Below are 57,031 nucleotides of genomic sequence, written 5' to 3' on the forward strand. Positions count from 1 at the left end.
GGCCAGCACCGCCTCCGGGTGACCGGTCATGTTGACGATCGTGCCGCCCATCGAGGCGAACCAGCGCGACTCCGCCCGGGTCGAGAAGCGCGGACCCTCGACCACGACCACGGTCCCGCCGTCCACCGCCGGCACGCCACGCCCCGCCGCCGTGTCGAGCAGCGTGCGCCGCCCGGCCGGGCAGTACGGGTCGGCGAACGACACGTGCACCGCGCCCCTGTCGTAGTACGTCTGCGTGCGCCCGCTGGTGCGGTCGATCAACTGATCCGGCACCACGAACGTCCCCGGGCCCAGCTCCGGCCGCAGGCCGCCCACCGCGCACGGTGCCAGCACCTGGCGTACGCCGAGCGACCGCAGCGCCCACAGGTTCGCCCGGTACGGGATCAGGTGCGGCGGGTAACGGTGATCGCGTCCGTGGCGGGGCAGGAACGCCACCCGGCGACCGCCCACCTCGGCGACGGTGATCGGGCCCGACGGCTCGCCGTACGGGGTGTCCACCACGTGTTCCACCCCGTCGAGCAGGGCGTAGAGCCCCGACCCGCCGATCACCGCCAGTTCGGCCTGCGCCGCCATCCGGCCCTCCCTCGATCCGTCGCGATCACCCGCCGTCAGACCTTAACCAGCGGGCCGGGTGCAGGCTATGGTGCGTGACATGGCGTTGACAGGGTGGACGGTCGACGGCCTCGGGCCCGTACGGGCGCACGGCTGACGGGTGTCGGACATGCAGGGTGAGGGGCAGGCGATCGGTGGCCGAGCCATGGAGTCGATGACCGGACGACTGCTGGTCGCGACACCAGGGCTCAAGGATCCGAACTTCGACCGTACGGTCGTGCTGCTCGTCGCCCACGAACCCGGCGGCGCCCTCGGGGTGGTGCTGAACCGGGCCACCGAGGTCTCCGTGGCCGACGTGCTCGGCGACTGGAGCGACCTGGCCGGCGACCCGGCGGTGCTGTTCGAGGGCGGCCCGGTGCAGCCCGACTCCGCCATCTGCCTGGCCCGGATGCGGCACCCCGTCCGGCCGGTCAAGGGCTTCCACCGCGTCTCCGGCGCGGTCGGCACCATCGACCTCTCGGTCGACCCGGAGAAGCTGCGCGAGGCGGTCGGCGGGATCCGGGTGTTCGCCGGCTACTCCGGCTGGGGTGCCGGGCAGGTCGAGCGCGAGATCGAGGAGGGCTCCTGGTTCGTGTTCGACGCGCTGCCCGGTGACGCCTTCGTCGACCGGCCGGATGATCTCTGGCCGATGGTGCTGCGCCGGCAGGGCGGCATGATGGCGGCGGTGGCCCACTTCCCGCCGGACGTGGCACTGAACTGAGCCGGGTGCGGGGGCACCCCCGCGAGATGACCATGCCGGGCGGCGTGTGTATAGTTCTCTCCGTGCCCGGGCGACCGGGGACGACCGCAAGGGGCCGTGGCGCAGCTGGTAGCGCACCACACTGGCAGTGTGGGGGTCAGGGGTTCGAGTCCCCTCGGCTCCACCCAAGCGGAAAAGCCCTGGTGGGGAGAGATATCCCACCAGGGCTTTTCGCTATCTCAGGATCAGTTGGCCCTGCACTCGAGCGGGCGACAGGATGACGGTGGCGAAGGCCCACGCCTTCCCCGTCGCCTCGCCTCGAGCCCAGTCCGCGATCAGTCCTCCACCCACGCCTTCTTCAGCACGTTGAGTAGCGCGGCCTGACGCTTTCGCAAGACCTCCGGCGTCCACTGGTTCTCCAGGAGAACCTGGCTCGTTAGTGCGAACGTGGCGACGCCGTTCTTCCCGGCGAAGTAGGTGGCCTTCTTCTTCGTAAAGTCGAAGTTGCGCGCCTGCGAGTTCTTCGCGCGGTTCAGCAACACCAGGTTGGCGACGCGGTGCGTCCAGTACTCCCGTTGCTCATCGGTGAACCTGACCTTCCACAGCGAGGCGGGTGCCGGGTTCTGCGGCAGGACGTGCTCAACCGTGATGCGGGCATGCTCATATGTAACGCCAGGCGCGCCGGCCAGAAGTTCATCGAGACGCAGCAGCACGTAGCGGCGTACCTTCTCCTGGAGATAGAGGTCGCCGTTCAGCTTCTCCGTGACCTCCTTCTTCTCAACTTCGGAAAGCGCCAGCGACGGCGCGTCCAGTCCCTTTCCGTCGGCAAGCTCGCGCAGCAATGCGGCATAGCGCTGGGCCCGTGGGGTCGCGTAGACCCGGCGGATGAGCATGCTGGCTGCGAGCCGCTCGAGCGCCTTCAGGAAGTCATCCAGCCAGGCGGCATCGTCACCGTGGCGACGAAGTGCCCACAGGGCGGGCGGCAGCCAGTCGCTGTTGTCGATCTGAGCCAATCTCCGGAACCAGTTGTTGACCGGCTCTGCGCCCACCGGTGCTGCGTAGGTGAAGTCCCGGATCTGGCCGTAGGCTTCGGCGTACGGGGTCAGCACATCGTCGACGAAGGCGGCGCCCCTGCCCGGCAGGTAGTCAACGAGGACTTGTTCGGGGAACTCTCTGAGTAGTTCCTTTTCCGGACGTTTCATGGCGAAGATCATCCGGATGTGCTGGAAGAGTTCGGCGAAAAGCTCGCGGCCCACCAGCTCCTCAGCGCTCTCCCACTTCTCGGCGTATGCATCTGAGTCGTCGGAGGGCAGGCCGCCGATGATGTTCGACTTGAAGATGTCGGTGGGCAGAAGATCGAGCCCGCGGGCGTTCATTACGCTGAAGATGCGGTGGGCGCTGGCCAGATCTGGTGTGCTCACCACGACCAGGTAGGTGCGCGTGCTCAACATCCGCATGAGTTCGAGTCGGCGGTGGGACGGCCACTGTGCGAGGCGTCCGTGGAGGGCGTTCGCGTTCTCCTGGATGGCGCGCTGGGCGTCGTTCTTGACCACCGTGTGGTTGAGAGCCAGCAGATGAATAACGCTGCCGGTGCGTTGGACGTGATCCGCGAAGAACGCGCGGTCGCGTTTCCGTAGCATAAGACGCGGCTGCGAAGCCAGTCCTCGGATCTTGTCACCAGGCTCGGAGATCAGGTGGTCGAGGCTTGATCGAACCTCTTGGTCGTCGGTCAGATCGCGCAGGACCGCGAGCAGAATGGTCAGGGTTGTGAGGCGCTGCTGGCCGTCGATGACTTCGGCCGCCGGATCCTGCTTGTTCTTGACGAGGACGACGGATCCGAGGAAGTAGGGATCCGCGCTGTCGCGGTCGAGGGCCTCACTCAGATCATCCAGTAACTGCAACGCCTGTTCCTTGCGCCACGCATAGGGGCGTTGGTAATCAGGGATGCTGAAGCTGTATTCGCTGCAAAACACCTTGTGGAGCGGCATTTCGTGCGCCTCGAGTTGTGGCATTGGTGCATTATCCCTACCGGGTCTCCGGATGTCCCTCGCCCAGATGGTTATCCGCAACCCGCCTAACGAGCGGACCAGGAGAAGTGCTGACGTCGCCGTTGATCAACTTCAGTGGTGCGGTTCCCTAACTGGTCACGCGGCCCGCGAGCACCAGCGCCCAGCACAGCGCGCCGAACCCGGCAGTGCTCGCCACCGTCCGGACCACGTTCCAGGTGACCCAGGCGGACTCGAAGCGCTCCCGCGCCGCTCCGAGATCCGCCGTGCCGGCCGCCGCGAGCGCGTCGTTCAGCGGCACGTTCACCGCCACCGTGACGACGAACATCACCAGGTACAGGGCCAGCCCGGCGACGATCCACGGCAGCGCCGGCCGGGTCGCCCCGCGCCACGCCAGCACCGCCGCGAGCGCCGCCAGCGCCGGCGTACCCAGGAACGCCAGCAGGAACCAGCCGTTGACGACTGAGACGTTGATGCGCTGCATGGCGTCCACGAACGTGCGGTCGTCCGCGCCGCGCAGCGCCGGCATCACGGCGTACGCGAACGCGGCGAACAGGCCCGCCATCAGACCGGCGCCGACTGTGGCGCCGACCAGCGTCAGTTGTTGTACGAGTCGCATGTCCTCATCGAACCGCCGGGCGATGAGACGGCACATGGTCAGGACGCGCGATCGTGTGTTCAATCGTCTCGTGGACGCCGTCTCCGGCCTGCTCGACGGTCCCCGGGCGCGGGGCGCCTTCCTGCTGCGTTCGATCCTCACCCCGCCCTGGTCGATGCTGATCCGGGACGAGGCGCCGCTCACGCTTGTCGCCGTGGTGCGGGGCGAGGGCTGGATCGTGCCGGAGGAGGGCGACGCCGCGCGGCTGACCGGCGGTGACGTGGCGATCGTGCGCGGGCCGGCCCCGTACACGGTGGCGGACGACCCGGCCACGGCGCCGCAGGTGGTAGTGCACCCGGGGCAGCGCTGCACCACACCGGACGGGCGCGAGCTGTTCGCGATGACACGCTGGGGCGTACGCACCTGGGGCAACGGGCCGGACGGCCGGACCGTGCTGCTCACCGGCACGTACCCGGTACGGGGCACTGTCGGGCGGCGGCTGCTGGACGCGCTGCCGCCGCTCGCGGTGGTGCGGCGCGAGTCGTGGGACACGCCGCTGGTGCCGCTGCTGGCCGCCGAGATCGTCAAGGACGACCCCGGCCAGGAGGCGGTGCTGGACCGCCTGCTCGACCTGCTGCTCATCGCCGCGCTGAGGGAGTGGTTCGCCCGGCCGGACGCCGCCGCCCCCGCCTGGTACCTGGCGTACGCCGATCCGGTGGTCGGCCGCGCGCTGCGCATGCTGCACCACGACCCGGCCCGGCCGTGGACGGTGGCGTCACTCGCCGCGGAGGTGGGGATGTCGCGGGCGGCGCTGGCCCGGCGCTTCACCGCGCTGGTCGGTGAGCCGCCCATGTCGTACCTGACGGGCTGGCGGCTGGCGCTCGCGGCCGACCTGCTCCGCGAGCCAGGCGCCACAGTCGGCGCGGTGGCCCGCCGGGTCGGCTACGGCAGTTCGTTCGCCCTGAGTGCGGCGTTCAAACGCCGGTACGGCGTGAGCCCGCGCCGGCACGTCGACCCGGATAGATTGGCCGGATGACTGTCGACCTGTTCGCCGGCGTCCCGGTGCGCGATCTCGCGGTGGCGACGGACTGGTACGAGCGGCTGTTCGGCGAACCGCCGCAGTTCCGGCCGAACGACAGCGAGGCGGTGTGGGAGCTGGCCGAGCACCGCTACCTCTACGTCGACGTGCGGCCCGAGCACGCCGGTCACGCCATGCAGACGGTAGTCGTCGACGACCTCGACTCCCGCGTCGCGGGGATCACCGCCCGCGGTCTGACGCCGACCGCGCAGGAGACCTACGACAACGGCGTCCGCAAGGTGATCTTCCACGACCCGGACGGCAACGAGATCGGCTTCGGCGGCGGTCCGGCCTGACCGGGCCGGCCGGGCCGCGGGGATTCGCGGCCCGGCCTGCGACGTCAGCGCGGGCGCCGGGTCTTCGGCAGGTCGAACTGGTCGGCCCGGCGGCAGTCCTTCGGGCCGCCGATCGCCTGCGGGCCGACCTCGTCGAGGGCCTTGCGGGCGCGCTGGCGGCCCAGGTTCCAGGCGTACCAGGGGTCGGGTTCGGCGAGGTCGTCGGCGATCCAGCTCAGCGTGCACCGGCGTACCGGGTCGGGGAGTTTGGCGAGCGCCGGGGTGGCGTCGGCGGACAGTGCCCGCAGGTACCAGGCGTCGATCTTGCCGGTCTGCTCGTACCGCAGCGTGTTGCGGCGGGCGACGTAGTCCTCCGGGTTGAGCACGGCCAGGCCGAGCAGCATCGCCACCGCCAGCGCGAGCGTGGTGCCGGGGATCCACCGGCCCCGCCACTTGACGCCGGCCGCGATGATCATCAGGAAGACCGTGCCGAGCAGCATCTCGAACGCCATCACGAAGATCCGCTCGCCGGTGAAGCTGTAGACCTTCTGGTACGTCCACATCCGGGACAACGCCGACGCCACGATCACCACGCTGAGCGCGCTGATCAGCCCGAGCAGCACGCGCAGCAGGATCCGCTCGACCGGCCGCTCCCGGCGTGCCCAGCGGCTCACCCCGCCGAGCACCGCCACCGTCAGCAGCGTGACGAAGAGCAGCTGCCAGAAGCCGCTGCGCGCGTACTCGGCGTAGCTGAGCCCGGCGACCCGCTGCACGTGCTGCTGCCCGCCGAAGAGCGTGGTGAACTGCACCACCACGAACCCGGCGAACAGCAGCGTGAGCGCGCCGATGGCCGGGGCCCACTCCAGCAGGCCGAGACGGCGTTCACCCTCGCGATCCACGGTGGACAGGTCGGGCGGCGCGGCGAGCGTGTAGAGCGCGGCAACCGCGATCAGACCGCCCACCACTGCGAGGAACAGCCAGCCGAACACCGTACCGATGTTGATCTCAGGGACGAGCGAACCGAGCGCCTCGGAGAACGCCGCGTCGGCCGACGCGAGCAGGCTGCCGAAGACCACGAGCACCACGACCGTGGCGACCACCGAGACGGTCACCTTGCGCACGGTCGCCTCCTGCGGCGAGGCGGTGATGTGCCGGCGTACCCACGGCAGGCCACGCAACGCCGCGAACGGCGTCGCCACCAGGCCGAACAGGACCGAGCGCACCAGCCGCCCGCCGATGATCGCCAGGGTGGCGCAGCCGAGCGCGCCGAGCACGCAGAACGTCACGAGCCACCAGGCGTTCCGGAACGCCGGCACGGCGATCAGGGCCAGCGCCGCAGCCGCCCACCCGGCCCGGATGAGCTTGTCGGCGCGCGGCAGGTCCGCGGTCTTCGACCGGACCGCCAGCACCACAGCGAGCGTGAGCGTGAGCCAGCCCAGGAACCAGCCGACGCCGACGCGGCCGAGCGGCACGAAGACCGCGCTGCCGACCGCGGCGGCCAGCACCGCGAGCGGCACCGCCCGCCCGGTCGCCGCCTTCGGGCCGGGCCACCGCGCGCCGAGGAACGAGGTCCGCGGCACCGGAGGTCGCGGCGCCCACGTCGGCGCCTGCGGGTGCCCGCTCCACCCCATTCCGGGGTACGGCGGCGCGGGCGCCAGCCCACCGCCGTGCGGAGGCGGGGTGCCCGGAGCGCGCTGAGTACCCGGCGCGGGCAGCGGCCCGGAGGCAGGCTGCGCGCCCGGCGCGGTCCATGCTCCGGAGACTGGCGCCTGCGTGGCGCCGGACGGGCCGGTAGCCGCTGGCGTGCCCGGGGGAGCGGCAGATGTCTGCGAGGCTCCCGACGGGCCGGAAGTCGCGGAAGCGGCCGTCCGCAGAGCACCATCGCCGGGGCGCGCGCCGGTCCCGGCTCCACCGGAGGCGGCCGTGGCCGCGTCTGCCGGGCCGGCATCCGGGGTGGACGATGCGGCGTCGCCGGTGGCCGGGGACGTTCCGCCAGCCTGCTCCCGGCGAGCCGCCGGAACGGCGTCCGGCGGGGCGGCGACAGGCCCTCCGCCCGCCGGACGGTCGGCGACGGGCTTCCCAGCCTCGGCTGCTGCCGCCGCACCCGATGCGGTCGGGCCGCTCGCGGCGGTGGAAGGAACCGAGCCCTCGGCCGGTGTGGACAGGGCGGCGGTGGTGCCGCTCGCGCCGGTGGCCGGGGCAGCGCCCTCCGCCGGGGAGCGCTCGGCGGCGGGCGCCGTCGCCTGGGCGGGCACCGCCGCCGGCTGGCCGGGTGCCCCCGGCTGGCCGGGCGCGGGGACCAGCGGGAGGAACAACGCGTACCCCTGGGTGCCGGGCGGCACGCTGACCGGAATGGCCCAGCCTGGTTGCCCCTCGGCACCGGGCCACGGCACCGGTGCGGGAGCGCCCTCCATCGTGGGCAGGACCAGCAGGTACGGCTGTGCGGGGGCGGGAACGTCGCCCGGTGCGGGACCGGCCGCGGGGGCGGCGCGGGACGACTCGGGGGACGGGACCGGCTCGGGCAAGGGACGCTCCTCGATCACAGGGTTTCGTCACTCTAGGGCCGTCAGGCGTCCGTCGCCGCCCCGGTTGTCCGTTCGGTCATGCCGCCCCGCCGATCGGCGCGGATCGAACCTTTGGCGGCTCGCGGCCGTACCAGTGCGCGGGAGGTCGATCACATGGCCGCACGTCGCGCGTTCGCCGCGTTCGCCGCCGTCGCCGCGACGGTGCCGCTGACCGCCGCGCCGGCCGCGGCGCACGGTGCGCCGACCAGCCCGCTGAGCCGGGCCGCCGCGTGCGGGCCCGAGGGTGGCCGGGCGCAGACGCCCGCCTGCCGGGCCGCGGTCGCCGCCGGAGCGGCGGTACGCGAGTGGGACAACATCCGGGTGGCCCGGATCGACGGGCGGGACCGGGAACGCATTCCGGACGGGGAACTGTGCAGCGGCGGGCTGTCCGCGTATCGGGGGCTGGACCTGGCGCGTGCCGACTGGCCCGCCACCACGCTCACGGCCGGTGCCCGGCACACGTTCCGCTACCGCACCACCATCCCGCACCGGGGCACGTTCCGGTACTACGTCACCACCGGCTCGTACTCGCCGAAGCGCGTGCTCACCTGGGCGGATCTGGAGGAGAAACCGTTCCTCGAGGTCACCGACCCGCCGATCCGCGCGGGCGCGTACGAGATGCGGGGGAAGCTGCCGACCGACCGGACCGGCCGGCACCTCGTCTACGTCATCTGGCAGAACTCGGACACCCAGGACACGTACTACTCCTGCTCGGACGTGATCTTCCGGGCGGCACGCGGTGAGCCGGACCCGCCGCCGGCAGCGCCGAAGGCGAGCGCGTCGCCTCCGCGTACCCTCGCCGTGCCGGCGGCCGACGACGAGCCGGCGGTGCCGGTCGCGACGGTGACCGACGGCGGACCGCTGTCCCGGCCGCTCGTCCTCGGCGCGGCGGCGCTCGTCGTCGCGCTGCTCGCGGCGGCGGTGGTCGGACTGCGGCGGGCCGGCGGGCCGCCGCCCGGGCGGCCGTGCGGGATCCGCAACCACCGCGCCGGGCGGCGCCGCATCTGGTGACTCAGCCGAGCAGGCTCTCGATCTCCGCCAGGTCGTCACCGGCGAGGTCGAGGTTGTTCACCGCGGCCACGTTGCCCTCCAGTTGCCCGACGCTGCTCGCGCCGATGATGAGGCTGGTCATGCGCGGGTCGCGCAGCGCCCACGTCAAGGCGAGCTGCGCGAGGGTCTGCCCGCGTCGCTCGGCCACCGCGGCGAGCCCTCGGACCGTCGCCATCGTCTCCTCGTCGAGGTCGCTCTCGTTCAGGAAGACGCTCGTGCGGACCCGGGAGTCGGCCGGGATGCCCTTCAGGTAGCGGTCGGTGAGCAGGCCCTGGGCGAGCGGGCTGTAGGCGATGCAGCCGGCGCCGACGCGCTCCAGCGTGTCCAGCAGGCCGTCGCTCTCCGTCCAGCGGTTCATCATCGAGTACGACGGCTGGTTGATCAGCAGCGGCGTGCCCAGGTCGCGCAGGATCGCGGCGGCCCGCTCGGTCTGCTCCGAGTCGTAGTTGGAGATGCCCACGTAGAGCGCCTTGCCGGAGCGGACGATCGCGTCGAGCGCGCCCATCGTCTCCTCCAGCGGGGTCTCCGGGTCGAACCGGTGCGAGTAGAAGATGTCGACGTAGTCCAGTCCGAGGCGGCGCAGTGACTGGTCCAGCGACGAGATCAGGTACTTGCGCGAGCCCCACTCGCCGTACGGGCCCTGCCACATCAGATAGCCGGCCTTGCTGGAGATCACCAGCTCGTCCCGGTACGGCTTCAGGTCGGCGGCGAGCAGCCGGCCGAAGTTCTCCTCCGCCGAACCGGGCGGCGGGCCGTAGTTGTTGGCCAGGTCGAAGTGGGTGATGCCCAGGTCGAAGGCGCGGCGGACGATGTCGCGCTGCCGCTCGAAGGGGCGGTCCGGTCCGAAGTTGTGCCACAGGCCGAGGGAGATGACGGGGAGCTTCAGCCCGCTCCGGCCGCTGCGCCGGTAGATCATCTCGTGGTAACGGTCGTCGCTGGCGAGGTAGGTCACCAGGCCATTCTGTCCGGACCGGAGTGCGCACGCAGCGGCGCGGGTACGTTCGGCCTCATGCGTTACGTGCGGCTCGACACCCCCAAGCCCATCTCCAAGATCGGCCTCGGCACCTGGCAGTTCGGTTCCAAGGAGTGGGGCTACGGCCCCGAGTACGAGCGCCGGGCCGCCGAGATCGTCCGTCGGGCGCTCGACCTGGGCGTCACCCTGTTCGACACCGCCGAGCTGTACGGCTTCGGCCGCAGCGAACGCATCCTCGGTGCGGCACTGGGCGACGACCGGGCCAAGGTCGTGGTCGCCACCAAGATCTTCCCGTTGCTGCCGGTCGCCCCGGTGGTGCAGCAGCGCGCGGTCGCCTCCGCCGCCCGGCTCGGCGTCGACGGCATCGACCTCTACCAGGTGCACCAGGCCAATCCGGTGGTCGCCGACACCACCACCATGCGCGGCATGCGCTCGCTGCAGGACGTCGGGCTGGTCGGCGAGGTCGGCGTCAGCAACTACGGCCTGCGCCGGTGGCGGTTCGCCGAGGCCGCGCTGGGCCGCCGGGTGCTGAGCAACCAGGTCCGCTACAGCATGATCGACCGCGGCCCCGAGGAAGACCTCATCCCGTACGCGGAGCAGGCCGGCCGGATCGTCATCGCGTACTCGCCGCTGGCGCAGGGTTTCCTCTCCGGCCGCTACGACGCCACGAACCCGCCGGCCGGGGCGGTACGCCGGGCCAACCCGTACTTCCTGCCGGAGAACCTGGAACGCGGCACCGCGCTGATCGCCACGCTGCGCGAGGTGGCCGACGCGCACGACGCCACGCCGAGCCAGATCGCGCTCGCGTACGTGCTGCGGCACCCGAACGTGGTGGCCATCCCCGGTGCCTCCGGGGTCGAGCAGATGGAACGCAACGCCGCCGCCGCCGAGATCGACCTCGCCGACGACGAGTACGCCGCACTGGTCGCCGCCGCGCACGCGTTCCGCCCGGTCACCGGGCTGGCCGCCGTACCCCGGATGGTCCGCGCCCGCCTCGGTAAGTGAGCGGCGTTCCGGTGGCGTCCGTGGTCGGCTGAGTGACGACGGGCGCCGCCGGTCATCGGACCGCGCTAGCGTGGGTCGGGTGACCGCTCCCAACCAGGTTTCCCCGGTCCCGCCCGCCGACCTGCCGAGCACGCTCGGCGAGCTGCGCGCGACCGGCCACCGCTACCGCACGGTCAAACAGGAACTCCGAGACAACCTCCTCGTCCGGATGGGCTCCGGCGAGGAACGCTTCCCCGGCATCGTGGGCTACGAGGACACGGTGCTGCCCGAGGTCGAGCGCGCGCTGCTCGCCGGGCACGACATGGTGCTGCTCGGCGAGCGCGGGCAGGGCAAGACCCGGCTGATCCGCTCGCTCGGCGCGCTGCTCGACGAGTGGACCCCGGTGATCCCCGGCTCGGTACTCAACGAGCACCCGATGCACCCGCTCACCCCGGCGTCCCAGGCGCTCGTCGACTCGGCCGGCGACGACCTGGCGATCGGGTGGCTGCACCGCTCGATGCGGTACGGCGAGAAGCTCGCCACGCCGGACACCAGCGTCGGTGACCTGATCGGCGACGTCGACCCGATCCGCCTCGCCCAGGGCCGCACGCTCGGTGACCCGGAGACCATCCACTTCGGGCTCGTACCGCGCACCAACCGGGGCGTCTTCGCCGTCAACGAGCTGCCCGACCTGGCCGAACGCATTCAGGTGGCGCTGCTCAACGTGCTGGAGGAGCGCGACATCCAGGTCCGCGGCTACCAGCTGCGGCTGCCGCTGGACCTGCTGCTGGTGGCGAGCGCCAACCCGGAGGACTACACCAACCGGGGCCGGATCATCACGCCCCTGAAGGACCGGTTCGGCGCGGAGATCCGTACCCACTACCCGCTCGACCTCGACCTGGAGCTGGCACTGATCCGGCAGGAGGCCGACCTGGTCGCCGTCGTACCTGAGCACGTGCTGGAGGTGCTGGCCCGGTTCGCCCGCGACGTGCGGGAGTCCCCGTCGGTGGACCCGCGCTCCGGCGTGTCCGCCCGGTTCGCCATCGCCGCCGCGGAGACGGTCGCCGCCGCCGCGTTGCGCCGTTCGGGTCTGCTGGCCGGTGCCTCTGCCGTCGCTGCTGCCTCGGGTGGCGGCGCTGCGTCTGCGTCTGCCTCTCGTCGGGAGGCGCCGGTGGCCCGGATCGGGGACACCGTCTCCGTCACCTCCACGCTGCGCGGCAAGGTCGAGTTCGAGAGCGGCGAAGAGGGGCGCGAGATCGAGGTGCTCGCGCACCTGCTGCGTACCGCCACCGCCGAGACGTTCCGCGCCCGCCTCGCCGGGCTCGACCTGTCCGGCTTCACCGCGATCGTCGCCGAGGGCGGCGCCGTCGAGACCGGGGAACTGGTCTCCTCGGCCGAGCTGTTGCGCCAGGTCGGGACCGTGCCGGGGCTGGCCAAGGTGCTCGACCGGCTCGGGCTCGGCGACGCGCCCAGCCCGGAGGAGGCGGCAGCCGGCATCGAGTTCGTGCTGGAAGGGCTGCACCTGACCCGCCGGCTCGGCAAGGACGTCACCGACACCGGGCGCACCGTCTACGGGGACCGGGACTGACAATGGCCGGCGGCAACCGCTTCCGGTACGGGCAGTGGCGCGGCGGACCCGACCCGCTCGCCCCGCCGTACGACGTGCGCGCCGCGGTGGACGCGGTCGGCTCGGACGTGCTCGCCGGCGGCAGCCTGCGCGAATCGCTGCGCGAGCTGCTACGGCGCGGCCCGCAGGGGCGTGGCGGGCTCGACGACCTGGCCGCCCGCGCCCGCCGCCTCCGCCGGGAGGCGCTGCGCCGGGGCGACCTGGACGGCGCCGTCACCCGGGCCCGGGCCCTGCTCGACCAGGCGCTCGCCGCCGAACGCGACGAGCTGCGCGGCCGCGACGGCGACGACGCCCGGTTCGCCGAGGCCGTGCTCGACAACCTGCCCCGCTCCACCGCCCGTGCCGTGTCGGAGCTTTCCGGGTACGACTGGGCCAGCGCCGAGGCGCGGCAGACGTACCAGCGGATCCTCGACGGGCTGCGCGGCGACGTGCTGGAGCAGCGATTCGCCGGGCTGCGCGACGCGGCCCGGGCCACCGCCGACCCGGCCGTCCAGCGGCAGCTCGCCGAGATGATGCGCGACCTCAACGACCTGCTCGCCCGGCACGCCCGCGCCGAGGACACCACCGACGCGTTCGCCGAGTTCATGCGCCGCCACGGCGAGTTCTTCCCGGAACGCCCCAGGGATGTCGACGAGCTGATCGACGTACTGGCCCGGCGGGCCGCCGCCGGTGAGCGGCTCATGCGGTCGCTGTCGGACCGGCAACGCGAGGAACTGGCCGGGCTGATGCGCCAGTCGCTCGGCGACCGGCTCGCCGGCGAACTGTCCCAGCTCGACGCCCACCTGCGGTCGCTGCGGCCGGACCTGAACTGGCAGCGCGGCGAGCGGGTCCGCGGCGACCAGCCGCTCGGCTACGGCGAGGCCACCGGCGCGCTCGACGAGATCGCCGAACTCGACGAGCTGCTGGACTCCCTCGACCAGGACCAGCCCGGCGCCACGCTCGACGACGTCGACGTGGAGGCCGTCGCCCGGACGCTGGGCCGGGACGCCGCCGACGACGTACGCCGGTTGCGGGAGCTGGAACGCGAACTGCGCCGCCAGGGCTGGGTCACCCGCGATGCGGACGGCCTGACGCTCAGCCCCAAGGCGCTGCGCCGGCTCGCGAGCACCGCGCTGCGGCGGGTCTTCGCCGACCTGACCGCCGGCCCGCGCGGCCAGCACGACCTCCGCACGGCGGGCGCGGCGGGCGAGGTGAGCGGGGCGTCCCGCCCCTGGGAGTACGGCGACGAGCAGCCGCTGGACGTGGTGCGCACGCTCACCCGCGCGGTACGACGGGCCGGTCCCGGAGTGCCGGTGCCGCTCGCGGTCGAGGACTTCGAGGTGGTGGAGACCGAACGGCGGGCGTCGGCGGCGGTGGTGCTCTGCGTCGACCTGTCGTACTCGATGATCTCGCAGGGCCGCTGGGGCCCGATGAAGCAGACCGCGCTGGCCCTGTCGCATCTGATGGCGACCCGGTTCCCGCAGGACGCGCTGCAGATCGTCGGCTTCGGCCGGGAGGCGATGCCGCTGACCCAGCAGGAGCTTGCGGCGGTGGAGCCGGACATGCAGCAGGGCACCAACCTCCAGCACGCGCTGCGGATCGCCGGCCGGCACCTGCGCCGCCACCCGGGTGCCGAGCCGGTGGTGCTTGTGGTCACCGACGGCGAGCCGACAGCGCACCTGGACCCGGAGGACGGTGAGGCGTACTTCCACTGGCCGCCGTTGCCGGAGACCATCTCGGCGACGATCCGGGAGGTGGACCGGCTGACCCGGTACGGCGCGACGCTCAACCTGTTCATGCTGGGCGATGATCCAGGGCTGCGCCGGTTCGTGGACGCGGTGGCGCGGCGTTCGGGTGGCCGCATGTTCACCCCGGACCTGGACGACCTGGGCGAGTACGTGGTTTCCGACTACCTTCGTGCTCGCCACGGCCGCCGCTGACCCTGCTGCTCCCCGCCCCGACGCCGATCTTGGAGTTGTGGCACCCGGGATGCCCGACTCACGGCTTTCGCGAGGCGCCATAACTCCAAGATTGCCGCATCCGTCGCCAGTTCACCCGCGATCTTGCACTTGCTGCCCGGGCAAACCTCGCAAACGGGATGCCGGGAGGGCGTGAACGGCAAGATCGCGCGTGTCGCCTGCGGCGCCCTTCGGGTCAGCCCTGCCCGGTCGCGTCGATCATGAACTTGGCGGCGCTTGGTGTCCGTTTTGTCGCTGCCAACCTCATGATCGACGCTGCGGGCGCCCGGGAAGGGTTTCTCCTGGGGTGATCAAGGAGTTTGTGCCCTCGGCAGCGCCGGAAAGTGCCGCAAACTCCTTGATCACCGGGTGTAGAGCGGGGTGTCCGGGTTGGGGGTGGTGGGCGGCACTCTGGTGGCGGAATCGTGGGCGGGTGCCGGGCGTTGTAACCGGGTGAACGACCGAGCACTGGCTGCCGCCGAGCGAGGCGGTGCCGGCTGTGGGCACAGCCCAGGCCGCGGTCGTTGAGTACGTCTCCGACGGCCTGAGCCGCAGGCAATCACCCCGGCCGGCGGGTCGTTGACGATGGTTGCGACGACGCGTCAGGGCCCGGGAATGATCCTGGCCGGCTGGTCGTTGAACACGGTTCCGACGACGTGAACCGCTCGCACCGCACCCCCGGTGGTGGCGTGAGGCGCCCGGGAATGATGCCGGGCCGCTGGTCGTTGGACATGCTTCCGGCGCCGCGTAGAGGCCCCCGCCCCCGCGAGCAGCCGGGATCCCCCCAAGACTTTTTGAGCGCCTGACGGTGCCCACGTATCCCGTTCCCCGGCGGGTGCGTCGACCCCCGAATGGAGCACTTGTGATGAACACGATTTTGCGTAAGAGCGTTCTGGGTATTGCTGGTCTGGCTTTCACCGGTGGCGTGTTCGCCGGTCCGGTCGCCGCCCACGCGGCCGACACCACCACCCATACCAAGCCGGTTGCGGCCACGGTGCAGGGTGACAAGCTGATCCCGCACGGTGTGCAGGGTGAGCAGTCGCGCATCGAGCTGAACGACGAGCAGACCAAGAACGTGAAGGCGATCATCGCGGCGACGAAGAAGGCCGGTATGGACGAGCGTGCCGCGGTGGTGTCGATCGCGACGGCGTTGCAGGAGTCGAAGCTGGAGAACCTGGGCCACCTGGGTGACCGTAACGACCACGACTCGCAGGGCCTGTTCCAGCAGCGTCCCTCCAGTGGTTGGGGCACGGTGGAGCAGATCACCGATCCTGAGTACTCGACGACGGCGTTCCTGAAGGGTCTGAAGCAGGTCGACGGCTGGCAGGACATGCCGCTGACCAAGGCCGCCCAGACCGTCCAGGTCTCCGCTTACCCGGACCACTACGCCCAGTGGGAGCAGCAGGCCGCCGACCTCGTCGCCAAGCACTGGAACAGCTAAGACCAAGAGCTGAAGGCCGGCACCCCGAAACGACGGGGTGCCGGCCTTCACGCGTCCGGGTGAACCGAGCCCGGTAGCCGGGGTGGCCGCAGCGGCCGCGAGGGTTGGATGCGGGCATGGACGAGGTGGACGCCCCGGCACTACGGCAGGCGTACGAGGAGTTGTTCGCGGAGATCGACGCGGGCGGGTTCGGGCCGCCGCCGGAAGGGCAGTTGAGCGCCGAGCAGATCGTCGCGCACCTCGCCGCCAACGACGAGCTGATGAGCGAGGCGACGGAGGCGGTGCTGGCCGGGTCGCCGTTCGCCTACTACGACCTGGACACGATCCACCGTCCCCAACTGGACGCGCTGGTCTCCGAGTGCGGCGGGCTGGACGGTCTGGCCGCGTTGTTCCGGGCCACCAGCCAGAAGTTGTGCGCGCTGGCCGAGCGGCTCGGCCCGGCGGCGGAGACACCAGTGGACACGGTGCTGCGCGAGGGCTTCGACCTGGACGTGGACGACTCGCTGCCCTGGGGCAGGGCGCTGGACCTGCACATCCGCGTGCACCTGCCGCTGCACCTCGCCCAGCTCCGCGCCCTGCGCCGCCAGCCCCACCTCGCCTGAGCCGCCCGAACCATAGAGCCGCCCGAACCATAGAGCCGCCCGAACCGCCGAGCCGCCCGAACCGTCGATCATGCAGTTGTGGCAGTGGACAACTCCGGCATGCCCGGCCTTCCAGGCGCCACAACTCCAAGATCAACGAGAGTGGAGCGCGGGGCGGAACGCGGGGCAGGAGACGGGCGGAACGTGCGGCGGTAGGCGGTGGGGGATACGCCGACCCGGGTGTGGAAGTGCTGGCGCAGCGCGGCGGTGGTGCCGAAGCCGGCGGCCCGGGCGATCCGGTCCACGCTCAGATCAGTCGTCTCCAACAGCACCCGGGCGTGCTCGGTCCGCTGCTGGAGCAGCCACTGCGCCGGGCTGAGCCCGGTCTCGGAGCGGAAGTGCCGGGTGAACGTACGGACGCTCATCCGTGCGTGCGCCGCCATCTCGCGCAGCGCCACCGGCTCGTGCAGCCGCTGCCGTGCCCACTCGCGGGTGGCGGCCGTGCCGTTGTCGGCGCCGCGGGGCACCGGCCGCTCGATGTACTGGGCCTGCCCACCGTCGCGCCACGGCGGCACCACGCAGCGCCGGGCGGCCCGGTTGGCGACCGCGCTGCCGTGGTCGGTGCGGACGACGTGCAGGCACAGGTCGATGCCGGCGGCCACTCCGGCCGAGGTGAGCACGCGGCCGTCGTCGACGAAGAGCACGTCGGGGTCGAGCGGTACGCCGGGGTGCAGGCGGCGGAAGCGCGACGCGTACGCCCAGTGTGTGGTGGCCGGGCGGCCGTCGAGCAGGCCGGCGGCGGCGAGTACGAAGGCGCCGGTGCAGATGGACATGACGCGCGCGCCCCTGTCGTACGCGGCCCGCAGCGCGTCGGCCACCTCGACCGGAACCGTGCCGTCGGAAAGCGGCGAGCCGGCGTGGATGCCGGGGACGATCACGGTGTCGGCGCGCTCCAGCAGCTCCAGGCCGTGATCGGGGAGGACCTGGAAACCGGCGCTGCTGCGGACCGGCAGCCCGCCGGGGGTGCAGGTCGCCACGGCGTACAGCGGGATGTTGTCGTCGGCGCGGGCGGCGCCGAGGACCTGGGCCGGGGTGCCGAGGTCGAGCGCCACCACGCCGTCGAGGGCGAGCACGGCGACCCGGTGCGGTACGGACATGGCCCGATTATTGCGCACGATGGCTTTCCGGCCACTCGTCGGAGGAGCCGCCCGGCCCGAGACTCGGCTGGTGAAGCGATCCCGCCTGCATCCGGCCTGGCTCGTCGCCGCCGTCGCCTTCGTCGCGCTGGTCGGCGCGGCCGGCTTCCGCGCCACTCCCGGCGTGCTGCTGCACCCGCTGCACGCCGAGTTCGGCTGGCCGCTGGCGACCATCTCCGCCGCCGTCTCGGTCAACCTGCTGCTGTACGGCCTTACCGCGCCGTTCGCCGCCGCGCTGATGGACCGGTTCGGCATCCGCCGGGTGGTGGCCGGCGCGCTGGTGCTGGTCGCCGCCGGCAGCGGCCTGACCGTGGGGATGACGGAGAGCTGGCAGCTCCTGCTGTGCTGGGGCGTCCTCGTCGGGCTGGGCACCGGCTCGATGGCGCTGGCGTTCGTGGCGACGGTGACCGGTCGCTGGTTCGTCAAGCGGCGGGGCCTGGTGACGGGTGTGCTCACCGCCGGGGGCGCGGCCGGGCAGCTCGTCTTCCTCCCGCTGCTGGCGGTGCTGGTGCGCGACCACGGCTGGCGCACGGCGGCACTCGTCGTCGCCGGGGCCGCGCTGGCGGTCGTACCCCTTGTGGTGTGGTTGTTGCGGGAGCATCCGGCGGACCTGGGGCGGCCCGCCTACGGCGCGACCGAGGTCGTGCCGCCGGCCCGGCCGGAGGGCGGCGCCGCCGCACGGGCGGTCGGCGCGCTCGCCGCCGCCGCGCGGACGCGGCCGTTCTGGCTGCTCGCCGGCGGTTTCGCGATCTGCGGCGCGACCACGAACGGCCTGGTCGGTACGCACTTCGTGCCCGCGGCACACGACCACGGCATGCCGGAGACCACAGCGGCCGGGCTGCTCGCCGTGGTCGGGATCTTCGACATCGCCGGCTCGATCGCCTCCGGCTGGCTCACCGACCGGGTCGACCCCCGGCTGCTGCTCGGCGCCTACTACGCGTTGCGCGGGGCGTCGCTGCTGGTGCTGCCGAGCCTGTTCGCCGGTACGGCGGAGCCGAGCATGCTGGTCTTCATCGTGTTCTACGGGCTGGACTGGGTGGCGACGGTCCCGCCCACAGTGGCGCTGTGCCGGGAGTGGTTCGGTGCGTCCGGCGCGGTGGTGTTCGGCTGGGTGTTCGCCGCGCACCAGTTCGGCGCCGCGCTCGCGGCCACCGGCGCCGGTCTGGTCCGGGACCGGCTCGGCGACTACGCGATGGCCTGGTACGTGGCCGGTGCGCTGTCGGTCGGCGCGGCCGGGCTGTCGCTGCTGCTACGCCGCCGTCCCGCCGACGAGCCCGCGTTCACGCTGCCGGTGGTCGCGGGCCGGCGGGCCTGGAGCTACCGGGGGTGACGGGCCGCCGCCACCGGGGGCTGACAGGTCAGCGCCACCGGGGCCGACCGGTCAGCCGGCCGCCCACTGCTGCTCGGGTGCGCCGCTGCACGGCGCCTGCTCCAACTCACGACCGGGCTCGGTGCCCGCGTCGTCGACCTGCGCGCACTTGCCGCTGTGCACCGCCACGAGCAGCGCCGCGCCGTCACCGGCCGCCTGGAACTTCCACTGCTGGTTGGCCTGCCCGTTGCAGGACCACTGCTGCACGTCCGCGCCGTCGTCGGTCTTCGCCTCGTTGACGTCCAGGCACTTGCTGCTCGCCGCGTTGACGAGCAGGTAGGTGTCGTTGGTGACCGGCGTGACCACCCACTGCTGCTCCGGCCCGCCGGTGCAGTCGGCCAGCGCCGCCTGGGCGCCCTCGGCCTCCTCGCCGGTCACGCCGAGGCAGCGCCCGGAGGGCACGCCGCGCAGCACCTTCGGCGTGGCCACCGGCGCGGCCGGGGTGGTCGGCGCCGCGCTCGGCGACGGCGACGACGAAGGCGTGGGCTCCGCCGTCGGTTCCGCGCTCGGCTCGCTCGCCGCCGCTGTGGGCACCGCCGCCGCCGGCACCACCGGCCGCTCGCCGCCGCCGCCGAGCACGCCGGTGGCGAAGAAGGCCCCGAGGAGTACGCCCGCCACGCCGACGCCCAGCGCGACCCGCATCAGCGGGTCCTGGGGCAGCCGGACGCCCCGGACGCGCCGGGTGCGGCGGGCGCCGCCGTAGACGGTGCCGGACGGGTCGGAGTGCGGGTCGGCCATGGGAGCATGGTGACCCACCGGGGCCGCCGGGTGCCAGTCGCACCGGCGGCACGGTGACTCAGTCGACGACCCGGACGTCCTTCCAGAACGCCACCCGGTCGCGGACCATCTCCGCCTCCGGCTTGGGATCGGGGTAGTACCAGACGGCGTCCGGGCTGGTGGCGCCGCCGTGTTCGAGCGTGTAGTAGGAGGCCGTGCCCTTCCACGGGCAGACCGTGTGGGTGTCGGACTCCCGGATCAGGTCCTCGCGCAGCGCGGTACGGGGGAAGTAGTGGTTGCCCTCGACCACCACTGTGTCGTCGCTCTCGGCGACGACGAGGTCGTTCCAGACGGCTTTCGGCATGTCCTCCACGCTATGCCGGTGGTCGCGTACCGGCCACCGCTGCGCGCGTCGGCTCCTCATCGGTCACGTCGGCCACCGTCGCGCCGAGCGCGGCCAGCGCGGTGTCCGCGTCGACGGCGACGGCGAGGCCGTGCTCGCCCGCGCCGAGCGTGATCTCCCGGCCGCGCAGCCGCTCGTCGGCGACCACCGGCCAGGCGGTGGTGGAGCCGAACGGCGTGATGGTGCCGCGCGCGTACCCGGTGGCGGCCTTCGCCGCCTCGGCGTCGGGCATCGACAGCCGGCTCACCCCGAGCAGGGCGCGCAGCTTCGGCCAGGAGATCACCCGGCCGCCGGGCGTGAGCACGAACAGCAGGTCGCCCTCGCCGCGGCGGACCACCATCGTCTTGACCACGTCGGGCACCTCGACGCCGCGCGCCGCGGCCGCCTCGGCGAGGCTCGCGACCGGACCGTGGCGGATCACCCGGTACGGCAGGCCGGCGTGGTCGAGAGCGGTCAGCGCGGGATTCGGCATGGCGGTCACGGTAACGCGCGCGTCGTCGGCGAGTCGCCGAAAGGCCACCGTGGACGTCCCACGAATTGTCGTACCCGAGCGTAAGGTGATCTCATGCACGCTGTCCGTGATCATGAACGGGCGGTGGACACGCTGCGGCGCTCCTACGCCGCGGTGCCCGCCGGGGAACCCGTACGGCTGGCCAAGCAGACCTCGAACCTGTTCCGGCCGCGCTCCGCGCCGCGTACGCCCGGCCTGGACGTGAGCGGCCTGACCGGGGTGCTCGCCGTGGACCCGGCGGCCCGCACCGCCGACGTGCAGGGCATGTGCACGTACGAGGATCTGGTCGACGCGACGCTGCCGCACGGCCTGATGCCGCTCGTCGTGCCGCAGTTGCGCACCATCACGCTGGGCGGGGCGGTGACCGGCCTGGGCATCGAGTCCACCTCCTTCCGCAACGGCCTGCCGCACGAGTCGGTGCGGGAGATGGACGTCCTCACCGGCGCGGGGGAGATCGTCACGACCCGGCCGCAGGGCGAGCACGCGGACCTGCACCGGGCCTTCCCGAACTCGCTCGGCAGCCTCGGCTACGCGACCCGGCTGCGCATCGAGCTGCAATCGGTCCGCCGGTACGTGTCGCTGCGCAACATCCGGTTCACCCGGCTGGAGGAACTGGTCGACGCGATCGGCGAGGTGGTCGCCAAGGGCGCCTGGGGTGGTGAGCCGGTCGACGCCGTGGACGGGGTGGTGTTCAGCCCCGGCGAGGCGTACCTCGTGCTCGGCACGTTCACCGACGAGGCCGACGAGCGTCCGTCCGACTACACCGGCCAGGAGATCTACTACCGCTCGCTGCGCCGGCGCACCCGGGACGCGCTCACCGCGTACGACTATCTCTGGCGTTGGGACACCGACTGGTTCTGGTGTTCGGCGGCGTTCGGGGTGCAGCACCCGGTGGTGCGGCGGCTGTGGCCGCGGCGCTACCGGCGCAGCGACGTCTACCACCGGATCGTGCGGCTGGAGCACCGGCACCAGGTGGCCGCCCGGGTCGACAGGTGGCGTGGCCGCCCGGCCCGCGAGCGGGTGGTGCAGGACGTCGAGGTCCCGCTCGACCGCACGCCCGAGTTCCTGCGCTGGTTCGCCGCGAACGTGGGCATGACGCCGGTGTGGCTGTGCCCGCTGCGGCTGCGGGAGCCGTCCGGTCCCGGGTCGGCGAAGGCGTGGCCGCTATATCCGCTCCAACCGGGCGAAACGTATGTGAACATCGGCTTCTGGGGAAGCGTGCCCATCGCGGCGGGCGCCGCCGACGGCGACGTCAACCGCCAGATCGAGCGCATGGTGTCGGAGGTGGGCGGCCACAAGTCGCTCTACTCCGACGCGTACTACGACCGGGGCGAGTTCGACCGCCTCTACGGCGGGGACACCTGGCGTGCCGTGAAGGACCGCTACGACCCGGACCACCGACTCACCGGACTGTACGAGAAGGCGGTATCCCGAGCATGAGTCTGACCGACCGAACACCGGGGGCGGCGAGCGTCCCGGCCGGCCCGCCGGCGGGCGGGCGGCGTACCGGACCCACAGTCGCGGACGTGGTCCGCGCGGTCACCACCGGCGACCTGCCCGTCCGGGTCGCCGGATACGACGGCAGCGCGGTGGGCCCGGCCGACGCCGGGATCACCCTGGCGATCCGCACTGAGCGGGGCCTGTCCTACCTGCTCACCGCGCCCGGCGACCTGGGCATGGCCCGGGCCTACGTCAGCGGCGACCTGGGGCTGGAGGGGGTGCACCCGGGCGACCCGTACGAGGCGCTGCGGGTCATCAAGGACGAGGTGCCGCTGCGGATACCGGCGATGAGCGAGGCGCTCGCGCTGGTCCGAGGGCTGGGCTGGGAACGGCTGCGCCCGCCGCCGCCCCCGCCCCAGGAGGCGGCCCCGCGCTGGCGGCGGCTGATGACCGGGCTGCGTCACTCGCGTACCCGGGACAGCAGCGCGATCTCGCACCACTACGACGTGTCGAACGCCTTCTACGAGAAGGTGCTCGGGCCGTCCATGACGTACACCTGCGCGGTGTACCGCAGCCCCGGCGACACGCTGGAGGAGGCGCAGCGGAACAAGTACGACCTGGTCGCCGGCAAGCTGGCGCTCAAGCCGGGGATGCGGCTGCTGGACGTCGGCTGCGGCTGGGGCGGCATGGTCCGGCACGCGGCCCGGGAGTACGGCGTCAAGGCGCTCGGTGTGACGCTGTCGAAGGCGCAGGCCGAGTGGGCGCGGGCGGCGATCGAACGGGAGGGGCTGAGCGAACTGGCCGAGGTGCGCCACCTGGACTACCGGGACGCGCCGCGCGAGCAGTTCGACGCGATCTCCTCGATCGGGCTGACCGAGCACATCGGGGTGCGCAACTACCCGGCCTACTTCGGCGCGCTGCGCTCCCGGCTCAAGCCGGGCGGGCGGCTGCTCAACCACTGCATCACCCGTGCCGACAACCGGGCGCCGCACCGCTCCGGCGCGTTCATCGACAGGTACGTCTTCCCGGACGGTGAGCTGGCCGGTCCGGGCCGGCTGATCAGCGAGATCCACGACGCCGGGTTCGAGGTGCACCACGAGGAGAACCTGCGCCAGCACTACGCGCTGACGCTCGCCGGCTGGTGCCGCAACCTGGTCGAGCACTGGGACTTCTGCGTCGGCGAGGTCGGGCCGGGCACCGCGAAGGTGTGGGGTCTCTACATGGCCGGCTCCCGGCTGGCGTTCGAGCGCAACGGCATCCAGTTGCACCACGTGCTCGCCACGCACAACGGCCCCGAGGGGGTGAACGGGTACCCGCTGCGTCCGGACTGGACGCCCTGACCGGTCGTACCGACGAAAGGCCGCGCGGACCGCGCGGCCTTTCGTCGAAGCCATTGACAAAGAAGTTTTGTACGTACAAACTGATTTTGCCATGAGAGACGTCCTGTATCTGGAACAGCGCGAGCAGGCCGAAGTCCTGCTCAAGCCGCAGCGCATCGAAGTGCTGCGGCAACTGGCCGAGCCCCGCACCTGCACCGAGGTCGCAACCCGGCTGGAGCAGACGCCGCAGCGCGTCTACTACCACGTCAAGCAGCTCGTCGCGGCCGGGCTGGCCGAGCAGGTGGCGCAGCGGCAGGTGCGCGGCATCACCGAGGGCATCTACCAGGCCGTCGCCCGGTCGTACTGGCTCTCGCCCCGCCTGGTCGGCCGCATCGGCGGCACCCGCCGGGCCCGCGACGAGCTGAGCCTGGGCTACCTGCTCGACCTCATGGAGGAGGTCCAGGCCGACATCGCCGCGCTGGACCGCACCGCCCCCGAACTGCCGTCCATCGGCGTCTCCGGCGAGATCCGGGTGCCCGCCGAGCGGCGGCAGGAGTTCCTGCACGACCTGCAGACGACGCTGCAGGACCTGTTCACGCGCTACGGCGGCGCCGAGGGAGACGCCTTCAAGCTCGCCGTGGCCTGCTACCCGAAAGGCGACACGCATGACTGAGCCGATGACCATCCGCGCCCGCCTCGCCGCACCGGTGGCGACCGTTCGCCGCGCCCTGACCGACCCCGCCGAGCTGCGCGTGTGGCTCGCCGAGCACGCCGAGGTCGAGCTTCCCCGGCGGTACGAGTTCTGGGGCCGCTACACGCCCGAGGGCGACGCGCCACACCAGCGGCTGCTGCACGTCGACGACCGGACGCTGCGCTTCGCGTGGACGCTCGACGGGGTGGAGACCACCACCGAGTTCGAGCTGGAGCCCGACGGCGACGGCACCATACTCACGCTGCGGCAGAGCCACTTCGACTACGCGGAGGCGATGAGCGGCAGCAGCATCCGCGGTGTGCTCCAGACGTACTGGTACCTGGCGCTCGCCCACCTCAACGACTACCTGGACGGCCGGCCGCTGCTGCCGCGTACCGACTTCACCTCCGCCGACCTGCGCGGCGAGATGGTGATCGACGCGCCGATGGACAAGGTGTGGACGTCGCTCACCGACTCCGAACAGGTCACCGCCTGGTTCGGCTACCCGATCGGCGTCGAGCCCTGGGAGGGCGGCCGGTACGCGATGGGCGGCCTCGACGCCGGTGAGGCCGCGAAGGTGTTCGACGTGAAGCCGGGACGGGCGCTGTCCATCGACTGGGGACCGGTCGGCGTTACGTCCTGGGAGCTGGAGGAGTCCGACGGCCGGACGAAGCTGACGTTCGTGCAGTCCGGCTTCGACGAGGGCAACCCGCCGTACGCGGCGTGGAGCGGCAACGTGGCCGGGTGGGCCGAGTTGCGCCGCTTCCACGAGGTGCCCGACTGGAAGCCCATCTGGCTGACCGACGAGGTTCCCGCCTGACCTTCCGGTGACTCACCCGGGGCCCGCTTAGCCCGGGCACCGGGTGGGTAATGCCGGGCGATGTTCTTCATCTTCGGGCTGCGGACCAAGGTCGTCCGGTCCGGCGTCGTCACCCAGGTCTGCCGCAACTGCGGCAACCAGGCCGCCCAGGTGATCACCCGCCGGGTCACCAAGTTCAGCCTCTTCTTCATCCCGCTGATCCCGCTGCGCACCCGGTACGCGCAGCAGTGCACGTTCTGCGGCGCCGAGTACGACATCTCCCGCGCCGAGGCCCAGCGCCTCCCGGTCGGCTGACAGTGACCCGTTTCCTCTACTGGCTGATCGGCCGGCAGCCCGCCGCCCCGACCGCCCCGCCGGTGCACACCGCCGCCCGTCCACCCTGCACGCCCGGGCGCCGGCACCGCCGCCGGCGTCGCCCGGTTGCGGGCGCGCAGTCGCCCCGCTCGCCCTGGAACCGCTCCGCCGGCCGCTGACGCGTCGTGTTAACAAGGGGGCCCTCCTCTACCGGAGGCGTTAACAAGGGGCCCTTCCTTACACTTCATCGGGTGGAAGATCGGCTGGCACGGATCAGGGGTGGTGGGCCGCCCCGGCGGCACAACGCCCGCACCATCGCCGCGCTGACCGGCAACCCCGGCTGCACCCGCCGCGCCGTGCTGGACAGCGCCGGCGCGGACAAGCCGGCGCTCGCCGAGCAACTCGGCTTCCCGGCGAGGTTCGGCCAGTCCCGCTTCGCGATCACCCGGGGCAACGCCTTCGAGGCCCAGGTCAAGGCCGACGGCGGGAAGGAACTGCTGCGCCTGGTCGCGGAGCGGCTCGGCGTACCGGTCCCGGCTGACGCCACCTGGACCGACCTCGGTGCCGACGAGGACCGGCCGGAACGGTCCCGGGCGGCGCTGACCGCGAGCGGCGACGGCCCGGCGTTGTTCGACCATCCGCTGCTCGGCCTGGACGTGGCGGGTACCCGCGTGCACCTGGAACCGGACCTGGTCGCGGCCCGGCTGGCCGGCCGGTTCCACGTCGTGGAGATCAAGTCGTTTCCGGTGATCGACGGGCAGGCCGACCCGGGCAAGGTCGCCGCCGCCGCGATCCAGTCCGCCGTCTACGTGCTGGCGCTGCGCGAGCTGCTCGCCGCCGAGGGACGCGACCCGGAGCTGGTGTCGCACGACGTGGTGCTGGTCTGCCCGCGTGACTTCGCCAACCAGCCGGTGGCCAGTCTGCTGGACGTGCGCCGGCAACTGCTGGTGCTGCGCCGTCAGTTGGCCCGGATGGCCCGGGTCGAGGAGTTGCTCGCCGCCGTACCGGCCGGGTTCACCGTCGACCCGGCTGCCGATCCGGCCACGCTCGCCGCCGCGCTGCACCAGGTGCCCGCCCGTTACGCGCCGGACTGTCTGGCGGCCTGCGAACTGGCGTACTTCTGCCGGCACGAGGCGCGCGGGCAGACCGGCGCGCTGGGCCGGCCGGTCCGCGAGGCACTGGGCGGCGTGGAGGAGGTGGCCGACGTGCTGGCGCTCGCCGAGGGCGTGGCCGCGCCCGAACCGGAGCAGGCGGAGGCCGCCGCGCTGCTGCGGGCCGCCGCGCGCCTGCGCGCCGACGCCCTAGCGGGGCAAACCGCGTGAGTACGCTGCGCGCGCTCGCCCGGGCGCAGGCGGTGGCCACCGGGCGGGCCCAGCCGGTGGCCACCGTCCGCCACCTGCACCTGTCGGAGCGGCCGCTGGTGGTGGTGCCGCTCGCGCTCGCCGGTGAGGCGAACGCCCCGCTTGCCGCGATGGTCGGCGCCGCGCCCGACGAGGGCCGGCTGCTCGTGGTGCCGCAGCCGCGCAACCGGGACCAGCGGTTCGCGTTCGCCGCCGAGCTGGCCGCGATCGTGCTGCCGTACCTGGACGAGTTCCGCGACCTGACCGAGGCGGTGCCGGTGGACCGGGGTCGCGACGTCCGCCACCGGTACGTCGACGCGCCGCAACTGCTGGTGCCGAACCCGGCCGGGATCACGTTCCTGCGGCTGTTCGGCCGCTCGACCCGGTTCCGCCGTACCGACGGCGACTATCCGGTGCACCAGTCGGTGCCGCTGCTCGGCCGCTGGCTGACGTTCTTCGCCGAGCGTGCCGAGCAGCCCGGTTCGTCGGCTCTGCTGGCGCTCACCGACGCGCTGACGCTGCACTGGGCGACCGGGCAGAGCGTGGTGGAGGATCTGCATCTGCCGGCGGTGCTGGGCTGGCTCGACCCGCCCGCCGGGCTGACCGGCGCCGAGGCGGCGGTCCGTGCCGAGGACCCGGAACACTGCCCGCCGGCCGGGCCGGCCACCGACCCGGACTTCGACAACCGCCGGCTCGCCCCGGCGATCGAGGCGTACACCCGGGCCGAGGACGACCCGGCGGCCCGCGCGGCCGCGTACGACGAGCTCGCCGGCCTGCTGCGCGACCAGCTCACGCCCACCTGGGAGCTGATGTGGCGCGGCGTCGGGCTGCTGCGGACGCTGCCGGCCGGCGCGCGGGTGACCGGCCGGTGGGCCGGTGACCGGGACGCGTTCACCGCGCACGCCGAGCACGCCGACGCCGGGGGCGGCCCGCAGCCGCGACGCGACGGCGCGGTGGCGGCGGCGCTGCGGTTGCAGCGGCTGGAACGGGCGTCGACCGCGTGGGCGGTGCAGCGCGCCTACGACGATCCGCTGGTGATGGCCGAGCACCGGCTGTCCGGGGAGGCGTTCGTCGGCGAGGTGACGCTCGCCGACCCGGCGCGGGTGGACGACTCGGGCAAGCGGCCGGTGCTGCGCCCGCGCATCCAGGTGGTCACCACCGAGCCGGTGCCGATGCCGGTGGGCGCGACGTTGTACTCCCCGGCCCGCCCGGCGCAGAAGGCGAAGGTCGTGTTCGTGACGCCCGGCGGCGACGGCAAGACCGAGGTGGTGCTGGAACTGTCCGGCGGGATGGGCCGGGGGCTGACCGCGCCGCCCGGCAGCGTTCCAGAGGTGGGCGAGCGGATCTGCCTGACCAGCCTCTCCGACGGGTTCCTGCCGGGTGGCGCGTTCCCCGCGCCCGAGGAGACACCGTGGACGCACGGCGGGCCGCCCGGCACGGCCGCCACGCCACAGGATCCGGCCCCGGCGGAGGACTGGTCCTGACCGGCGCGGCTCAGCCCAGGGCGGCGAGGGCCGTCCGCGTCTCGGCCGCCGTCGGCCGGTCCGGGTCCGCCGCCAGCAGCGCCTCCAGGCTCCGGCGGTACGCGACGTCGTGTGCCCGGTCGGCCGGGGTCTCCACGTCCGGGGCGACGCCGGAGCCCTCCCAGTTCGTGCCGCTCGCCGCGTGCACGGGCCGGGCCACCGGCACCGTCAGTTCCAGGTGCTGGTGCAGCCGGTGCCCGATCCGGGGGTGCGCGCCGCCCCGGGTCGGCTCACCGACCACTGTGGCCCGCCCGAACTGCTGAAGGTCGTACGCCAGCTCCTCGCCACCGGAGAACGTCGCAGGGCCGGTGAGCACGTGCACCGGTTTGTCCGGGGCGTACCGGGGGACCGGCAACCAGGCGGCGCTCCAGAACTGGCGGGTGGCGCCGGAGCGTTCGTGCATGGTGTGCAGGTGCGTCGGCTCGGCGAAGAACCAGCCGCAGATCAGCGCCACCCCGTCCGGGCTGCCGCCCTCGGTGCCGCGCAGGTCGAGCAGGAGCGCGTCGGTGCCGGCGAGCAGCCGCAGCGCGGCGGTCAGCGCGTCGCCGGCCAGGTCGGGCGGGAACACGTACGGCTTGATCTCCAGCAGCCCGACGTTGCCTGGTAGCCGTTGCACCCGGGTCACGCCGCCCATGCCGAGCGCGGCGAGGCGCGCGAAGTGCTCCCCGGTCGGGTCGTCGGCCTTGTCGGACAGCGGCTGCTCGTGGTGCTTGAGCCGCAGGTGCAGGTCGCCGTTTACGGACTGGAGGTCGGCCGTGACGAGCGCGCCGAGCGTGGCGGCGTCGCCCGCCTCGGCGTACGCGCCGGCGCGCAGGCCCGCGCGCAGCCGGCCGGCGACCCGGTCGGCGACGTCGGGCAGGACGTACTCGTCGGCGACCAGGGCGGCGGCCCGTTCGACGATGGCGGTGATCTGGTCCGGATCCATCGAGGCCCCGTTCTCGTGGTGGGTGAGAAGTAGAACAGCCGGTTGACAAAAGCGTCAAGAGGACTAGACGCTTTGGCGGTGACCGACGATCCGCTGGAGATCCGCGAGCCGGCCCAGTTCAAGGCGCTGGCCCACCCGTTCCGGCACCGGTTGCTGTTCGCGCTCGGGGCCGGACCCGCCACGCTCAGCCAGCTCGCCAGCCGCCTCGGCGCGGCGAAGGGCACTGTGGCCCACCACCTCGGGGTGCTGACCGAGGCGGGCATGGTCCGCCCGGCGCACAGCCGGCAGGTCCGGGGCGGCACCGAGCGCTATCACGAACGCACGTTCCGCCGCCTCGTCGGCACCGACACCGACGCCGGCGCCACCGCGGCCCTGCTGGGCGCGTACGCCGAGGAACTCGCTGGCGACCCCGACCCGCTCGTGCACCTGCGGCACCTGCGGCTCACCCCGGCCCAGGCCCGGCGCCTGCGGTCCACGCTGGACGAACTGGTCGGCGAGGCCGAGGAGGCGCCGCCGGGGCAGCCGCGCTACGGCGTGCTGGTCTCCCTCTACCGGCATCCGCCTGCGGTCCGCTGACCGACAGTCGTCGACCCTGGCGGCCGTCCCCGGCGCTGGCTAGGCTTGCGCCGTCCGTCGTCCGGTCCTCGTCGTCGAGGGTGCACGTCTGGAAGAGAGCCGGAGCGCATCGTTGTATCCCAGCACGACGTGAGCCTCGCCGCCGCGGCGCCGGCCCGTCATCCGCTCGTCGGCCGTGTCGGACTCGTCGCGGCCGCTGTCGTCGTACTCGGGGAGATGGCCTGGCTGGCCGCCCGGCTGCCCGGCGCGGCGCTCGTGAGCGACGTCGGCGCGATGGCGGTGTCGAGCTGGGCGGCGGTTCTCTGCGTCGGCGCGGCGCGACGTCAGCCGGCCACGTTGCGCCGGTTCTGGGAACTGCTCGCCGCCACCATGATGCTCGCCGCGCTCGGCCGTGCGGTGTGGACCGTGGAACGGCTCGGCGGGCTCGGCCTGCCCCACACTCCGCTGGTGGCGGGCCTGTTCGCCGCCGGCATCGTCACCGGCACCGGCGCGCTGCTGTGCGCCCGCACCGGCCCGCGTAGCGTGATCGGCCGGGCCCGCACCCTGCTCGACGGGGTGATCGTCGGGCTGGCCCTCATCCCGATCGGCTGGGTGGTGGTGTTCCACCGCATCACCGACGCCGAGCTGGCCGACCCGATGCGGACGTTCGGGCTGCTCTACCCGATGTTCGACCTGATGCAGCTCACCATCCTGGTCGCGGTGGCCGGTCCGGGCCGGCCGATGTGGCGGGCGCTCACAGTGATCGGGGCGGGCCTGGCGATCCGGTCCGGCGCGGACGCCGTCTACGTATCGCTTGTCGCACGCGGCGACTACACGCCCGGGCACCCGGTCGACGTCTGCTGGCCGCTGAGCTACCTGCTGGTCGGCCTGGCCACCCGCTATCCGCCTCCGTCCGACGGGGACGGCGAGGACGACGTGGTCGACTCGCCGCTGCCGCCGTGGTGGCGGGTCGCGTTGCCGTACCTGCCGGTGGGCGGCGCGATCGTCGCGGTCCTGCTGTCGCGGCAGCCCAGCGGGCAGACCCCGCAGGTGGTCTTCGTCGGCATGATGGGCCTGCTCGGGGTGCTGGCGCTGCGCCAGGGGCTGGCCGCGAACGAGAACCTGCGGTTGGTCGGCCGGCTGCGCCGGCTCGCGTACTCCGACCAGCTCACCGGCCTGCCCAACCGCCTGACGTTCGTCCGGCGGCTGCGTCGGGCGTTGCGCGCCGGCGGCCCGGTCGCCGTGGTGCTGCTCGACCTGGACGGCTTCAAGCAGGTGAACGACAGGTTCGGGCACGCCGCCGGGGACCGGCTGCTCACCGCCACCGCCGAGCGCATGCGGGACGCGGTCGGCCCGGACGGGATGATCGCCCGGCTCGGCGGCGACGAGTTCGCGGTGCTGGTGGCGGGGGAGCGCCAGGTGTCACCGGAGCGGCTCGCGGTCCGGCTGCTGACCGCGCTGGAACCGCTGCCGGGCGAGGAGGACCTCGGTGTCCACCCGTCGGCGAGCATCGGCATCGCCGAGTACGGGCCGCAGCACGCCTCGCACACCGACCTGCTCCGCGACGCCGACATCGCCATGTACGCGGCGAAGGCCGCCGGCAAGGCCGCCTACCGCACGTGCACGCCGGAACTGCGCGAGTCGGCGGTCAGCCGGGCCGAGCTGATCGCCGACCTGCGCCGGGCGGTGGACGAGGGCCAGTTGCTGATGGAGTTCCAGCCCATCGTCGACCTGGACACCGGCACGGTACGCAGCGCCGAGGCGCTGGTGCGCTGGCGGCATCCCCGCCTGGGCGTGCTGACCCCGGCGCGGTTCCTGCCACTGGCCGAGGAGACCGGGCTGATCGTGGCCATCGACAGGTGGGTCATCCACGAGGCGTGCCGGGCGGCGGCCACCTGGCGCGAGCACGCGCCCGACGTGACCGTGGCGGTGAACATCGCCGCTGCCCACCTGTGCCGGCCCGACCTGATCGCCACCGTCACCGGCGCGGTCGGCGCGGCCGGTCTGCCGCCCCGCGCGCTCACCCTGGAACTGACCGAGTCGGCGCTGATCGAGGGCAGCGAGTCGGTGCTGGACCGGCTGTCCCAGCTGCGCGACCTGGGCATCCGAATCGCTATCGACGACTTCGGCACCGGCTACTCGTCGCTGAGCTACCTGCACCGCATCCCGGCCACCGAGCTGAAGATCGACAGGTCGTTCGTGTCCCGGCTGGACGCCGGCGACGCCCGCGCGTACGCCACAGTCGAGATGGTGAACCGGCTGGCCGGCGCGTTCGACCTGGCCGTGGTCGCCGAGGGGGTGGAGACCGTCGCGCAGCACGCGGCGGTCACCGCGATCGGCTGCCGGCAGGGTCAGGGCTGGCGGTACGGCCGCCCGGCCGCCCTGCCGGACCTGCTTCCCGCGCTGTCCGGCGCGGGCGCCGGGCGCTGACCGGCCCGGGTCCACGGGGGCCGAAGGTCCCGGACGGGACAGGGGATTCGACCCTGCTCACCGGCGGTCCGCCACCGCCATGATAGTTCTCGTCAACAAGACGAACACACCCTCCACACGGGAGCTTGATATGAAGCGACGGACTCTCGACCTGCTGTTCAGCATCGGTGGGCTGGGCCTGGCGGTCCTGCTGCTCGTCGTCGGCGTCGTCCTGACGACGAACGCCAACTTCGCCAACGACTACGTACGCAGCCAGCTCGGCGAGCAGAACATCACCTTCACCCCGGCGGACAAGCTCTCCGACGAGGAGAAGAAGTCGGACTGCCTGCGCGAGTACGCCGGCCAGAAGATGACCACCGGCAAGCAGGCCGAGTGCTACGCCAACGAGTACATCGGCCTGCACCTGAAGAACATGGCCGGTGGCAAGACCTACGCCGACCTGGGCGAGCCGCAGAGCGCGCTGCGTGAGCAGGTGGCCCAGGCCGAGCAGAGCAACGCCGCCAACCTGGCCGACCTGCAGAAGCAGCTCGCCGAGGTGACCGCCCAGCGGGAGACCGTGTTCAAGGGTGAGACGCTGCGCGGCCTGCTGCTCACCTCGTACGGCTTCAGCGAGTTCGGCCGCAAGGCCGAGCAGGGCGCCCTGGCCATGTACCTCGGCGCGGGCCTGCTCCTGCTGCTCTCGGCCGCCGGCCTGGTGCACGCCGTCCGCACCCCGCCGAATGCGACCTTCGCCGCCCCGGAGAAGGAGAAGGTCACCAACTGACCGCACCGACGACGCCCCCGGCCGATCATGGTCGGGGGCGTCTTGCTGTCCGGCTTGACCCTCACGCAGCGGGAGGCGGGAGTCTTTGTCGCGGAAGGGAGGGAACCATGCCGTACACGGTGGGACAGGTGGCGCGGGCGGCCCGGGTGACGGTCCGGACGCTGCACCACTACGACGAGATCGGGCTGCTGCGGCCCAGCGGGCGCACGCCGGCGGGCTACCGCCGCTACGAGGAGGCCGACCTGGACCGGTTGCAGCTCATCCGGTACTACCGCGAGCTGGGGTTCCCGCTGGAGGAGATCGCCGAGATCCTGGACGATCCGGACTCCGACCCGGTGGCGCACCTGCGCCGGCAGCACGAGCTGCTGTCCGGGCGGATCGGGAAGCTGCAGGAGATGGTCGCGGCGATCGAACACGCGATGGAGGCGAGGACGTTGGGGATCCAGTTGACGCCGGTGGAGCGGTTCGAGGTGTTCGGGGACTTCGACCCGGACGAGCACGCAGAGGAGGCCGAGCAGCGCTGGGGCGGCACCGAGGCGTACCGGCAGTCGCAGGAGCGCGCGGGCCGCTACTCGAAGGAGGACTGGCTGCGCAACAAGGCGGAGAACGAGGACTGGGGGCGGCGGTTCGCCGCGCTGATGGAATCGGGCGCGCCCGCTGACGGCCCGGAGGCGATGGCGCTGGCCGAGGAGCACCGGCAGCTCATCACCAAGTGGTGGTACGACTGCTCGTACGAGATCCACACCGGCCTGGCCGACATGTACGTGGCGGATCCGCGGTTCACCGCGTACTTCGAGGCGCTGCGGCCCGGGATGGCCGCGTACCTGAACGAGGCGATCCACGCCAACGCGATCACCCGGTCCTGACCGGGAGCGGGTGGCAGGATGGCCGGCATGCTCATCGTCGCCGGCACCCTCTACGTCGATCCGGCCCGGCGGGACGCCTACCTGGCGTCCTGCGAGGCCGCCGTCCGCGCGGCCCGGGATGCGCCCGGCTGCGTCGACTTCGCGGTCAGCGCCGACCTGGTCGAGCCGGGCCGGATCAACGTCTACGAGCGGTGGGAGTCCGACGAGCAGTTGCTGGCGTTCCGGGGCTCCGGCCCGGAGGCCGAGCAGGTGGCGGAGATCCTCGGCGCCGAGGTGCACAAGTTCCGCATCTCCGGCGTCGAGGCTCCCTGACCGTCGCTAGATGAAGACGTCGAGCAGTAGGACGCCGAGGAAGCCGACCACCGAGATGATGGTCTCCATCACCGACCAGCTCTTGATGGTCTGCCCGACGGTCAGCCCGAAGTACTCCTTCACCAGCCAGAAGCCGGCGTCGTTGACGTGGGAGAAGAACAGCGACCCGCAGCCGATGGCCAGCGCCAGCAACGCCACCTCGGGGCCGGCGAGCGTGTCGGCCAGCGGCGCGACGATCCCGGCGGCGGTGATGGTGGCGACCGTGGCCGAGCCGGTGGCGACCCGGATGCCGACCGCCACCAGCCAGCCGAGCAGCAGCGGCGAGAGGTTCGCGCCGTCGGCGGCGTTCGCGACCAGGTCGCCCACGCCGGCATCGACGAGCACCTGCTTGAAGCCGCCGCCGGCGGCGACGATCAGCAGGATGCCGGCGATCGGCGGCAGCGAGCCGCCGAGGAAACCGGAGACCTGGGTACGGCTGAAGCCGGACCGGTAGCCCAGGAAGATCATCGCGAAGATGACGCCTGCGAGCAGGGCGATGATCGGGGTGCCGACGATGTCCAGCGCCTTGCGGCCGGTGGTGTCCTCGCCGAGCGTCAGCTCGCCGATCGCCCGCAGCAGCATCAGCACCACCGGCAGCAGCACCGTCACCACTGCCGCCCAGAGCGCCGGGGAGCGGCGCGAGCGCCGTCCGGCCGGCTCGTCGATCGCGCCGCCGGGCCGTCCGGTGCCCGGGTTGACCAGGTCGTCCTCGGTGACCAGGTCGCCGTCGGCGTCGAGCCGCCCGTCACCGGGCCGGGTGGGGCTGCGGTCATCGGTGTCGCGCCGGGTCGGCAGCAGCTCGGCCGGTGCGGTGGCCGGCACGTACCGGGCGATGAAGTTGCCGAAGACCGGACCGGCGATGATCACCGTGGGAATCGCCACCAGCAGGCCCAGCGCCAGCGTCTGACCCAGGTTGGCGCCGAGCGCGTCGATCGCCACCAGCGGGCCGGGGTGCGGCGGCACCAGGCCGTGCAGCACCGACAGGCCGGCGAGCGCGGGAATGCCGATCTTGATCAGCGGCACGTTCACCCGCAGCGAGACGAGCAGCACGATCGGCACCAGCAGCACCACGCCGACCTCGAAGAACAGCGGCAGGCCGATGAGTGCGGCCACGCCGGCCATCGCCCAGGGCAGCGCGGTCCCGGAGACCCGGCCGACCACCCGTTCCACGATGCCGTCCGCGCCGCCGGACTCGGCCAGCAGGCCGCCGATCATCGCGCCGAGCGCGATCAGCAGGCCCACCCCGCCGACTGTGGAGCCGACGCCGCCGCTGAACGAGGTGACGATCTTGTCGACGGGTACGGCGGCGACCACGCCGAGCACCGCGGCGCCGAGGATCAGCGCGAGGAACGGGTGCACCTTGCCCCACGCGATGAGCAGCACCACAGCGGCGATGCCGAGCAGGGCCGCGAGGACGAGCTGGGTGTCACCGGCGTTCGTGAGCGGTTCCGCCGGTGCGGCGAGCAGTGTGACCACGGCTGTCACGCCCTTCGGTCGTCAGCGGGGTGGTGCGGTGGGTGGTGGTTCCGGCGGCAGGCTCGGCGCCATCCGCCGCAGGGACGCGAACGTGGGTACGAGCGCGTCGTACAACTCGGAGAAGAGCGGAAGCAGTGCCGCGTACGTGGCGGCGGAGGCGGGATCCGGGCGGACCGTCTCCTCGATCCGGACCAGGTCGGCGGCGACCTCGATCGATTCGATGAGGCCGAGCGCCTGCATGCCGAGCAGCGCCGCGCCGAAGCCGGACCCCTCGTGCCCGGCGGGGAACCGCACCGGCATGCCGAGCGCGTCGGCGAGGATCTGCCGCCACAAGGCGCTGCGCGCGAAGCCGCCGCTGGCGCGGACCTCGCGTACCTCGTTCCCGGCCGCCCGAACCGAGGCGAGGACCAGGGCGAGCTGCTGGCAGACGCCCTCCAGCGCGGCCCGGACCAGGTGCGGCCGGCCGTGGCCGTGGGTCAGCCCGACGTACGCGCCGCGCGGCAGCGCGCTCCAGTGCGGTGCCCGCTCGCTCAGCAGGTACGGCAGCATGATCAGCCCGCCGGAGCCGACCGGCGCCGTGGCGGCCAGGTCGAGCAGTTCCTCCTCGGCGTGCTCGCCCAGTTCGGGGGCGAGCGCGTCGTTCGCCCACTGGAGCACGATCCCGCCGTTGTTGATGGCGCCGCCGACCACCCAGCGGTCCTCGGTGAGCGCGTAGCAGAACACGCCGCCGAGCGGGTCCACGCCGGGGCGTTCCACCATCACCCGCATCGCGCCGCTGGTGCCGATCGAGCAGGCCACCACGCCGGGGCGTACCGCGCCGAGGCCCAGGTTCGCCAGCGGCCCGTCGCCGGCGCCCACCACCAGCGGGGTGTCCGCCGGCAGCCCGGTGGCGCGCGCCGCCTCGGCGGTGAGCCCCGGCAGCACGTGCGTGGTGGGTACGAGCTGGGGGAGCTGCTCCTCGGTGATGCCGGCGATGCGCAGCGCCTCGGTGTCCCAGGCCAGCTTGTGGATGTCCATCAGGCCGGTGGCGGAGGCGACCGAGTGGTCGGTGACGAGCGCGTCGGCGAGCCGCCGCAGCACCAGATCCTTGATGCCGACCCAGTGGGCGACCCGCTCGTGCAGTTTCGGTTCCTGCTCGGCGAACCAGACCAGCTTGGGCAGCGGCGCCATCGGGTGCACGGGCGTGCCGGTGCGCCGGTGCAGGGCGAGCCCGGACGGCGCGGCCCGAAGGCGTTCGGCCTGCGCGCTCGCGCGGGAGTCGGCCCAGGTGATCGACGGGGTCAGCGGGGTGCCGTCGGCGTCCAGCCCGATCAGGCTGTGCATGGCGGTGCTGAACGACAGGCCCGCCACCGGCCGGCCCAGCTCGTCCACCACCGCACGGATCACGCCGAGCACGGCCTGGTAGATCAGGTCCGGATCCTGCTCGGCCCAGCCCGGGTTCGGCTCCTCCAGTGGGTAGCCGATCGAGTGAGTGGCCAGTTGCCGGCCGGTGGTGTCGAACGCGACGGCCTTGGAGCTGGTGGTGCCGATGTCCACACCCACCACCACGGCCGGGTCGCCCACCGGTGCACCTCCTCGCTGCCCGGGGCCGCGCTCCGCCCCGCCGTCGTGGCTGACGTTACCGACGTGCCCTCGCGCGCGCATGACGAAGCGGGACCGTCCGGAACCGTTGGCACGGAACGTGAATCGACGCGCGAGTTTTCGCCGATTGTGTAGGTCAATCAGCCGATCGGTCTAATTGGCGACTTTGGCGTGTCTTGGTACCCATCCCGCGTCGTTGACATGAACGACACCCCGATTGGTGGGCTCGCGCGGCGGAGGAGTCGGCGTGGCGAAGACTGATTCGACGGGTTCCACATGGCGGTACCGGTGGGCGCACCGGCAGAACGAGCGTCGGCAGCGGGCCTTCCGCGCCGCGGACGAGGCGTGGCGACGCCGCGACGAGGAGCTGCGCCGCCTGCGTACGCTCGCGGTGTCCTTCCACGGCTCGGCCCAGGCGGGCGTCGGCCTGCCGATGGAGCTGGCCCCCGGCGAGGTGGTCTTCTGGACGCTCCCGGCCGCGCAGCTGGTGGAGGTGCGGCACACCGCCGTGCTGCCCGCCCCCGAACTGACAGTCGACCCCGACCCGCCGGTGCTGCGTCCACGCCGCCCCGAGGGCGTCAAGGTGGTCGACGCGGGGCTCGCCGTGCTCACCAACCGGCGTCTGGTGCTGCTCGGCGGGCGCGGCCGGCGCGACTGGGCGTACGGCCGGATGACCGGCCTGTCCCACGACCCCGGCGCGCCGGTAACCCTGATCCAGGTGCTGGACCGGCGGCGTACCTCCGGGTTGCTGCTGCCCACCGGCGCGGTGGCCGACTTCCGGTTCACGCTCACGCTGGCGTTCGCCGACGCGATCGAGCAGCGCGCGGCGGTCGTGGCCGAGCTGGACGAGCTGATCGCGGAGCACACCGCGGCGCGGCCCGAACGTCCGGCCGTGCTCACCCCGGCCCAGGCCCGCATCACCGCGCTGGTGCCCGGCGGGCGGCGGACGGTGGCGGTCGGCGCGGCGCTCGCGCTGATCGTGCCGGCGATGCTCGTCGAGTCCAACCCGCCCACCCGGGCCGGCTCGGAGCGCGCCGCCGCCGCGACCCCGGCGGCCACCGGCACCCCGGCGCCGCCGCACGTCGCGCCCGCCGTCCAGGTCCGGCCCAGCACGAGCCCGGAGCCGTCCCGCGCCCGCCCCGCGCCGTCGCGCGGCACGCCGCAGCCGCCGGTCGAGCGCCGCTGCGGCGCCCCGGTGAACCCCTTCGGGTACGACTTCTGCGGCGGCCAGCGCATCCGCCGGCCGGCTGCCGGGGTGTGCGACTGGTTCGAGTGCGTACCGGGGTTCTGGTCCGATCGCGGCTGGCTGGTCCAGTGCCGCGACGGCGCGGTCAGCCGCACCGGCGGGCAGCGCGACGTGTGCGCCGGTCACAAGGGGTTCCGCCGGACCGTCTGGCGGTGACGGCGGTCAGGCCACCGGGCGCGGTGTGACGCGCAGCGGCAGCAGCCCGGCCAGCACCAGCGCGGCCCCGACGGGCAGCAGGTCGAGGTTCACCGCGATGGCCAGGAACCCGGCGAGCACCAGCACCGGCGTCCACACCGGCAGCAGCCGGGCCGCCGCCGCCCGGTACAGCAGCACCAGCAGGCCCAGCTCGAACAGCAGCGGTCCGCCGTACAGCACCAGGCCGGGCGTGGGCACCGCGTCGGCGAAGCGCGGGAACAGGTCACCGAGGATCACCCAGACGAAGGCGGCGGCGCCGACCAGACCGGCCGGCGCTGCCACGTCGTCGAGCGTCCGCAACCGCGACGACCGGGTACGCAGCAGGCCGTGCAGCCCGACGATCAGCGCGGCGAAGCCGAGGACGCCGAGCAGGAACAGGGTGTGGCCGGTGTTCCAGGCCCAGGCGCCCTTGTCGCTGTGCCCGTCCAGGCGGTCGAGCAGGCGCAGCAGGCCGTAGCCGAGCAGCAGCGCCGCCGACGCCACGGCGACCGGGCGCACCCACTGGTACGGGCGTGTACGGGAATCGATGAGGCTCATCGTCTCAGCGTTCCGCCCACCGGTGCGCGGGGCATCCGGGTCCGGTCCCGCACCGGACCCGGATCAATCCGCTCGCCTCCCGTAGGGGTGCCCGGATACCGTCCGGCCGTGTCCCGCACCGTCACGCTGGTCCTGCTCGACGCCGCCGGCCGCCCGCTCGGCGCGCTGCCGCCGCTCGGCGTACCGGAGCCGTGGTGGCAGGAGGTGCACTCGATCGTCGGCACCGTCCGGCGGCGCCACGGGCTGGAGGTCGCCGTGCTGCGGCTGCTCGACGCCGATCGTCCCGCGCCGCCGGGCGGCCACGTCCGCTACCTGGCGCAGGTGGTCGACCCTCGTGCCGCCTTCCTGGAATCGGCCGTCGACGTGCCCGCCGTACCCCTGGAACCGGCGACAGTGGACCTGGCGCCGCATCCGCTGCGCCAGCCGTGGGCGGAGGCCGGCGGCCCGGCCCGCAGCGTCGCCTGGGCGACCGGCGAGCTGCGCCGGCTCGGCCGCCGGGTGACGGCGGTGGCGCAGCAGCGCACCTGGAACCTCTCCGCCATCTGGCGCCTGGACACCGACCAGGGCCCCACGTGGCTGAAGCAGCTCCCCCCGTTCGCCCGCCACGAGCCCACGGTCCTGGCCTTCCCTGTTGGCACGAACTCCTTGATCAACGGGCCGGTGGTGCTCGCCGCCGACGGGGAGGGGCGGATGCTGTTGGCGGACGTGCCGGGGGAGGACCGGTACGGGGCCGGGGAAGGGGAACGGGCCGCCGTCGCGGCGGAGCATCACGCGGTGCAACTGCGGGCGTGCGGGGTCGTCGGCGATCTGGTCGCGGCCGGGGTGCCCGACCTGCGCGGGGAGGGGCTGGCGGGCTGGATCCGGGAACGGCTCGCCGGGCACGACGTGTCGGCCGCCGCCGGCCTGCTCGACGGGCTCGATCGGCGGTTGTGGCGGGTCGGCGACTGCGGCCTGCCGGACACGCTCGTGCACGGCGACCTGCACCCCGGCAACGTGCGCGGCGACGACCGGCACCGGACGGTGATCGACTGGGCGGACTCGTTCGTCGGCCATCCCGCCTTCGACATCCTGCGCCTCACCGAGGATCTCGACGCGGACGCCGCCGCCCGGCTGGTCGACGCGTGGGCGCGGCGCTGGCGGGCCGACGTGCCCGGCAGCGACCCGCGCCGGACCGTCGACCTGCTCCGGCCGGTCGCGCCGCTGCGGCTGGCCGCCGTGTACGCGATGTTCCTCGCCGCCATCGAGCCGGGCGAGCATCCGTATCACGTACACGACGTGCCGGCCGCGCTGGCGCGAGCGGCGGCGGTGGCGCGCCTCTAGACCCGGCGCACCGGGATCCACAGCTCCGCGTCGGCGGTGCCACCGTCCTCGGCGACACGGACCCGGGAGATCTCCGGCCCCGGACGGGTCTCGTACGGGTTGGACGGGAACCACGACGTGAACACGGCCCGCCACAGGTGCTGCACCGCCACCGGGAACGCGCCGGAACTGGAGAACACCGCCCAGTCGCCGGCCTCGACCGGCAGGCTGCGCAGGTCGTCCGGCACGTCCGTGCCGGTGACCGCCGCGTACCAGTAGTCCAGCTCGGCGCCCTCGTCACGGGCACCGGCCAGCTCGGCGCTGACGTTGACGATCCCGTGCGGCTCCTGGTCGGACAGCGCCTCGATGCGGCGGACGGTGGCCGGGTCGATGCCCCTGACGAACGCCACGATGTGCGGGTTCATCCCCTCGTGGACGAGCGGCACCCGCGCCGTCAACCCGGCGAGCCGGAAGGCGTCCTTGGTCACGATCCGGTAGTCCATGCTGGTGTTCCCTTCGACGACGAGCCGGAAGGACATCCGGGGCTGGGACCGCAGTACCGCACCGGCGTGCCGGGCCTGCATCGGCCCGACGCCGTGCACGGCCCGGAACGCGCGGGCGAACGCCTCGTTCGAGCCGTACCCCCAGCGGACCGCCACGTCGAGCAGCGATTCCCGGCCGGCGAGCACGTCGGCGCCCGCCAGCGTCATCCGGCGACGGCGCACGTACTCCGACAGCGGCAGCCCGGCCAGCGCCGAGAACAGCCGGCCGAAGTGGTGCTCCGACACGCCGGCGATCCGGGCCAACTCGGCCACGTCGAGCGGCTGGTCGAGCCGCTGTTCGAGGTGGTCCAGTGCGGCGTTGAGCCGATCCAGCACCCGTTCTTCCCTCCTGGTGACGCCTTCGACGCTAGGTTCCCGGCCGACCGCCGACCCGATCACACCGGACCCGGTCCGGTCGCCTGATCGACACTGGCGAGCGTGTCGCATCATGACGTGGTGATCTTCCGGAAGCGGCACCACAAGAAAAAGAAGAGCCGGGACTGGTGCAACTGCGACGTGCCCACCTGCGACGGTCCGGGCTGCTGCGACCTGGGCCTCTTCTCGATGCTGCTCACCCTCGGCTCGGTGACGGCGGGCGTCGTCCGGCGACCGGCCGTGGACCGGGCCGGCCGGGCCGCCATCCTCGGTTACCGGCGCTGGCTGTCGCACCGCTGGCCGGCGACCTGTCGCTACACGCCCACGTGCAGCGCGTACGGGCTGGCCGCCGTCGAGCGGTACGGGCTGGCGGTGGGCGGCCGGATGGCCGCCGACCGGGTACGCCGATGCCGTCCCGACGTGCCGCACGGCACCCACGACCCGCTGCGCTGACGCCGATCGCCCGCCGGTGCGCCTCGCGCGTCGGCCGGCGGTCATCCGGCCGACGTGGGGCGGCCGAAGACGACAGGGACGCCGGGGGAGTAGAGCACGCTCACCGGTGGCCCGTCCGGTGCCGGCACGCCCCCGGCGGTGACCAGTTCGTCGTCCAGGTGCAGCAGTTCGGCACGGTGCAGCGGCCACTGTGGATGCCAGTTCGGCACGTGCAGGGTGCTGCCGTACGCACGGGTGTGCAGTCCCCAGCGGGCGGTGAGGAAGTGTTCCAGCGGCGTCGGCTCGGGAACGGGCGCCCCGACGCGTACCGTCATCCGGCTCGTCGTGCCGGCCGGACCGGGCCAGCGACGGCGGCATCGGTAGGTGAGCGTGTCACCGGACCGGTCGAGCCGCATCGCCGACCACTTGTACGGCAGGCGCAGGCTCAGCTGGGCCACCAGCACCGGCACCAGGCGGGACGCGTCGAGCGAGCGGAACACGACAGCGCGCCGCCCCGAACCGTCGATGGAGTAGAGCCGGACGTTCGTCTCCCAGAACGTGCCGAAGTAGGGCACGCCCGGGCCGCGGCCGAGCCCCAGCCCGACCATCCGGAAGCCGATCAGCCCGACGTAGGTGAGCCCGTCGAACGTGTCCGGCCGGGTGCCTGCGGGCAGCAGCGGCGCCACCCGTTCCGGCGGGACCGTCCAGTGCAGGAACGTGAGGTCGTGCCAGCGCTGGGCCAGCCAGGCGAGGCGGATGGCGCGTACCGGAGCGTGCTCGACCGGTTCGATCTCCACCGGTCCATCCTGACTAACCGACGCAACCGGACTCACTCCGGGCGGTGGCAGACCGCCTCGACGTTGTTGCCGTCCGGGTCGCGGACGAACGCGCCGTAGTAGCCGGCGTGGTATTCCGGCCACTCCTTCGGCGCGTGCAGCACCTCCGCGCCGGCCGCCACCGCCGCGTCGTGGAACGCCCGCACCGTGGCGCGGTCGGCGGCGGTGAACGCGATGTGCACGGGCACCGGCGTGGCACCGGCCGGGGCGGGCTCCACCCAGAAGTCGGGCGCGTCGACGCCGTAGCCGATCGGGCCGGGCTCCATGAGCCGGCGCCCGCCCAGCGGGGCCAGCACGGCGTCGTAGAAGGCGCCGCTGGCCGCCAGGTCGCGCACCGCTACGGAGAAGTGGTCGAGCACGTCGCCTCCCTGTGATCGTCGATGACCGCGCCAGGCTACGAGCCCCCTACGACACTTCCGCCGTCCGGTTTGCGTCGCGCCGCCATCGTCGAGCGCCCGGGCTCGGTGGTTCTGCCTCTATGTGTTTCCGGCGGCGGTAAGGACCGCCGGGCGGGGCGCGCGTCGTCGCCGGGCGGTGTCCGCGACGATCAGCAGGCCGGGCACCGCGCCGAGCAGCCAGATCACGCCCACCGGCCAGTGGATCATTTCGCCGACTGCGCCTCGGATCTCCGGCACGTCGCCCACCACGTAGGACGCCTCCGGGTCGCTCGTGCGGCAGTCGAGCGTCCACGAACCGGGTGTCGGCACCCGCACTGTCGCCACCCAGGAATAGACGGCGGCGTCGCTGCCGTAGTCGCCCGGCGGGACGGAGACCGGCTCGGCCGCCCGCACCTCCGAGCCGTCGCCGGTGACGCGGCAGTCGGCGTTCGCCGGGGAGAAACCCAGCGCGAAGATCCCGTACGCCCCGGCGGCCGGCGCCGTGAACCGGCTCGCCGACGTCACGTAAGGGCCCACGCCGCCGTACTCGTGCGGGGGGTGACCGGTCGTGCTGTCCTCGGCGCCGAGCCGTACCGCGGACTGCGCCAGCAGCGCGCCGAACACGACGGCGAGCCCGCCGACCAGACAGCCGCGACGCGACGCCGGGCGGGCCCGGTGGGGCAGGTGCCCGCCGGCGGCGTACCCGATGAGCGCACCGGCCACCGCGAGCGCCGCACCGCCGAGCAGCGCCCGCCCCCAGCGGGCCTCGCCGGTCAGCGGCACGACCCACCGGAAGAACGCGAGCGATACCGCGAGAAGCGCCGTCGTGACCAGCGTGGACACGCCGACGGCGGCGGCGGGGCGCCGGGGTTGCCGGGCCGCGAGCACGGCGGCGAGCAGCGGCGACGCGAGCACGGGCCACCACAGTGCGGTGGAGAGCGGCTGCTTCTCCTCCCACCTGTGGGTCCACTCGTAGACGACCAGTGGGGCCGGCACCGTCGCCACCAACCAGGCCGTCAGCGCTCCGGGACCGGGCAGCCTCGCGCTCATCCGTCGATCCTCGACCACCCGGATCATCGACGAAAGTCCGCGAGCCGTCCGAAAGGGATTGCTCACGCAGCGTAGGATCGCGTGCGACACAGCCGAACACACGGGGGAAACGATGTTCGAGCGCCTGGGCAGATTCGTCGTGGGCAAGGCATGGTGGGTGATCGGCGGCTGGGTCGTCGCCGCGATCGCGATCATCGCTGCCAGTCCTTCGCTGAGCGACATCACCTCCGCGGACCAGGAGAGCTTCCTGCCGCGTTCCTACGAGTCGGTGCAGGCCACCGAGCTGGCCGCGAAGTCGTTCCCGCAGGCCGCCACCGCCACCGCCACAGTCGTGGTCAAGCGCAGCGACGGCAAGCCGCTCACCCCGGCCGACGAGGCGCGCGTGGGGCAGCTCGCCACCGCGCTCAAGGCCCGGAACATCCCGCAGACCTCCGGCTACCTGACCGGCCCGCAGGCCGTCGCGCCGGACAAGTCGGTGCAGGTGGTCACCGTCGGTCTCGACGCCGACAGCCCCGACGACCCGCGCCTGCTCGACGCGGTACGCGACCTGCGCGCCGCCCTCGGGCCGGACCTGTCCGGCAGCGGCCTGACCGCCGGGGTGGCCGGCGACGTGGCGAGCTTCGTCGACAACGAGGACACGTTCAACGAGGCGTTCGCGGTCGTCGGTGTCGCCACCATCGTCCTCATCATCGGACTGATCCTGATCATCTTCCGCAGCCCGATCGCCGCGCTGCTGCCGGTGGTGGTCATCAGCGTCGTCATGTCCGTCACCACCGGGCTGGTCGCGGCCGCCGGCAAGGCGTTCGACCTCAACGTCAGCCAGGACCTGCAGACCATCCTGCTGATCGTGCTGTTCGGCATCGGCACCGACTACATCCTGTTCCTGCTGTTCCGCTACCGCGAGCGGCTGCGCGCCGGGGACGACAAGCGCACCGCGATGGTCGTCTCGGTACAGCGGGTCGGCGAGGTCATCACCTCCGCCGCCGGTGCGGTCATCGTGGCGTTCCTGGTGCTGCTGCTCGCCTCGCTCGGCTTCTTCGGGTCGCTCGGCCCGGCGCTCGCCATCGCCGTCGGCGTCATGCTCGTCACCTCGCTGACCCTGATCCCGGCACTCGTGTCGCTGCTCGGCCGGTGGGTGTTCTGGCCGTCGAAGGCGTGGCAGCGCCCGCCCAAGGCGACCCTGTCCCGGCGGCTCGGCGCGGTGGTCGGACGCCGCCCGGCGATCGTGGCAGCGGCCTCCGGCGCACTGCTCGTGGCGCTCGCCGCCGGGGTGCTCGGCTACAAGGCCGACTACGACTTCGGGGCCGGCTTCCCGCAGGACACCGAGTCGGCGCGGGCGGCCCAGGACCTCCAGCGCGGCTTCGCCGCCGGGGCGCTCGCGCCCACCGAGGTCTACCTGACCACCGGCAACGGCACCCCGCTCACCGAGCAGCAGGTGAACGACTTCGCCGCCGCGTCGGCACGGGCACCGGGCGTCGGGCAGGCGCAGCCGCCGGAGCGCAGCGCCACCGACCCGAGCGTCGTCCGGATCAGCCTGCTGCTGAACGAGAACCCGATGTCGAACGAGGCGATCACGCTCGTGCGCGACGACCTGCGAAAGGCGGTGCACGAGGCGGCGCCGCCGGGCACCAGGGCGCTCGTCGGCGGCACCACGGCGATCTTCGCGGACATCAACTCGGCGAACAACAGGGACCTGTCGGTGATCCTGCCGGTCGCCGCACTCCTGATCGCGATCATCCTGGCGCTGCTGCTGCGCAGCCTCGTCGCGCCGGTCTACCTGGTGATCGCGGTGCTGCTCAACTTCGCCGCCACGCTCGGCGCCACCGTCTACGTGTTCCAGGGGCTCCAGGGCAACCCGGGCGTGACGTTCCAGCTGCCGATCATCCTCTATCTGTTCGTGGTGGCGATCGGCACCGACTACAACATCCTGATGATCGCCCGGCTCCGCGAGGAGGCGCGCGAGGGCCACGAACCGCACCAGGCCGCCGCGATCGGGGTGGAACACGCCGGCCCGACAGTCGCCGCGGCCGGGCTGATCCTGGCCGGCACGTTCGGGGTGCTGATGCTCGCGCCGATCTCGTTCCTCCAGCAGATGGGCTTCGCGGTGGCGATCGGGATCGTGCTGTCCGCGTTCGTCATGTCGATGTTCTTCGTACCGGCGCTGACCGGGCTGATCGGCCACAAGGCATGGTGGCCGGGACACGGCGACGAACGCCGCAACGGCGGCGGCCGGCACGCGGCACCCGAGCCGGCGGACGCGGCGTCGACCTGACTGTGACCCGCCCCGGCGCGGCTCAGCCCTCGCCGGGGCGGACCAGCCCGCTCTCGTACGCGATCACGACGAGCTGCGCCCGGTCGCGGGCGTTCAGCTTCTGGAGCAGCCGGCTCACGTAGGTGCGGGCGGTATCAGGGCTCAGGAACAACGCCTGCCCGATCTCCGTGTTCGATCGTCCGGCGCCCACCTGCGCGAGCACGTCCCGTTCCCGTGCGGTCAATCCGGCCAGTCGCGCCGGGTCGGCCACCGGTGAGCGGGCCGCCGCGGCGAGCACCCGCCGGGTCACCGCGGGGGAGAGCAGCGCGTCGCCACCGGCCACCGTCCGGACTGCGTCCCGCAGGGCGTCGGGCGGGGTGTCCTTGAGCAGGAAACCGGCCGCCCCGGCGCGGATCGCCTCGAACAGGTACTCGTCGTCGTCGAACGTGGTGAGCATGACGACCTGCACACCGTCGAGCGTCGGGTCGGTCAGGATCCGCCGGGTCGCCTCCAGCCCGCCGCCGCCGGGCATCCGGACGTCCATCAGCACGATGTCGGGCCGCTGCTCCCGTACCACCGCCAGGCCGCTGCCGCCGTCGCCCGCCTCGCCCACCACCTCGATGTCCGGCGCCCGGTCGAGCAGGGCGCGCAGGCCGGTGCGGACCAGGTGCTGGTCGTCGACGAGAACGACGCGGATCGGGCTCACGCGGCGACTCCCGTCAGTGGCAGGTGGACCGACACCCGGAAGCCGCCGCTCGTGCCGGGTTCGGCGCTGCCCGTTTCGATCGTGCCGGTTTCGACGGTGCCGCCGAGCAGGGCTATCCGCTCGGCCATGCCGCGCAGGCCCTGGCCCGTCCCGTCCCCGGCGGGCGGGCCGCCGCGACCGTCGTCCACCACCTCCAGCGTGAGCCGGCCGGGCGTGGCGCGGACGGTCACGGTGACCCGGGTGGCCTCGGCGTGGCGCAGGACGTTCGTCAGCGCCTCCTGCACGACCCGGTAGACGGTGCTGCCCACCACCGCCGGCAGCGTGTCCACCGAACCCTCGATCCGCAGGTCGACCGCCAGCCCACCCCGGCGTACGCCGTCCACGAGCGCCGCGAGCTGATCGAAGCCGGGGACCGGTTCCCGTGGCCCGGGTTCGCGGCGCAGCGTGCCGAGCGTGGCCCGCAACTCCGCCATCGCGCTGCCGCTCACCGACCGGATCGCCGCCAGCGCGTCCTCCGCCTGCGCCGGATCGCTGTCGGCGAGCGCCTCCCGGGCGACTGCGGACTGCAACGTGATCACCGAGATGGTGTGCCCGAGCGTGTCGTGCACCTCCCGGGCGATGCGCAGTCGCTCCGCCTCGACCTGACGGGCCGCCTCCCGATGGCGCTCCTCGTCTGCGGCGACCGCCTGCCGGACCAGGGCCGCCCGCAGCGACCTGCGGTTGCGTACCGCGTCACCGAGGGCGATGACGGCGAGCAGCAACGCCGCCTCGGAGCCGAGTTCCGTACCGACGACCACCGCGATGTCGTCGCCCTCGGCCAGCCGGGCGACCACCGACACGGCCAGCAGGCTCCCGGCGACCACGGCGGCCGGGACGACACGCCCGCGCTCGGACGCCCGGTAGAGGACGGCGGCGGCCGGGGCGGCCACCCCGACCGGCGGCAGGTCCAGCGCGTAGTACCCGAGGATCACGACCGCCGTGGCGACCAGCGCCGGCAGCGACCACCGCCTGGCGCACAGCACCAGCCCGCCGAGCGCCCCGCCGACCACGACCGCGAGCGCCGCGCCGCCGGGCGACTGCTGGTCGGCCGCCACGGCCACCGCGACCAGGCCGAGCGTGGCCGCCGCGAGCAGCACGTCGGCGCGGGTGGGCGAGGTGTCGGGCACGCCTTCGAGCCTAGGTCCGCGCGGACCCTCACCGCTGTCGTCCGCAGGCGTCAGGGTCGACCCCGAGGCGTACGCCGAGAAGCGACATCCGGTCGCGCGGCCACGCGGACGACGGTCGGGGGCGGCCGACCTAGCGTCGATGGCGTCCCCGAAACGTGAGGAGAGCCCTCGTGGTACGCGCAAGACTGACCTGGTTCGCCCTTATTGTCATGGTATGGGCGTCGATGATGTCGTTCGGTGGGGTCGCCGCCGAGACCGTCATGCTCTACCCGAACATCTTCAACGACGCGCCCGCCTCGCTCGACCGGGCCCGTGAATTCCTCGTCCACGGTGGCCCGCACGACTACTTCCCGCCGCTCGGCGCGTCGGTGATCCTCAGCAGCGTCGCCGCCACGCTGCTCACCTGGCGCGACCGTCGGCTGCGCTGGTGGGTCGCCGGCGCCACGGCCGTCTTCGTCGTCTGCGAGTTCCTGTTCTCCGCTGTCTTCTTCTGGCCGCGCAACGAGATCATGTTCGTCGACCTGCCCGGGACGCACTCGGCCGAGTACCTGCGCCAGGTCGCCGCCGAGTTCGTCGCCGGTCACTGGGTACGTTTCGCCGGAGGCGCGGTGACGGCAGTGCTGGCGTTCGTCGCGTTGCTGAGGTTCGTGCGCTCGACCGCGTCCGTTCCGCAGTCGGCACCCGCATCCGCACCGGATTCCGGGCCGGCGGGGGTGACCCGATGAGCGCGGGTCGCCGTACCCTCGGGTTCTCCTGGCCGGCGCTCGTCGCGCTGGCCGCGCCGGCCGCCCCGCGCGTGGCGCTGCACGACCTGGGTGTGGTGCCGGAAGGCACCGTCGTGGCCGCGCTGCTGGCGCTCGGACCGCCGCTGTGCTGGGTGGCCGCAGTGCTGTGGCGGCGGCCGCCGCGCCCGTTCCTGACGACGGTGGTGATCGGGGCGCTGTACGGGGCGTTCCTGGCGGCCGGCCACCAGATGTTCTGGGACTCGTCGCTGGGGATGGACGCGCCAGGGCTGGCCGGATTGGAGCCGGGGGTGCGGGAAGCGTTGTTGCGGGGTGCGGCGGTCATGTCGAGCCTGGTCACCGGGACGATGGTCGGGGTGATTGCGGGTGCGGTTGCGGTGCTGCTGGGCCGGGCGCTCGCGGCGCCGGCCAGACGCTGACGCAGGGCGCGACTTTCGCCAGCTGTAATGCCCGGGCAGGTCATTGACAGCGCAAGAAGGCCCATTCAGCTAGGACGATTAGCCGAGCACGAGGGGTCCCGCCCTCCGGACGCATGGCGGTAGTGTCCAGGAACACCTTGTGGGGAGGTGAGGTCGACGCCTGCTGAACTTGCAGCGTCGGCTGTGTCGAAGCGGAGTAGATCCTGATTCATTTCTCGGCTGCGGATTCGTCGTCGATCGCCCGTATCGGCCCGGGAGACCGTCGTTCAAGGGCTCGAATGCCTGCTGCACAATGTCATTGCGCGTTCGGGTGTGGCGAGTTCCGGCGTGCGGCTGGCGGTCTTGGGTCGCGAGGCAGAGCGCTGCGGGCCCACATGTCTTTGACAACGTCGACGAGCCGGGTGGCGGCACTCTCCGCCGGCTCGTGCTCCCAGATCCGTATCACGGTCCAACCCGCCTGCTCGAGTTGTCGGGTGGTTTCACGATCCCGCTCACGGTTCTTCAGAATCTTCGCCTCCCACCATGCCGCGTTGGCCTTGGGCCATGTCGCGTGCTGGGGGCAGCCGTGCCAGAAGCAGCCGTCGACGAACACGGCCAGCTTGATACGGGTGAAAGCGATGTCGATCGTCCGTCGAGGCGAACCGACAACCGGCAGACCGATTCGGTATCGCAGTCCTGCTCGGTGCAGCGACCGTCGGAGCGCCAGCTCGGGCTCGGTGTCCTTCCGGCGCTGGCGTTGCATGCGACCGCTGACGCCGGTTGAACTGGGCACGGGTCGTTCGGGCACAGCCCCACCCTAGAGGGGCGACCGAATTCGTCGTCTCAAGGGTGTCCGATCAGCTCTACCTCTGCTGATTCCCGCGCAGATCACTGAAAAGGGTGGTGCATCTTGGGCCTGTACACAGTCTTCGCGGATTGGGCCAGGCGTAACGGCATCGAGGCGGCGGTCCTGAGCTTTTCGGAGTCGCTGTCCGAAGATCGTGTCGAGGAGTTTCGAGCTCAGTTCGAGGCCGACAAGGCGAAGGTGCAGGCCGGGGGCCCGCCGATCATCACGGCCGGGTCGGAGGACTGGTACAGCGGTCCCGGAGAATCCGACCGCTACTGGCTCGCGTTGAGGGACCGCTTCGAGGCCGAAGGATGGCCGACCGGCCGTATCTCCTCGGTGGATCACTCGTCCAGCACGGTCGTGGCCCACACGCCGCGTCCGGATCGCGCCACGTGGGACTCGAAGGGGCTCGTGGTCGGATACGTGCAGAGCGGGAAGACGACGAACTTCACGGCCGTCGTCGCCAAGATGGCCGACGTTCAGTATCGCCTGGTCATCGTCCTCTCCGGCATTCACAACGGGCTTCGTCGTCAAACGCAGGTGCGCCTGGACCAGTATCTGAAGGATCTCAACCCGGACCGTTGGGTGACCCTGACGGAGGAGTCGCGGGACTTCGTGAAGCCGTCGCACGACGCATCGGCGGCGCTCAGCCCCGAGAAGACCGTCCTGGCTGTCGTCAAGAAGAACGCCGCTGTCCTGACCAAGCTCATCAGATGGTTCGACACGCCCAACGGACGAAAGGCACTCAAGTCTGCGCCGGTATTGATCGTCGATGACGAGGCCGACCAGGCGTCAGTGGCCACCGGCCGCATCAATCCCCTCATCCGGAGGCTGCTGAGCCTCATGCCGAAGTGTACGTACGTCGGGTACACGGCGACGCCCTTTGCCAACGTCTTCGTCGATCCTGCCCAGGACGACCTGTATCCGAAGTCGTTCATTCTCAACCTGCCGCGTCCTGACGGCTATTTCGGGCCTGAGAAGATCTTCGGCCGGGATGCGGTCGAATGGGAGGCGGGCGACGAGCAGGGGCCGCCTGACGGCTACGACATGGTGCGCCTCGTCGACGAAGAAGACGTCCCCTTGCTGCGTCCGGGCAGCAAGGAGCCTGCGGACGGGTTCGTCCCGACGATGATCGATGAACTGGTGAAGGCCGTTCACTGGTTCTGGCTGAGCACGGCCGCGCGTCGGGCCCGAGGGGACGGCGGCCACAGCACGATGCTCATCCACACGTCCGTCAAGATCGCCGTTCACGAGAGCTATCGAGCGCCCCTCGAGGCGCTTCGGAGGAAGGCCCGGGCGGGACTGGCCTCCGGTCGGCCTGAGGTGATCGACCGTTGGCGGAACTTGTGGGCGGCGGAGTCGGAACGCGTGCCCGCAGAAGACTTCGGCCGCGAGCAGAACTCGTTCGACGAGGTTCTGCCGCACCTGGCCGACGTCATCGCCTCGACGCGGGTCGTTCTGGACAACTATCGGAGCCAGGATCGGCTCGACTACTCCGAGCCCTCAGTGGTGGCGATTGCCGTCGGAGGAAACACCCTCTCCCGTGGGCTGACCCTGGAAGGCCTCGTCGTCAGCTTCTTCGTGCGGGGGGCGACGGCGTACGACACGCTGCTTCAGATGGGTCGCTGGTTCGGGTACCGCACCGGGTTCGAGGACCTGCCGCGCATCTGGATGACGCCGAGCCTGGCAGCCGCGTTCCGACACCTGGCGACCGTCGAGCACGAGATGCGCGATGACATCGATCGCTATCAGCGGGAGAACCTGACGCCGACCCAGGTGGCAGTCAGGATCCGCACGCATCCAGCCCTCCGGATAACGGCCAAGATGGGTGCCGCCCAGGCAGCGTTCATCTCGTACGCAGGCCGTCGCCTACAGACGCGGTACTTCCGGCACCGGAACGCCGACTGGCTCGACAGCAATCTCCAGGCCGCTGAGAGCTTCGTCCAGGAGGCCATGCTGCACGGACGGCTCGATGAGGACGTCCGCGGAGCCCGGCTGATCCGAGACGTACCCGTGTCGTTCGTGAAGAACTTCCTGTCGCGTTATCAGGTGCACGAGGACTCGCCGGACCTCGATCCCGCCCTCATGATCAAGTACATCGACCGACAGCTGACGAGCGACCGCCCTAGCCTGGCTACTTGGTCCGTCGCCGTGGTCATAGGTGAAGGGTCGTCGGCGAAGTTGGGTGGTCTGAACGTCAGGTACTCGGTCCGGTCTCGACTCAACGACGGCCAGGGTGAACGAGCTGACATCAAGACGCTGATGAGCAAGCAGGACCGAGCGCTCGATCTCGGCCTGACGCTCGCCAAGGCGCGAGCACTGAGCGAGAGCGACCTGGTCAAGCTGCGCAACAGCGATCCGGTCTGTAGCGACCGAGGGCTGATCGTTCTCTATCTGATCGAGCCGCAGAGCGAGCCCGTGAACCCGCACCAGGGCACCCAGAAGACCTTGCCGCTACGTACCGCGCTCGGCGCGGTGGGGCCAGTGGTCGGCATGGGCATCACTTTCCCGGGAGATGTTCGGACAAAGAGCATCCAGGCCAGCCATGTCGCCGTGGATCTCACCGACGTCGAGAGCGAGAACGTCGACGAGGCGCTCGACGTCGACACCGAGGAGATGGCATGACGGCGATCGAACCGACCATGCTCGAGAGAGCATGGGCGGTACTGGTGCCGCCGCGCGTGAAGGAACTCGCATCCTTTCCGCTCGACGTCCTGGCCGGGGCGCAACCGTGCCGGGTGGCGACGGACACCGCGGGCAACCGTCATCTTCTCGTCCCGGCCGATGACGAAGCTGTCGCAGCTGATCCCCGGCCGGCGGTTCTTGGAACGGCGATCCGCAAGCTTGCTTTCGACGGGCCGGCGGTGACGTACCTGGACATCTCGTGCGCGGAACCAGACCTCTTCTCCGAGTTCGACGAGGTGGTCACGGACGTGCTGGAAGCTGTGTCCGGCGCCCAGCGGCCCGCATCGGCGGCGATGAGGGCCGTGACGCGATGGAGACGGCTTTTCCGAAGCCGTCTCCTCCGTGGTCTGTCCCGCCAGGCCAAGCTGGGGCTGTTCGCGGAGCTGAGCATGCTCTCCTCCCTCGTCCAAGCGGATCCCGGCTTTCCTGTGGAGGCGTGGCGGGGACCGCTCCGCGAGCCGCACGACTTCGAGGCGGCTGCCCGATGCATCGAGGTGAAAGGTCTGAGCAGTGCGAGCGACGGCATTGTCGTGCACGGACTGGAGCAGCTGAACATCCACGACGATCGGCCGCTGGACCTTGTCCTGCTGAGAGTGGTGGAAGATCCGAACGGTCGGAGTGTGAGCGACCTCGTCGAGCAGCTCCGGGATGCCGTGGCGTCCCGGGCTGATCTCGGGGGGCGCCTGTCGGCGGCAGGCTGGTCCGAACAGCCCGACAGGCCCGACCTCGACACGTTCGCGGTCGAGGAAGTACTCAGGCTCGTAGTAGGCCCTGGCGTACCCCGAATCGTCCCGTCATCGCTCGTCGGCGGCGCCCTTCCGTGTGGCGTCGGAGAGTTGAGTTATCAGGTCGACCTCGCCACGTTGCTTCCGCTCAGCGCGGGGGCGTCCCTGGCCGAGATCGCCGAGGAGGCGGTTCGTTGAGCGGCCGTTGGTGGTCACAGCCATTTGCCCCGGAAGGTTCGGCGGCAGCGGAGGGGATTGTCAAGCAGCTGGGGAGGCCGGCACTCGATCCGCTCACCGTGCTGGTGAGAGAGGCCGCGCAGAACAGCTGGGATGCCCGCCTGTCGGACGGCCCTGTGGAATTCGGTATCGATGTCCGTGTGCTGGGAGACGACGTAGGAGCATGGCGAAGACTGCTGCTGCCGGGGCCAGTCGCGGAGTCGGCCCTCGACGTCGGCGCAGCTCTGAGGGCCGACACAGCGGTGCTGGTCGTCTCTGACCGAAACACGCGAGGCCTCGGTGGCCCCCTTCGTGCCGGGAAGCGGGCGAGCGACGGTACGGTGCCGGACTTCGTGCAGTTTCTTCGTAACGTCGGGGAACCGAGCGACCATCAGTTCGGTGGTGGCACGTACGGCTTCGGCAAGGGAATCTTCTACCGACTCAGCCGAGTCGGAGCCATTCTCGTGGACACCAACACGCCGGCAGGCGGCCCTACCGGGCGCCGATTGATGGGCGCTGCCCTCGGCCACAGCTGGTACCTCGGAGATCGGCGTTTCACAGGCCGCCACTGGTGGGGGCAGGTGGCGGCCGACGACGTGCCGGATCCCCTGCTGAACGGGGATGCCGAGGCAGTCGCGGATGCTCTGGGACTGCCGGGCTTCGCCGACGGGCGCACCGGGACCGACATCGTGATTCTCGTCGCCAATCTGGGGCCTGCCGAGCCGGAGCCGGACTCCCGTGAGAGGACGCCGGCCGAGGCCGCGACGTTCATCACCTCGTCGATCCTGTGGAACTTGTGGCCGAAGATGGTGCCGGGTGAGTGCGACAGTCGGATGCGCTTCACCGTGGGCGTCAACGGCTCGTCAGTTCCGGTTCCGGCCCCTGACACCATCGACGACCTGGCGCCCTTCGTCGAGGCACTGCGGGACGTCCGTGCGGGCAGAGGAGTGAGCTACTCGCGCACCGTTCCGCCAAGGAATGCGGGCTCCTTTGCAATGGCATTAGGGGCTGCCGACGGCGAAAGCCGCCGACTGTCGGTGACAGCAGCGAGACCGTTCGAAGGGCCGTCCCACCACGTTGCCCGGATGCGGGTCGCCGAACTGGTGGTGGACTACATGCCAGGTCCGTCGCACCCTGACTCGCGCCTCTCGTACGGCGCGGTGTTCAAGGCGTCCGAGGACGCCGATGAGCTGTTCGCGCAGTCCGAACCGCCCACACACGACGACTGGATACCCAAAGGACTCAGTGGCTCGGCTCGAGGTGTCGTGCTTGGGGCGCGCACATTCGTCAACAAGCAACTGGACGAGAAGCTCGGGCTCGTACCGCAGGCAGGCGGCTCGGGCGGCCAAGGTCTCGGCGAACTCTCGGCCATGCTCGCCGGCATCGTGCCGGCCCGCCTCGACGCCACTCACGGGGCCGGCGGATCTGGAGGCGGAGGCTCCGGCCCAGTCGTGGGGCCGCCCTCGGCATCGGGTGGCGGCTCTCCCGGGGCCGGCCGGGCGCAACGCGGTGGGAAGGCACGGTTGACCGGCGCGCCGTCTCTGCGCATCCATCAGGGCTACCCGTACCTCGTCGCACAGGTAAAGGTTCCTGCGGACTCACAGACGAGGATCGTGACGGCTGACGTCGAGGTGGTCGTCGAGGGGGGAGGCCGGGAGAGTGAGCCACCACTGGGTGCCGCCCTCCCACAGGTCATGCAATGGCAGTCCGCCAACGGAGTCGTCATCCAGGGAAGGAGTATTGAAGTGCCACCGGGTGAGGATTCGGACTGGTACGTGTATTCCACATACCTGCCGGACGCCGTCGTACGCTTCCGTGTGAGTCAGGTGGCCTCCAGTGCCGGCTGAGGTCCGCCCTTATCTCGTCCCTGAGTCCGGCACCGTGGTCTGGCAACCATGGATGTTGCTCGACGGTCATGAGTGGGGTCCACTGCCGGACGAGTTGGAGGGCTGGGATCCGGGCACGGACCTTCGGGTGGCGCGGCGGGTCCAGGTCGATGTGGCACGGTTCTTCCAGGAGACGGGAGTCGAACTCCGGAATGTCGCCTTGACCGTCTCCTGGACCAGTTCGACGACGAACATGACGGAGGCCGCTCCTCCGGCACAATTCGACCCGGCTGGCCGTGCGGTCGTGGACGCGATCCTGGTCGGGGAGCGCGTGTCGGGGGTGCTCACGATGCGGACCACAGTCAGCGTTGTTCATCCACCGGCCGCTCGAGCGGTAGGGGTTGCCGCCGTTCCCGGATCCGTACTGGCCGAACACGTCCAACGGGTCGTCCTGGAGAACGTCTCCTCCATGTTCCCGGTCAGCGAGATCGACTTCTCGCAGACTCGCCTCTCGCCGACCGCGAGTTGGCACCTCGAGACCAGCACCGATCTGTCCGCCTCGTTCTACGGAACGTTCCGTGTGCTCATCAACAGACGCGACGGGGAATTGAGCGCCGCTGTCGCCCGCGGCGTCAGGGACAAGCGGCAACAGGCGTTGCTCGACGAGCTTCAGGCGGGGGTGGCCGGCCTGCTTGTCGAACTCGCCCTACATCTACGCGACGATCTCGCTGATCGTGACGAATGGCCACCCGACAGCGTCGGAGACGTCCTCTCCAGAATCCTCGCAGACGCGCCACTGTCGATCACAGCTCCACCCTCGCCGGTGGATCTGGCGGAGTTCAGGACGCAGATCTCCGGGGCGGTCAGGCGCATCGGGAAGGGGCGTGTGTTCCGTTGAGCGAACTCTGGCCACACTTGCCGGCGGTCGTCAGCGCGGCGATGTACGTTCAGGTCAAAGAGGGAATCGATCTTGCCCCTCACTCAAGCCACCCGGATCAGATCTGGGCTCCTGTGGGCGGTCGCGTATCCCCCCGCCGCATTCGCAAGCTTGCCGAGGTGCTTTCTTCCCTCGGGGCGAGGTACGGCTTCCCCGGGCAGGCGGCACCTGAGGCGCGAATCGCCTTCGACCGGGATGCGGCCCCGATCGTGCGCGATCACATGGACTTGTCATGGGCCGAAGCCGGCAACCGGGATCTCTGGTCGTTCACCTCGCTGGTCGCTCTGCCGCACCTGACCAGATGGCGGTTCGGCACGGAGAACCGAGAACGGTGGGTAGCCACGGACCTGACCAGGCACACCTGGGCGAGGCTGTGGTGGCAGGCCGTTGTCTTCGCAGGCCACGAGGAAGTTCTTGCCGCCCTCACCGAGAGCGATCTCAATCAGCTGCTCGAGCGTCGCAGCATCGGTGGCGATCCCCGCCTTGTGCTCGAGATCGCTCGCGCCGTGACCGGGTTCTCCGGAAAAGCCCCTCGCCGGGCAGTAATTCGGGATGTCACGCTGAGGCTGATGCGATACCTGGCATTTGTCGATGTCAGGGCATTGACCGACCAGCAGATCCGCGACCTGTGCTCCGTGTTGATGACCGAAACCCTCAAGCGGTTACC

The 57,031-nt window shown here is 72.0% G+C and carries 53 protein-coding genes and 1 tRNA gene (2 of these 54 cut by a window edge); 34 read left to right on the plus strand and 20 right to left on the minus strand.

Annotated elements, in window-relative coordinates; translation table 11 throughout:
- On the minus strand, positions 1 to 573 hold the 5' portion of the coding sequence (locus tag O7546_RS03575) for an S-methyl-5'-thioadenosine phosphorylase (protein WP_194798444.1). Its footprint begins 228 nt before the window's first position; 573 of the gene's 801 nt are visible here — the first part of the coding sequence; the start codon lies at positions 571 to 573; its stop codon lies beyond the left edge, outside the window.
- 148 nt (positions 574 to 721) lie between these two features.
- On the opposite strand from O7546_RS03575, the gene O7546_RS03580 reads away from it, so the two are divergent.
- Together O7546_RS03580 and O7546_RS03585 are read left to right on the plus strand one after the other, a co-directional pair.
- Positions 722 to 1,312 (plus strand): YqgE/AlgH family protein, encoded by a 591-nt coding sequence (locus O7546_RS03580; protein WP_018787607.1) that lies wholly within the window; start codon positions 722 to 724, stop codon positions 1,310 to 1,312.
- A gap of 90 nt (positions 1,313 to 1,402) precedes the next feature.
- Positions 1,403 to 1,475: transfer RNA gene (locus O7546_RS03585), tRNA-Ala, on the plus strand.
- A 151-nt stretch (positions 1,476 to 1,626) separates the two neighbouring features.
- Here the strand turns inward: O7546_RS03585 and O7546_RS03590 are convergent.
- Positions 1,627 to 3,303, minus strand: coding sequence for a DUF262 domain-containing protein (locus tag O7546_RS03590; protein WP_194798443.1), 1,677 nt, complete (start codon positions 3,301 to 3,303; stop codon positions 1,627 to 1,629).
- Positions 3,304 to 3,427: 124 nt separating this feature from the next.
- Positions 3,428 to 3,916 carry an anthrone oxygenase family protein gene (locus O7546_RS03595; RefSeq protein WP_194798442.1) on the minus strand — a complete coding sequence of 163 codons (489 nt, stop codon included), beginning with the start codon at positions 3,914 to 3,916 and terminating at the stop codon, positions 3,428 to 3,430.
- Between the two features lie 70 nt (positions 3,917 to 3,986).
- Here O7546_RS03595 and O7546_RS03600 point away from each other — a divergent pair, with 70 nt between their 5' ends.
- Positions 3,987 to 4,931 carry an AraC family transcriptional regulator gene (locus tag O7546_RS03600; protein ID WP_194798441.1) on the plus strand — a complete coding sequence of 315 codons (945 nt, stop codon included), beginning with the start codon at positions 3,987 to 3,989 and terminating at the stop codon, positions 4,929 to 4,931.
- Positions 4,928 to 5,269 (plus strand): VOC family protein, encoded by a 342-nt coding sequence (locus O7546_RS03605; RefSeq protein WP_194798440.1) that lies wholly within the window; start codon positions 4,928 to 4,930, stop codon positions 5,267 to 5,269. The genes O7546_RS03600 and O7546_RS03605 overlap by 4 nt, the downstream gene beginning before the upstream one ends.
- Before the next feature lie 44 nt (positions 5,270 to 5,313).
- On the opposite strand, the gene O7546_RS03610 is transcribed toward O7546_RS03605, so the two are convergent.
- Entirely contained in the window at positions 5,314 to 6,828 is a 1,515-nt protein-coding gene (locus O7546_RS03610) for a DUF4173 domain-containing protein (RefSeq protein ID WP_281600442.1), read from the minus strand.
- A 1,098-nt stretch (positions 6,829 to 7,926) separates the two neighbouring features.
- Here O7546_RS03610 and O7546_RS03615 point away from each other — a divergent pair.
- Positions 7,927 to 8,823 carry a lytic polysaccharide monooxygenase gene (locus tag O7546_RS03615; RefSeq protein WP_281600443.1) on the plus strand — a complete coding sequence of 299 codons (897 nt, stop codon included), beginning with the start codon at positions 7,927 to 7,929 and terminating at the stop codon, positions 8,821 to 8,823.
- A 1-nt stretch (position 8,824) separates the two neighbouring features.
- On the opposite strand, the gene mgrA is transcribed toward O7546_RS03615, so the two are convergent.
- On the minus strand, positions 8,825 to 9,814 hold the full coding sequence (mgrA, locus tag O7546_RS03620) for an L-glyceraldehyde 3-phosphate reductase (protein WP_269696182.1): 990 nt from the start codon (positions 9,812 to 9,814) through the stop codon (positions 8,825 to 8,827).
- Between the two features lie 57 nt (positions 9,815 to 9,871).
- Here mgrA and O7546_RS03625 point away from each other — a divergent pair, with 57 nt between their 5' ends.
- The 5 genes from O7546_RS03625 to O7546_RS03645 all read left to right on the plus strand — a co-directional run bounded on the left by O7546_RS03625 (position 9,872) and on the right by O7546_RS03645 (position 16,426).
- Positions 9,872 to 10,840 carry an aldo/keto reductase gene (locus tag O7546_RS03625; protein ID WP_047894557.1) on the plus strand — a complete coding sequence of 323 codons (969 nt, stop codon included), beginning with the start codon at positions 9,872 to 9,874 and terminating at the stop codon, positions 10,838 to 10,840.
- 70 nt (positions 10,841 to 10,910) lie between these two features.
- The gene (locus O7546_RS03630) at positions 10,911 to 12,407 is read left to right on the plus strand and encodes a magnesium chelatase (protein ID WP_269696183.1); all 1,497 of its coding nucleotides are present in this window, start codon (positions 10,911 to 10,913) and stop codon (positions 12,405 to 12,407) included.
- A 2-nt stretch (positions 12,408 to 12,409) separates the two neighbouring features.
- Positions 12,410 to 14,365, plus strand: coding sequence for a VWA domain-containing protein (locus O7546_RS03635; protein WP_194798435.1), 1,956 nt, complete (start codon positions 12,410 to 12,412; stop codon positions 14,363 to 14,365).
- 883 nt (positions 14,366 to 15,248) lie between these two features.
- Entirely contained in the window at positions 15,249 to 15,824 is a 576-nt protein-coding gene (locus tag O7546_RS03640; protein ID WP_281600444.1) for a hypothetical protein, read from the plus strand.
- 125 nt (positions 15,825 to 15,949) lie between these two features.
- Positions 15,950 to 16,426 carry a hypothetical protein gene (locus O7546_RS03645; protein WP_030273018.1) on the plus strand — a complete coding sequence of 159 codons (477 nt, stop codon included), beginning with the start codon at positions 15,950 to 15,952 and terminating at the stop codon, positions 16,424 to 16,426.
- Between the two features lie 68 nt (positions 16,427 to 16,494).
- On the opposite strand, the gene O7546_RS03650 is transcribed toward O7546_RS03645, so the two are convergent.
- On the minus strand, positions 16,495 to 17,562 hold the full coding sequence (locus tag O7546_RS03650; RefSeq protein WP_194799460.1) for a helix-turn-helix domain-containing protein: 1,068 nt from the start codon (positions 17,560 to 17,562) through the stop codon (positions 16,495 to 16,497).
- Between the two features lie 70 nt (positions 17,563 to 17,632).
- Between O7546_RS03650 and O7546_RS03655 the strand changes: the two genes are divergently transcribed.
- Positions 17,633 to 18,931, plus strand: a complete 1,299-nt coding sequence (locus tag O7546_RS03655) for an MFS transporter (protein WP_281600445.1) — start codon at positions 17,633 to 17,635, stop codon at positions 18,929 to 18,931.
- A gap of 51 nt (positions 18,932 to 18,982) precedes the next feature.
- Here the strand turns inward: O7546_RS03655 and O7546_RS03660 are convergent, their stop codons facing one another.
- From O7546_RS03660 to O7546_RS03670, 3 genes are read right to left on the minus strand one after another with little or no spacing between them, the layout of a single operon-like run.
- Complete coding sequence (locus O7546_RS03660; protein ID WP_281600446.1) at positions 18,983 to 19,708, minus strand: RICIN domain-containing protein; 726 nt, start codon at positions 19,706 to 19,708, stop codon at positions 18,983 to 18,985.
- A gap of 58 nt (positions 19,709 to 19,766) precedes the next feature.
- The gene (locus tag O7546_RS03665; RefSeq protein ID WP_194799463.1) at positions 19,767 to 20,051 is read right to left on the minus strand and encodes a DUF427 domain-containing protein; all 285 of its coding nucleotides are present in this window, start codon (positions 20,049 to 20,051) and stop codon (positions 19,767 to 19,769) included.
- 10 nt (positions 20,052 to 20,061) lie between these two features.
- Positions 20,062 to 20,562 carry a YbaK/EbsC family protein gene (locus O7546_RS03670; protein WP_281600447.1) on the minus strand — a complete coding sequence of 167 codons (501 nt, stop codon included), beginning with the start codon at positions 20,560 to 20,562 and terminating at the stop codon, positions 20,062 to 20,064.
- A 93-nt stretch (positions 20,563 to 20,655) separates the two neighbouring features.
- On the opposite strand from O7546_RS03670, the gene O7546_RS03675 reads away from it, so the two are divergent.
- The 7 genes from O7546_RS03675 (at position 20,656) to O7546_RS03705 (ending at position 27,989) form a co-directional block, all read left to right on the plus strand.
- Positions 20,656 to 22,041 (plus strand): FAD-binding oxidoreductase, encoded by a 1,386-nt coding sequence (locus tag O7546_RS03675; protein WP_194799465.1) that lies wholly within the window; start codon positions 20,656 to 20,658, stop codon positions 22,039 to 22,041.
- Entirely contained in the window at positions 22,038 to 23,381 is a 1,344-nt protein-coding gene (locus tag O7546_RS03680) for a class I SAM-dependent methyltransferase (protein ID WP_194799466.1), read from the plus strand. Before O7546_RS03675 ends, O7546_RS03680 begins: the two co-directional genes overlap by 4 nt.
- A gap of 91 nt (positions 23,382 to 23,472) precedes the next feature.
- Positions 23,473 to 24,033 (plus strand): helix-turn-helix domain-containing protein, encoded by a 561-nt coding sequence (locus tag O7546_RS03685; protein WP_194799467.1) that lies wholly within the window; start codon positions 23,473 to 23,475, stop codon positions 24,031 to 24,033.
- Positions 24,026 to 24,871 carry an SRPBCC family protein gene (locus tag O7546_RS03690; RefSeq protein ID WP_194799468.1) on the plus strand — a complete coding sequence of 282 codons (846 nt, stop codon included), beginning with the start codon at positions 24,026 to 24,028 and terminating at the stop codon, positions 24,869 to 24,871. Before O7546_RS03685 ends, O7546_RS03690 begins: the two co-directional genes overlap by 8 nt.
- 60 nt (positions 24,872 to 24,931) lie before the next feature.
- Positions 24,932 to 25,165, plus strand: coding sequence for a zinc-ribbon domain-containing protein (locus O7546_RS03695; protein WP_194799469.1), 234 nt, complete (start codon positions 24,932 to 24,934; stop codon positions 25,163 to 25,165).
- 251 nt (positions 25,166 to 25,416) lie between these two features.
- Positions 25,417 to 26,487 carry a hypothetical protein gene (locus O7546_RS03700; protein WP_281600448.1) on the plus strand — a complete coding sequence of 357 codons (1,071 nt, stop codon included), beginning with the start codon at positions 25,417 to 25,419 and terminating at the stop codon, positions 26,485 to 26,487.
- A complete protein-coding gene (locus O7546_RS03705) occupies positions 26,484 to 27,989 on the plus strand; it encodes a hypothetical protein (RefSeq protein WP_269696190.1) in 1,506 nt (501 codons plus the stop codon). The genes O7546_RS03700 and O7546_RS03705 overlap by 4 nt, the downstream gene beginning before the upstream one ends.
- A gap of 10 nt (positions 27,990 to 27,999) precedes the next feature.
- Here O7546_RS03705 and O7546_RS03710 read toward each other — a convergent pair whose 3' ends face one another.
- On the minus strand, positions 28,000 to 28,953 hold the full coding sequence (locus tag O7546_RS03710) for a S41 family peptidase (RefSeq protein ID WP_281600449.1): 954 nt from the start codon (positions 28,951 to 28,953) through the stop codon (positions 28,000 to 28,002).
- Between the two features lie 78 nt (positions 28,954 to 29,031).
- On the opposite strand from O7546_RS03710, the gene O7546_RS03715 reads away from it, so the two are divergent.
- The 5 genes from O7546_RS03715 (at position 29,032) to O7546_RS03735 (ending at position 33,879) form a co-directional block, all read left to right on the plus strand.
- On the plus strand, positions 29,032 to 29,529 hold the full coding sequence (locus O7546_RS03715) for a helix-turn-helix domain-containing protein (RefSeq protein ID WP_194799473.1): 498 nt from the start codon (positions 29,032 to 29,034) through the stop codon (positions 29,527 to 29,529).
- Positions 29,530 to 29,745: 216 nt separating this feature from the next.
- The gene (locus O7546_RS03720) at positions 29,746 to 31,938 is read left to right on the plus strand and encodes a bifunctional diguanylate cyclase/phosphodiesterase (RefSeq protein ID WP_194799818.1); all 2,193 of its coding nucleotides are present in this window, start codon (positions 29,746 to 29,748) and stop codon (positions 31,936 to 31,938) included.
- Positions 31,939 to 32,068: 130 nt separating this feature from the next.
- On the plus strand, positions 32,069 to 32,701 hold the full coding sequence (locus O7546_RS03725; RefSeq protein ID WP_194799474.1) for a hypothetical protein: 633 nt from the start codon (positions 32,069 to 32,071) through the stop codon (positions 32,699 to 32,701).
- Between the two features lie 107 nt (positions 32,702 to 32,808).
- Positions 32,809 to 33,567 (plus strand): MerR family transcriptional regulator, encoded by a 759-nt coding sequence (locus O7546_RS03730; protein WP_281600450.1) that lies wholly within the window; start codon positions 32,809 to 32,811, stop codon positions 33,565 to 33,567.
- A 27-nt stretch (positions 33,568 to 33,594) separates the two neighbouring features.
- A complete protein-coding gene (locus O7546_RS03735) occupies positions 33,595 to 33,879 on the plus strand; it encodes an antibiotic biosynthesis monooxygenase family protein (RefSeq protein ID WP_281600451.1) in 285 nt (94 codons plus the stop codon).
- A 6-nt stretch (positions 33,880 to 33,885) separates the two neighbouring features.
- Here the strand turns inward: O7546_RS03735 and O7546_RS03740 are convergent, their stop codons facing one another.
- Both O7546_RS03740 and O7546_RS03745 read right to left on the minus strand, forming a co-directional pair.
- A complete protein-coding gene (locus tag O7546_RS03740; protein ID WP_194799819.1) occupies positions 33,886 to 35,394 on the minus strand; it encodes an SLC13 family permease in 1,509 nt (502 codons plus the stop codon).
- Between the two features lie 21 nt (positions 35,395 to 35,415).
- Positions 35,416 to 36,957: a gluconokinase gene (locus O7546_RS03745; RefSeq protein ID WP_194799477.1), complete on the minus strand. Its 1,542-nt coding sequence runs from the start codon at positions 36,955 to 36,957 to the stop codon at positions 35,416 to 35,418.
- Positions 36,958 to 37,222: 265 nt separating this feature from the next.
- Between O7546_RS03745 and O7546_RS03750 the strand changes: the two genes are divergently transcribed.
- Positions 37,223 to 38,377, plus strand: coding sequence for a hypothetical protein (locus O7546_RS03750; protein WP_281600452.1), 1,155 nt, complete (start codon positions 37,223 to 37,225; stop codon positions 38,375 to 38,377).
- A gap of 6 nt (positions 38,378 to 38,383) precedes the next feature.
- On the opposite strand, the gene O7546_RS03755 is transcribed toward O7546_RS03750, so the two are convergent.
- The gene (locus O7546_RS03755) at positions 38,384 to 38,953 is read right to left on the minus strand and encodes a hypothetical protein (protein ID WP_281600453.1); all 570 of its coding nucleotides are present in this window, start codon (positions 38,951 to 38,953) and stop codon (positions 38,384 to 38,386) included.
- Between the two features lie 108 nt (positions 38,954 to 39,061).
- Here O7546_RS03755 and O7546_RS03760 point away from each other — a divergent pair, with 108 nt between their 5' ends.
- A complete protein-coding gene (locus O7546_RS03760; protein WP_194799480.1) occupies positions 39,062 to 40,273 on the plus strand; it encodes an aminoglycoside phosphotransferase family protein in 1,212 nt (403 codons plus the stop codon).
- Here the strand turns inward: O7546_RS03760 and O7546_RS03765 are convergent.
- A complete protein-coding gene (locus O7546_RS03765) occupies positions 40,270 to 41,130 on the minus strand; it encodes an AraC family transcriptional regulator (RefSeq protein ID WP_281600454.1) in 861 nt (286 codons plus the stop codon). The two genes, O7546_RS03760 and O7546_RS03765, sit on opposite strands and share 4 nt — an antisense overlap.
- Positions 41,131 to 41,232: 102 nt before the next feature.
- Between O7546_RS03765 and yidD the strand changes: the two genes are divergently transcribed.
- Positions 41,233 to 41,622: a membrane protein insertion efficiency factor YidD gene (gene yidD, locus O7546_RS03770; protein WP_269696195.1), complete on the plus strand. Its 390-nt coding sequence runs from the start codon at positions 41,233 to 41,235 to the stop codon at positions 41,620 to 41,622.
- Between the two features lie 41 nt (positions 41,623 to 41,663).
- On the opposite strand, the gene O7546_RS03775 is transcribed toward yidD, so the two are convergent.
- From O7546_RS03775 to O7546_RS03785, 3 genes are all read right to left on the minus strand, one after another.
- Positions 41,664 to 42,398: a DUF2071 domain-containing protein gene (locus O7546_RS03775; protein ID WP_281600455.1), complete on the minus strand. Its 735-nt coding sequence runs from the start codon at positions 42,396 to 42,398 to the stop codon at positions 41,664 to 41,666.
- A gap of 32 nt (positions 42,399 to 42,430) precedes the next feature.
- Positions 42,431 to 42,796, minus strand: coding sequence for a VOC family protein (locus tag O7546_RS03780; protein ID WP_252449707.1), 366 nt, complete (start codon positions 42,794 to 42,796; stop codon positions 42,431 to 42,433).
- Between the two features lie 117 nt (positions 42,797 to 42,913).
- Complete coding sequence (locus tag O7546_RS03785; protein WP_281600456.1) at positions 42,914 to 43,864, minus strand: hypothetical protein; 951 nt, start codon at positions 43,862 to 43,864, stop codon at positions 42,914 to 42,916.
- Between the two features lie 112 nt (positions 43,865 to 43,976).
- Between O7546_RS03785 and O7546_RS03790 the strand changes: the two genes are divergently transcribed.
- On the plus strand, positions 43,977 to 46,136 hold the full coding sequence (locus O7546_RS03790) for an MMPL family transporter (protein ID WP_281600457.1): 2,160 nt from the start codon (positions 43,977 to 43,979) through the stop codon (positions 46,134 to 46,136).
- A 22-nt stretch (positions 46,137 to 46,158) separates the two neighbouring features.
- Here the strand turns inward: O7546_RS03790 and O7546_RS03795 are convergent, their stop codons facing one another.
- Both O7546_RS03795 and O7546_RS03800 read right to left on the minus strand, forming a co-directional pair.
- Positions 46,159 to 46,821, minus strand: coding sequence for a response regulator transcription factor (locus O7546_RS03795; RefSeq protein ID WP_281600458.1), 663 nt, complete (start codon positions 46,819 to 46,821; stop codon positions 46,159 to 46,161).
- Positions 46,818 to 47,987 (minus strand): sensor histidine kinase, encoded by a 1,170-nt coding sequence (locus O7546_RS03800; protein ID WP_281600459.1) that lies wholly within the window; start codon positions 47,985 to 47,987, stop codon positions 46,818 to 46,820. Before O7546_RS03800 ends, O7546_RS03795 begins: the two co-directional genes overlap by 4 nt.
- A gap of 170 nt (positions 47,988 to 48,157) precedes the next feature.
- Between O7546_RS03800 and O7546_RS03805 the strand changes: the two genes are divergently transcribed.
- Positions 48,158 to 48,712, plus strand: a complete 555-nt coding sequence (locus tag O7546_RS03805) for a DUF1772 domain-containing protein (RefSeq protein WP_281600460.1) — start codon at positions 48,158 to 48,160, stop codon at positions 48,710 to 48,712.
- The gene (locus O7546_RS03810; RefSeq protein ID WP_281600461.1) at positions 48,709 to 49,149 is read left to right on the plus strand and encodes a hypothetical protein; all 441 of its coding nucleotides are present in this window, start codon (positions 48,709 to 48,711) and stop codon (positions 49,147 to 49,149) included. The genes O7546_RS03805 and O7546_RS03810 overlap by 4 nt, the downstream gene beginning before the upstream one ends.
- Positions 49,150 to 49,444: 295 nt before the next feature.
- Here the strand turns inward: O7546_RS03810 and O7546_RS03815 are convergent, their stop codons facing one another.
- Complete coding sequence (locus tag O7546_RS03815) at positions 49,445 to 49,936, minus strand: very short patch repair endonuclease (RefSeq protein ID WP_281600462.1); 492 nt, start codon at positions 49,934 to 49,936, stop codon at positions 49,445 to 49,447.
- A 102-nt stretch (positions 49,937 to 50,038) separates the two neighbouring features.
- Between O7546_RS03815 and O7546_RS03820 the strand changes: the two genes are divergently transcribed.
- From O7546_RS03820 to O7546_RS03840, 5 genes are all read left to right on the plus strand, one after another.
- The gene (locus O7546_RS03820; protein WP_281600463.1) at positions 50,039 to 52,600 is read left to right on the plus strand and encodes a Z1 domain-containing protein; all 2,562 of its coding nucleotides are present in this window, start codon (positions 50,039 to 50,041) and stop codon (positions 52,598 to 52,600) included.
- The gene (locus tag O7546_RS03825) at positions 52,597 to 53,583 is read left to right on the plus strand and encodes a PD-(D/E)XK motif protein (protein ID WP_281600464.1); all 987 of its coding nucleotides are present in this window, start codon (positions 52,597 to 52,599) and stop codon (positions 53,581 to 53,583) included. The genes O7546_RS03820 and O7546_RS03825 overlap by 4 nt, the downstream gene beginning before the upstream one ends.
- A 98-nt stretch (positions 53,584 to 53,681) precedes the next feature.
- Positions 53,682 to 55,448 (plus strand): hypothetical protein, encoded by a 1,767-nt coding sequence (locus tag O7546_RS03830; RefSeq protein WP_281600465.1) that lies wholly within the window; start codon positions 53,682 to 53,684, stop codon positions 55,446 to 55,448.
- Positions 55,438 to 56,325 carry a hypothetical protein gene (locus O7546_RS03835; RefSeq protein WP_281600466.1) on the plus strand — a complete coding sequence of 296 codons (888 nt, stop codon included), beginning with the start codon at positions 55,438 to 55,440 and terminating at the stop codon, positions 56,323 to 56,325. Before O7546_RS03830 ends, O7546_RS03835 begins: the two co-directional genes overlap by 11 nt.
- Positions 56,322 to 57,031: the 5' portion of a hypothetical protein gene (locus O7546_RS03840; protein ID WP_281600467.1), read on the plus strand. 49 nt of this gene lie beyond the right edge of the window; 710 of the gene's 759 nt are visible here — the first part of the coding sequence; the start codon lies at positions 56,322 to 56,324; the stop codon falls past the right edge of the window. Before O7546_RS03835 ends, O7546_RS03840 begins: the two co-directional genes overlap by 4 nt.

Source organism: Micromonospora sp. WMMA1976 (assembly GCF_027497335.1).
In the GTDB taxonomy this organism is placed as follows: Bacteria; Actinomycetota; Actinomycetes; order Mycobacteriales; family Micromonosporaceae; genus Micromonospora; species Micromonospora aurantiaca.

Coding starts and splice junctions, on each gene's coding strand:
- O7546_RS03580 (WP_018787607.1), top strand. CDS start 722: ATGCAGGGTGAGGGGCAGGCGATCGGTGGCCGAGCCATGGAGTCGATG.
- O7546_RS03590 (WP_194798443.1), bottom strand. CDS start 3,303: ATGCCACAACTCGAGGCGCACGAAATGCCGCTCCACAAGGTGTTTTGC.
- O7546_RS03595 (WP_194798442.1), bottom strand. CDS start 3,916: ATGCGACTCGTACAACAACTGACGCTGGTCGGCGCCACAGTCGGCGCC.
- O7546_RS03605 (WP_194798440.1), top strand. CDS start 4,928: ATGACTGTCGACCTGTTCGCCGGCGTCCCGGTGCGCGATCTCGCGGTG.
- O7546_RS03615 (WP_281600443.1), top strand. CDS start 7,927: ATGGCCGCACGTCGCGCGTTCGCCGCGTTCGCCGCCGTCGCCGCGACG.
- O7546_RS03625 (WP_047894557.1), top strand. CDS start 9,872: ATGCGTTACGTGCGGCTCGACACCCCCAAGCCCATCTCCAAGATCGGC.
- O7546_RS03635 (WP_194798435.1), top strand. CDS start 12,410: ATGGCCGGCGGCAACCGCTTCCGGTACGGGCAGTGGCGCGGCGGACCC.
- O7546_RS03640 (WP_281600444.1), top strand. CDS start 15,249: ATGAACACGATTTTGCGTAAGAGCGTTCTGGGTATTGCTGGTCTGGCT.
- O7546_RS03650 (WP_194799460.1), bottom strand. CDS start 17,562: ATGTCCGTACCGCACCGGGTCGCCGTGCTCGCCCTCGACGGCGTGGTG.
- O7546_RS03660 (WP_281600446.1), bottom strand. CDS start 19,708: ATGGCCGACCCGCACTCCGACCCGTCCGGCACCGTCTACGGCGGCGCC.
- O7546_RS03665 (WP_194799463.1), bottom strand. CDS start 20,051: ATGCCGAAAGCCGTCTGGAACGACCTCGTCGTCGCCGAGAGCGACGAC.
- O7546_RS03670 (WP_281600447.1), bottom strand. CDS start 20,562: ATGCCGAATCCCGCGCTGACCGCTCTCGACCACGCCGGCCTGCCGTAC.
- O7546_RS03675 (WP_194799465.1), top strand. CDS start 20,656: ATGCACGCTGTCCGTGATCATGAACGGGCGGTGGACACGCTGCGGCGC.
- O7546_RS03680 (WP_194799466.1), top strand. CDS start 22,038: ATGAGTCTGACCGACCGAACACCGGGGGCGGCGAGCGTCCCGGCCGGC.
- O7546_RS03685 (WP_194799467.1), top strand. CDS start 23,473: ATGAGAGACGTCCTGTATCTGGAACAGCGCGAGCAGGCCGAAGTCCTG.
- O7546_RS03690 (WP_194799468.1), top strand. CDS start 24,026: ATGACTGAGCCGATGACCATCCGCGCCCGCCTCGCCGCACCGGTGGCG.
- O7546_RS03695 (WP_194799469.1), top strand. CDS start 24,932: ATGTTCTTCATCTTCGGGCTGCGGACCAAGGTCGTCCGGTCCGGCGTC.
- O7546_RS03710 (WP_281600449.1), bottom strand. CDS start 28,953: ATGGATCCGGACCAGATCACCGCCATCGTCGAACGGGCCGCCGCCCTG.
- O7546_RS03720 (WP_194799818.1), top strand. CDS start 29,746: ATGGCCTGGCTGGCCGCCCGGCTGCCCGGCGCGGCGCTCGTGAGCGAC.
- O7546_RS03725 (WP_194799474.1), top strand. CDS start 32,069: ATGAAGCGACGGACTCTCGACCTGCTGTTCAGCATCGGTGGGCTGGGC.
- O7546_RS03730 (WP_281600450.1), top strand. CDS start 32,809: ATGCCGTACACGGTGGGACAGGTGGCGCGGGCGGCCCGGGTGACGGTC.
- O7546_RS03735 (WP_281600451.1), top strand. CDS start 33,595: ATGCTCATCGTCGCCGGCACCCTCTACGTCGATCCGGCCCGGCGGGAC.
- O7546_RS03755 (WP_281600453.1), bottom strand. CDS start 38,953: ATGAGCCTCATCGATTCCCGTACACGCCCGTACCAGTGGGTGCGCCCG.
- O7546_RS03785 (WP_281600456.1), bottom strand. CDS start 43,864: ATGAGCGCGAGGCTGCCCGGTCCCGGAGCGCTGACGGCCTGGTTGGTG.
- O7546_RS03790 (WP_281600457.1), top strand. CDS start 43,977: ATGTTCGAGCGCCTGGGCAGATTCGTCGTGGGCAAGGCATGGTGGGTG.
- O7546_RS03810 (WP_281600461.1), top strand. CDS start 48,709: ATGAGCGCGGGTCGCCGTACCCTCGGGTTCTCCTGGCCGGCGCTCGTC.
- O7546_RS03825 (WP_281600464.1), top strand. CDS start 52,597: ATGACGGCGATCGAACCGACCATGCTCGAGAGAGCATGGGCGGTACTG.